At 73.8% G+C, this 57671-nt stretch carries 41 protein-coding genes and 1 pseudogene (2 of these 42 only partly in view); 23 read left to right on the top strand and 19 right to left on the bottom strand.

What is annotated here, in order from left to right; genetic code table 11:
- Positions 1-870, top strand: partial view of a phytanoyl-CoA dioxygenase family protein gene (locus ACZ63H_RS06430; protein WP_469862699.1) — the 3' portion only. Its footprint begins 15 nt before the window's first position; 870 of the gene's 885 nt are visible here — the last part of the coding sequence; the start codon falls outside the window, past its left edge; its stop codon occupies positions 868-870.
- 32 nt (positions 871-902) lie between these two features.
- Positions 903-2111: a galactosyltransferase-related protein gene (locus ACZ63H_RS06425; RefSeq protein ID WP_469862698.1), complete on the top strand. Its 1209-nt coding sequence runs from the start codon at positions 903-905 to the stop codon at positions 2109-2111.
- Here the strand turns inward: ACZ63H_RS06425 and ACZ63H_RS06420 are convergent.
- From ACZ63H_RS06420 to ACZ63H_RS06410, 3 genes are read right to left on the bottom strand one after another with little or no spacing between them, the layout of a single operon-like run.
- Positions 2092-3060 (bottom strand): Gfo/Idh/MocA family protein, encoded by a 969-nt coding sequence (locus ACZ63H_RS06420; protein ID WP_469862697.1) that lies wholly within the window; start codon positions 3058-3060, stop codon positions 2092-2094. The two genes, ACZ63H_RS06425 and ACZ63H_RS06420, sit on opposite strands and share 20 nt — an antisense overlap.
- A gap of 10 nt (positions 3061-3070) precedes the next feature.
- Positions 3071-4066: a zinc-dependent alcohol dehydrogenase gene (locus ACZ63H_RS06415; RefSeq protein WP_469862696.1), complete on the bottom strand. Its 996-nt coding sequence runs from the start codon at positions 4064-4066 to the stop codon at positions 3071-3073.
- Positions 4053-5441: an MFS transporter gene (locus ACZ63H_RS06410; RefSeq protein WP_469862695.1), complete on the bottom strand. Its 1389-nt coding sequence runs from the start codon at positions 5439-5441 to the stop codon at positions 4053-4055. The genes ACZ63H_RS06415 and ACZ63H_RS06410 overlap by 14 nt, the downstream gene beginning before the upstream one ends.
- A gap of 247 nt (positions 5442-5688) precedes the next feature.
- Between ACZ63H_RS06410 and ACZ63H_RS06405 the strand changes: the two genes are divergently transcribed.
- The 3 genes and pseudogenes from ACZ63H_RS06405 to ACZ63H_RS06395 all read left to right on the top strand — a co-directional run.
- Positions 5689-7203 (top strand): glycoside hydrolase family 3 protein, encoded by a 1515-nt coding sequence (locus ACZ63H_RS06405; protein ID WP_469862694.1) that lies wholly within the window; start codon positions 5689-5691, stop codon positions 7201-7203.
- Positions 7204-7336: 133 nt separating this feature from the next.
- The gene (locus tag ACZ63H_RS06400; protein ID WP_318199498.1) at positions 7337-7483 is read left to right on the top strand and encodes a hypothetical protein; all 147 of its coding nucleotides are present in this window, start codon (positions 7337-7339) and stop codon (positions 7481-7483) included.
- A 222-nt stretch (positions 7484-7705) separates the two neighbouring features.
- Positions 7706-8056: pseudogene (locus ACZ63H_RS06395) on the top strand (phytase); the annotation flags it as partial.
- A 72-nt stretch (positions 8057-8128) separates the two neighbouring features.
- Here the strand turns inward: ACZ63H_RS06395 and ACZ63H_RS06390 are convergent.
- Entirely contained in the window at positions 8129-9340 is a 1212-nt protein-coding gene (locus ACZ63H_RS06390) for a hypothetical protein (protein ID WP_469862693.1), read from the bottom strand.
- Between the two features lie 755 nt (positions 9341-10095).
- Here ACZ63H_RS06390 and ACZ63H_RS06385 point away from each other — a divergent pair.
- From ACZ63H_RS06385 to ACZ63H_RS06375, 3 genes are read left to right on the top strand one after another with little or no spacing between them, the layout of a single operon-like run.
- Positions 10096-10329, top strand: coding sequence for a hypothetical protein (locus ACZ63H_RS06385; RefSeq protein ID WP_469862692.1), 234 nt, complete (start codon positions 10096-10098; stop codon positions 10327-10329).
- Positions 10326-10994: a hypothetical protein gene (locus tag ACZ63H_RS06380; RefSeq protein WP_469862691.1), complete on the top strand. Its 669-nt coding sequence runs from the start codon at positions 10326-10328 to the stop codon at positions 10992-10994. The genes ACZ63H_RS06385 and ACZ63H_RS06380 overlap by 4 nt, the downstream gene beginning before the upstream one ends.
- A 2-nt stretch (positions 10995-10996) precedes the next feature.
- Positions 10997-11647 carry an RES family NAD+ phosphorylase gene (locus ACZ63H_RS06375; RefSeq protein ID WP_469862690.1) on the top strand — a complete coding sequence of 217 codons (651 nt, stop codon included), beginning with the start codon at positions 10997-10999 and terminating at the stop codon, positions 11645-11647.
- A 26-nt stretch (positions 11648-11673) separates the two neighbouring features.
- Here ACZ63H_RS06375 and ACZ63H_RS06370 read toward each other — a convergent pair whose 3' ends face one another.
- The 3 genes from ACZ63H_RS06370 to ACZ63H_RS06360 form a co-directional block, all read right to left on the bottom strand.
- Positions 11674-13674 (bottom strand): caspase family protein, encoded by a 2001-nt coding sequence (locus ACZ63H_RS06370; RefSeq protein ID WP_469862689.1) that lies wholly within the window; start codon positions 13672-13674, stop codon positions 11674-11676.
- Between the two features lie 96 nt (positions 13675-13770).
- The gene (locus ACZ63H_RS06365; RefSeq protein ID WP_469862688.1) at positions 13771-17904 is read right to left on the bottom strand and encodes a CHAT domain-containing protein; all 4134 of its coding nucleotides are present in this window, start codon (positions 17902-17904) and stop codon (positions 13771-13773) included.
- Between the two features lie 518 nt (positions 17905-18422).
- Positions 18423-18845, bottom strand: a complete 423-nt coding sequence (locus tag ACZ63H_RS06360; protein ID WP_469862779.1) for a DUF6003 family protein — start codon at positions 18843-18845, stop codon at positions 18423-18425.
- Positions 18846-19123: 278 nt separating this feature from the next.
- Between ACZ63H_RS06360 and ACZ63H_RS06355 the strand changes: the two genes are divergently transcribed.
- Positions 19124-20650, top strand: a complete 1527-nt coding sequence (locus ACZ63H_RS06355; protein WP_469862687.1) for a glycosyl hydrolase family 18 protein — start codon at positions 19124-19126, stop codon at positions 20648-20650.
- Between the two features lie 69 nt (positions 20651-20719).
- Here the strand turns inward: ACZ63H_RS06355 and ACZ63H_RS06350 are convergent, their stop codons facing one another.
- A complete protein-coding gene (locus ACZ63H_RS06350; RefSeq protein WP_469862686.1) occupies positions 20720-21244 on the bottom strand; it encodes an Lrp/AsnC family transcriptional regulator in 525 nt (174 codons plus the stop codon).
- A gap of 136 nt (positions 21245-21380) precedes the next feature.
- On the opposite strand from ACZ63H_RS06350, the gene ACZ63H_RS06345 reads away from it, so the two are divergent.
- The 11 genes from ACZ63H_RS06345 (at position 21381) to ACZ63H_RS06295 (ending at position 38716) form a co-directional block, all read left to right on the top strand.
- Positions 21381-22067 (top strand): nitroreductase family protein, encoded by a 687-nt coding sequence (locus ACZ63H_RS06345; protein WP_469862684.1) that lies wholly within the window; start codon positions 21381-21383, stop codon positions 22065-22067.
- A gap of 257 nt (positions 22068-22324) precedes the next feature.
- Entirely contained in the window at positions 22325-23041 is a 717-nt protein-coding gene (locus tag ACZ63H_RS06340; protein ID WP_469862682.1) for a lytic polysaccharide monooxygenase, read from the top strand.
- A 132-nt stretch (positions 23042-23173) separates the two neighbouring features.
- Entirely contained in the window at positions 23174-24076 is a 903-nt protein-coding gene (locus ACZ63H_RS06335; protein ID WP_469862680.1) for a Rieske (2Fe-2S) protein, read from the top strand.
- A 214-nt stretch (positions 24077-24290) separates the two neighbouring features.
- Positions 24291-25217 (top strand): ABC transporter permease, encoded by a 927-nt coding sequence (locus tag ACZ63H_RS06330; RefSeq protein WP_469862678.1) that lies wholly within the window; start codon positions 24291-24293, stop codon positions 25215-25217.
- 70 nt (positions 25218-25287) lie between these two features.
- The gene (locus tag ACZ63H_RS06325) at positions 25288-27063 is read left to right on the top strand and encodes an ABC transporter substrate-binding protein (protein ID WP_469862676.1); all 1776 of its coding nucleotides are present in this window, start codon (positions 25288-25290) and stop codon (positions 27061-27063) included.
- A gap of 11 nt (positions 27064-27074) precedes the next feature.
- Positions 27075-28067, top strand: coding sequence for an ABC transporter permease (locus ACZ63H_RS06320; RefSeq protein WP_469862674.1), 993 nt, complete (start codon positions 27075-27077; stop codon positions 28065-28067).
- The gene (locus ACZ63H_RS06315; RefSeq protein ID WP_469862672.1) at positions 28064-29713 is read left to right on the top strand and encodes a dipeptide ABC transporter ATP-binding protein; all 1650 of its coding nucleotides are present in this window, start codon (positions 28064-28066) and stop codon (positions 29711-29713) included. The genes ACZ63H_RS06320 and ACZ63H_RS06315 overlap by 4 nt, the downstream gene beginning before the upstream one ends.
- Before the next feature lie 495 nt (positions 29714-30208).
- Positions 30209-34489, top strand: coding sequence for a HAMP domain-containing protein (locus ACZ63H_RS06310; RefSeq protein WP_469862670.1), 4281 nt, complete (start codon positions 30209-30211; stop codon positions 34487-34489).
- Positions 34490-34526: 37 nt separating this feature from the next.
- A complete protein-coding gene (locus ACZ63H_RS06305) occupies positions 34527-36962 on the top strand; it encodes a SpoIIE family protein phosphatase (protein ID WP_469862668.1) in 2436 nt (811 codons plus the stop codon).
- Positions 36963-37218: 256 nt separating this feature from the next.
- The gene (locus tag ACZ63H_RS06300; RefSeq protein ID WP_469862666.1) at positions 37219-37752 is read left to right on the top strand and encodes a hypothetical protein; all 534 of its coding nucleotides are present in this window, start codon (positions 37219-37221) and stop codon (positions 37750-37752) included.
- 109 nt (positions 37753-37861) lie between these two features.
- A complete protein-coding gene (locus ACZ63H_RS06295; RefSeq protein WP_469862664.1) occupies positions 37862-38716 on the top strand; it encodes an MBL fold metallo-hydrolase in 855 nt (284 codons plus the stop codon).
- 15 nt (positions 38717-38731) lie between these two features.
- Here the strand turns inward: ACZ63H_RS06295 and ACZ63H_RS06290 are convergent, their stop codons facing one another.
- From ACZ63H_RS06290 to ACZ63H_RS06250, 9 genes are all read right to left on the bottom strand, one after another.
- Positions 38732-38980, bottom strand: a complete 249-nt coding sequence (locus ACZ63H_RS06290) for a DUF5133 domain-containing protein (protein WP_469862662.1) — start codon at positions 38978-38980, stop codon at positions 38732-38734.
- A gap of 192 nt (positions 38981-39172) precedes the next feature.
- Positions 39173-40042: an alpha/beta fold hydrolase gene (locus ACZ63H_RS06285; protein WP_469862660.1), complete on the bottom strand. Its 870-nt coding sequence runs from the start codon at positions 40040-40042 to the stop codon at positions 39173-39175.
- 90 nt (positions 40043-40132) lie between these two features.
- On the bottom strand, positions 40133-41104 hold the full coding sequence (locus tag ACZ63H_RS06280; protein ID WP_469862658.1) for a helix-turn-helix domain-containing protein: 972 nt from the start codon (positions 41102-41104) through the stop codon (positions 40133-40135).
- A 219-nt stretch (positions 41105-41323) separates the two neighbouring features.
- Positions 41324-44044, bottom strand: coding sequence for an AAA family ATPase (locus ACZ63H_RS06275; RefSeq protein ID WP_469862656.1), 2721 nt, complete (start codon positions 44042-44044; stop codon positions 41324-41326).
- Positions 44045-44456: 412 nt separating this feature from the next.
- Positions 44457-45539: an AraC-like ligand-binding domain-containing protein gene (locus ACZ63H_RS06270; protein ID WP_469862654.1), complete on the bottom strand. Its 1083-nt coding sequence runs from the start codon at positions 45537-45539 to the stop codon at positions 44457-44459.
- Between the two features lie 188 nt (positions 45540-45727).
- Positions 45728-48019 carry an ATP-binding protein gene (locus tag ACZ63H_RS06265; RefSeq protein ID WP_469862652.1) on the bottom strand — a complete coding sequence of 764 codons (2292 nt, stop codon included), beginning with the start codon at positions 48017-48019 and terminating at the stop codon, positions 45728-45730.
- A gap of 216 nt (positions 48020-48235) precedes the next feature.
- A complete protein-coding gene (locus tag ACZ63H_RS06260; protein ID WP_469862650.1) occupies positions 48236-51001 on the bottom strand; it encodes a type 1 periplasmic-binding domain-containing protein in 2766 nt (921 codons plus the stop codon).
- Positions 51002-51215: 214 nt separating this feature from the next.
- Positions 51216-51545, bottom strand: a complete 330-nt coding sequence (locus ACZ63H_RS06255) for a branched-chain amino acid transporter permease (protein WP_469862648.1) — start codon at positions 51543-51545, stop codon at positions 51216-51218.
- On the bottom strand, positions 51538-52287 hold the full coding sequence (locus tag ACZ63H_RS06250) for an AzlC family ABC transporter permease (RefSeq protein ID WP_469862646.1): 750 nt from the start codon (positions 52285-52287) through the stop codon (positions 51538-51540). Before ACZ63H_RS06250 ends, ACZ63H_RS06255 begins: the two co-directional genes overlap by 8 nt.
- Positions 52288-52349: 62 nt before the next feature.
- Here ACZ63H_RS06250 and ACZ63H_RS06245 point away from each other — a divergent pair, with 62 nt between their 5' ends.
- The 3 genes from ACZ63H_RS06245 to ACZ63H_RS06235 all read left to right on the top strand — a co-directional run bounded on the left by ACZ63H_RS06245 (position 52350) and on the right by ACZ63H_RS06235 (position 55129).
- Positions 52350-52808, top strand: a complete 459-nt coding sequence (locus tag ACZ63H_RS06245) for an Lrp/AsnC family transcriptional regulator (protein ID WP_467936873.1) — start codon at positions 52350-52352, stop codon at positions 52806-52808.
- A 67-nt stretch (positions 52809-52875) separates the two neighbouring features.
- A complete protein-coding gene (locus tag ACZ63H_RS06240) occupies positions 52876-53346 on the top strand; it encodes a MarR family winged helix-turn-helix transcriptional regulator (protein ID WP_469862644.1) in 471 nt (156 codons plus the stop codon).
- Positions 53347-53536: 190 nt separating this feature from the next.
- Positions 53537-55129: an MFS transporter gene (locus tag ACZ63H_RS06235; protein WP_469862642.1), complete on the top strand. Its 1593-nt coding sequence runs from the start codon at positions 53537-53539 to the stop codon at positions 55127-55129.
- A gap of 117 nt (positions 55130-55246) precedes the next feature.
- On the opposite strand, the gene ACZ63H_RS06230 is transcribed toward ACZ63H_RS06235, so the two are convergent.
- Positions 55247-56458, bottom strand: a complete 1212-nt coding sequence (locus ACZ63H_RS06230) for an SGNH/GDSL hydrolase family protein (protein ID WP_469862640.1) — start codon at positions 56456-56458, stop codon at positions 55247-55249.
- 137 nt (positions 56459-56595) lie between these two features.
- On the bottom strand, positions 56596-57671 hold the 3' portion of the coding sequence (locus ACZ63H_RS06225) for a glycoside hydrolase family 27 protein (RefSeq protein WP_469862638.1). It continues 571 nt past the right edge of the window; the window shows 1076 of its 1647 coding nt (coding positions 572-1647); the start codon falls outside the window, past its right edge — the gene reads right to left on this strand; its stop codon occupies positions 56596-56598.

Below are 57671 nucleotides of genomic sequence, written 5' to 3'. Positions count from 1 at the left end.
ATGCCGCGACCGGCCCTGTCCTCCAACGGCGTGCCGATAGCGTTCTCCCCGGACCTGTTCGGCCCGCTGCGCAGCAGCGCCGGACTCCTCGGCGACCCCGGGGCCCTGCGCGAACGCCTGCACGCCGACGGTTACGTGTACCTGCCGGGCGTCCTGGACCGGGCGGAGGTGCTGCGCCTGCGCGGCGCGTACTTCTCCCTCTTCCCGGACGGCTACCTCGCCGAGGGCACCCGCCCCGAGGACGGCGTCTTCTCCGGCAGCGTGCCCGCGGGGCTCCCGGAGCACGGGGTGCCCCGGCACCCGGCCCACGCCTTCGTCCGGTCGGCCGCCTTCGAGCGGTTCATGGCCGACCCGCTGCTGTCCACGCTGGCCGGCGCCCTGCTCGGCGGCCGTGCGGAGATGCTGCCCCGGCGGATCCTGCGCCACTTCCACCGGGGCTCGCGACGGGCGTCGCGGGCCCATGTGGACCTCGACTACATGAACGCCGTCTCGGCGTCCCCCCGGGTGGTCACCCTGTGGATACCGGTGGGCGACTGCCCGCTGGCCACCGGCCCGCTGATCTATCTGGAAGGGTCGCACCGGCTCCGGCCCAAGGAGTACGCGCCGCTGCGCGAGGTCACCGACCGCCCCGGCGACCGGCGGCCGATCAGCCACGACCTGGAGCTGACGGCCCGTCACCTGGGGCGCCGCTGGCTGTGGACCGACTTCTCGGCCGGGGACCTGATGGTGCACCTGCCGCGGATCGTGCACGCTTCGCTGGACAACACCACCGACACCCTGCGCCTGTCCGCCGACGTGAGGTTCATCCACGCGGAGGACACGCCCGACCCGCGCTGGCTCGCCCCGTGGTCGGCGGACGACGGCGCCTGACCCTTCCGCACCCAGCCGATCGGAGCCCTCCTGTGTCCACCGCGCCCGAGCCGACCGTTCCCGCTCTCGCCGACCGTCTGACCGCCTACGCGGTCCTGGCCCACGACCCGGCGGTGCCGCGGATCGCCGCCGACTACTGGGCCCTGAGCGAGGACCACTACCGCACGGTGGACGCCGCGCTCGCCGATCTCGTGGCCACGGACCCGGCCGCCGGGGGCGCCTACCGGGACGTCGTCGGCGACCCCACGGACACGGCGGCGCAGCACGCGCTGCGCGAGCGCCTCGCCGACCTGCTCGCCGGGCGCGCCGGGCGGCGGGCGGAACTCGCCGCCATGGTCGCCGGGGCGGACCGGCGGATCTGGATCGACTACCACCTCGGGGCCGACTACACGGCGGCGGACCCGGCGCCGCACGCCGGGACACCCGCTGCGCCGCGGGCCCTGCCGAGGCCCCCCGGTGCCGCCCCGGTCCAGGTGGTGATCCCCTTCCGGGACCGCTCGGGCGGGCCGCGCACCCGGAACCTGCTGGCCTGCCTGCGCGCCCTCGCCGACCAGGAGGGCGCCCCGGCGCACCAGGTGACGGTGGTGGAGTGCGACAGCGGGCCCCGCTCCCGGGACCTGCTCGACGGGGTGGTCGACCGGTACGTCCTCGCCCGCAAGGACGGCCTGTTCAACAAGGCGTGGGCGGTCAACGTGGGGGTCGTGGAGGCCACCCGCGGCCTCCCGGCCGGCGCGGCCGTCCAGGTGTGCGTCCTGGATGCCGACATCCTCGTCGACCGGCACTTCGTCGCCCGCAACACCGCGCGGCTGACCGGTGACGGGAACGGCGCCCACCTGCCGTTCCGCTGGTCGCTGTCGCTGGACGGCCCGTCCACCGCGCGCGCCATCGGCCTGCGCACCGAGGAGGGCGCCGCCGACGTGCCCGGTTCCGTCCTGCGCGGTCTGCTGCTGCGCGAACCCCCGGGCGGCTGTGTGTGGGTGCGGTCCGACGTCTTCCACGCGGTGGGCGGGTTCGACGAGCGGTACGAGGGGTGGGGCGGCGAGGACGACGACGTGGTCGCCCGGCTGGCCGCCGCCGCGCCACTGCGCCGCTACGACGACGCGCTGCTGCACCTCGACCATCCGCGGCCGGAGATGACCCGGGACGACGGCAGGCCCTTCAACGCGCACATCGAGCCGCTGAGCTGGTCCCCGGGGCACGGCTACGGCGACCCGGGGAAGTTCACCCCGGCCCCGGCCTGACCCGCGCCCCGCCCAGGGCGTGGGAACGCTCCGCGGCCACGATCACGTCGTCGACGAGGACGGCCTCGGCCAGCGGGCACACCGGTGGCCGGCCCTCCCTCACGGCCGCCCGGAAGTCGGCGACCAGCGGCAGATGGGGGTTGGGGTGCGGGGGCGCGTCCACCACGCGGTGCTCACCCGCGGGGCCGGTGACGCGCAGCGCACCCGAGTCCAGCGGGTCCAGCACCAGGGAGCGGCCGCCGCCGTGGAGGGCCAGCCGGTCCACCGGCGGTCCACCGCCCCACTCCAGCAGGCAGTGCGCGCGCGGCCCGCCGGCCCAGTCCAGGTCGACGGCGGCGGTGCGTTCGGCGCCCGCCGGGAACCGCCGGCCCAGCCGGGCCCGTACCCCCGCGGGCGGCCCGAACAGCGTCAGCAGCAGGTCCAGGCGGTGGCTGCCCGCGTCGGCGAGCACCCCGCCGCCGGACACGGCCGGATCGGTGCGCCAGCGCATGGGGTCGTGCGGGCCCGGGTCGAACGCGTACCGGAACCGGACCTCGATCCGCTCCGGGGTCCACCCGGTCAACTCCCGGCGGACCTCGCCGAGGACGGGCGCGAGCCTGCGGTAGTAGGCGACGCCCGCACAGGCCCGGGCGGTGGCGAGCCCGGCGCCGCCCGGGCGCAGGGCCCCGGCCAGCGGCTTCTCCACCAGCACGGGCAGCCCGGCGCCGAGGGCGGCCGAGGCCAGCGGGACGTGGCGGGCGACGGGGGTGGCGACGTACACCGCGTCCGTCCCCTCCAAGAGGCCCCGCGGGGAGGTGCCGGACCGGGGCACGCCCCAGCGGGCCGCCGCCGACGCCGTACGCCCCGGGTCCCGGCCCCACAGGAAGACCGGCTCCTCGCCGAGCGCGCGCAGGGCGGGCAGCACCCGGCGGGTGACGATGTCGCCGTGGCCGGCCACGCCCCACCTCACGGGCGCGTCCTCACGGGACGATCGCCACCTTCAGGGTGCGGGGCGGCGGGCCGTCGTAGGGGGCCTGCTCCGCGTCGGGGTACAGCACGCGGCTGGCCGACAGCCGCTCCATCGCCTTGGGCAGCTCTTCCAGGGGGTAGGTGTGGGTGAGCAGCTCGGGCAGGTACAACTCCCGGGTCCGGGCGAGGCGTTCGGCGGTGGCCAGCGCCTCGGCCCGTGCGGTGTCCAGGGGTTCGGCGGAGCTGTGCACCCGGATGCCCTTGCGCTCCCAGGTCACCAGGTCCACCGTGACCCGGGTGTCGATGTGGTGGGTGCCGAGCATCACCACGAGCCCGTTCTGCCGCACCAGGTCCACGCAGGCGTTGAGCGTGGTGGGGGTGCCCACGGCGTCGACGGCCACGTCGAACGCCGCTCCCACACCGAGCAGTTGGTCGCGGCTGCCGTCGACGCGGCGCACCAGGTCGGCGCCGAGGCGCGAGGAGCGCTCCAGCCGCCAGTCGTCCAGGTCGACGGCGGTGATCTCCGCGGCCCCGCGCAGGGCCGCCATCCGCAGGGCCATCAGGCCCACCGGGCCCTGCCCGAGCACCACCACCCGGTCGCCGAGCCGCACCCCGCGGGTGGCGTGGACGGCCAGCGGCAGCAGTTGCAGCAGGGCCCCCTGCTCGAAGGGCACCGCGTCCGGCAGCGCGCCCACGGAGATCTCCCGGGCGAGCGCGTAGTCGGCGTACCCGGAGGTCAGCGGGGTACGGACGAACACGCGCCGGCCGGGCGCCACCCGGGTCACGCCCGGTCCGACGGCCTCCACGGTGCCGGCGATCTCGTGGCCGAAGCAGCCCTGGGAACAGTGGTCGCGCAGCCCGTGGTAGTGGTAGTAGGCGAGGTCGCTGCGGTTGCAGACGGTGCAGGCCCGCACCCGGACCAGGACCTCCAGCGGCCCGGGCCGCGGCACCGGCACGTCGGTGGCCAGGCGGATGTCGCGCCGGCCGGCCAGCTCATACCGTCGCATGCTTCTTCTCCTCCGTCGGGGGCACTGCGATTCTGCGGGCGATCGGGACGGCCGCGGCGGTGGCCGCCAGCGCGACGGCGAACACGGCCGCGAAGGCGGCGGAGTCCTGCCCCACCCGCACGTGCGCCGCGTTGAACAGCGCGCCGCACAGACCGACCAGGAGCACGCTGCAGAGGTTGTCGGACAGTTGCAGCGAGGCCGAGTTGCGGCCCTGCCGGCCGGCGGGCGAGTGTTCGAGGGTGAGGACGCCGATGCCGGGCAGCAGCAGGCCCATGCCGAACCCGGCGATCACGAGCCCGGCGCCCACGGTCGCGGCGGGCATCGCCCGCAGGGTGCCGCAGAGGGTCAGGGCCGTGCCCGCCCCGTGGATCAGCACACCGGCGAGGACCACCCGCTCGCGGGGCAGCGGCAGCCGGGGGTGGCCCTGCAGCCAGGAGCCGGCGAACCAGGTCAGGGCCGCGCCGGTGAGCGACATCCCGGCGGTGCCGGGCGACCACTGGCGTTCGTTCACCAGCATCAGCGGGATGTAGGTCTCGATCGTGAAGTAGGCGCCCGCCGTGACGCCGCGCAGCAGCACCAGCGACGGTATGCCGCGCGCCGCGCGCAGGCTGCCGGCGGGCAGTGCCGGACGTACCCAGACGGCCAGCAGTACGAGTCCGGCGACGGCCGCCGCCGCCCGGCGCACGCCGGTCTCCGCGCCCGCGTACTGGAGCAGTCCGGCGCCGAGGGCCACCGCCGTCGCGGGCAGCAGCCGCAGCCCGTCCGGCTCCTCCCGGTCCTCGCCGTCCGTCGCGGGCAGCCGCCGCAGCAGCCCGGCGGGCAGGGCCAGGGCCGCCACGCCGAGGACCGCGATGCCGTGGAACACCCACGGCCAGGACAGGTGCTGGGCGACCGCCCCGGCGACCGGCGGCCCCACCATCGAAGGAACGATCCAGCAGGCGGTGACCAGGGAGAACATCCGGGGTCTGAGGGCCGGTGGATAGACCCGGCCGACGACCACGTACAGCGCCACGGTGACCGCTCCCCCACCGAGCCCCTGGACGCACCGGCCCAGCACGAACGGGGCGATGGAGGCGGCGGTGCCGGAGAGCAGCGCGCCGCCGGAGAAGCACAGCAGCCCGGCGGACAGCACGGGCGCGGGTCCCCGCCGGTCGGCCGAGCCGCCGCCCAGCACCGTGCCCACCATGCCGGTGGTGAGGAACCCGCCGAAGGCCAGGCCGTACAGCCCGAGCCCGTCGAGGTCCTGGACGGCCAGCGGCATCACGGTGCTCAGGGCGAGCCCGGCGAACGCGACGAGGACGAACAGGGCGGCCACCGCGAGGGTGCACGCCCGGTAGGCGGGTGAGAACAGACCGCCCGCGGCCGACGACGTCATGACGTCTCGAAGGGGGCATACATGGTCGTCTCCCGTCACCTGAGGTCAAGCACCGGGGGAGGCTCGCACAGCTCCCGGTACGCGTCAACCCCAGTGATCACCAAGGAAGTTGGCCCAGCGGAAAAGGCAAGTGATCTCCTTGACACCGCGGATTGGTACAGGCCAATATCCCCCTCATCATGGCGCCGCCGTCGCCGGGGGCCCTTGTGTCACCGCCGACCACATCGAGCTCACCCGAAGGACTCACATGGCCGCCACCAGCCACCCGGACCTCATGCGACTGGCCAACTCCGTGCTCCAGCCGGGGTTCGTCGGGACCACCGCACCGGACTGGCTGTTGCGCAGGATCGGCGAGGGGCTGCGCTCCGTCGTGCTGTTCGGCCGCAACATCGTGGACCCCGAGCAGGTCCGCGCGCTCACCGAGTCGCTGCGTGCCGAGAACCCCGAACTCATCGTGGCCATCGACGAGGAGGCCGGGGACGTCACCCGCCTGGAGGCCCGCAACGGCTCCTCCTGGCCCGGCAACCTGGCCCTCGGCGCCGTGGACGACGTCGACCTCACCGAGCGGGTCGCCCGCGACATCGGCCGCGCGCTGCGCGAGGCCGGCGTCTCCCTGAACTACGCGCCCAGCGCGGACGTCAACTCCAACCCGACGAACCCGGTGATCGGCGTGCGCTCCTTCGGCTCCCGCACCGACGTCGTGGCCCGGCACACCGCGGCCTGGGTCCGCGGCCTGCAGTCGGCCGGCGTCGCCGCCTGCGCCAAGCACTTCCCCGGGCACGGCGACACCAACGTCGACTCCCACCACGGTCTGCCGCGGGTGACGGCGGACGCCTCCAGCATCGCCCGGATCGCGTTGCCGCCCTTCGTCGCGGCGATGGAGGCGGGGGTCCGCACCGTCATGACCGCCCACATGCTCGCCCCCGCCTTCGACGAGGAGTGGCCCGCCACCCTCAGTGACCGCATCATCGGCGACCTGCTCCGCAAGGAACTGGGCTTCACGGGTCTGGTGGTCACGGACGGCATCGAGATGGCCGCGGTCTCCGACCGCTACGGCATCGAGGGTGCGGCCGTCCGAGCGGTGACGGCGGGGTGCGACGCGGTGTGCGTCGGCGGCGAGAGCGCGGAGGCCGTCACGACGGAACGCCTCGCGGACGCGCTCGTCGCGGCCGTCCTCGACGGCACCCTGCCCGAGGACCGGCTCGCCGAGGCGGCCGGCCGGGTCGAGGAGTTCGCCGCCTGGTCCGCCGGGCTGGTCCGCGCGGCCGCGGCGGACGAGGCGGCCGACGGCATCGGTCTCCTCGCCGCCCGGCGCGCGGTCACCGTCCACCGGAACCCGGCCGCCGACGCCCGGTTGCCGCTGGTGGGCGACCCGCACGTGGTGGAGCTGTCCCCGGTCACCAACCTCGCCATCGACGGCAGCACCCCGTGGGGCGTGGCCGAGCCGCTGCGGGCCCTGCGCCCCGGCACCACCTCGGTGCGGATCGGCGAGTACGACCTCACCGACGACCCCGGCCTCCTGGAGCGGGAGGCGCTGGCCCCCGCCGCCGGCCGGTCCCTCGTCGTCGTGGTCCGCGACGCCGCCCGCTGCCCGTGGATGGCGCGGGCCCTGGCCACGCTGGTCCGCCACCGGCCCGACGCCCTGGTCGTGGAGATGGGGGTCCCGGGCGGCGAACAGCTCGGCGCGGTCCACGTGATCACCCACGGGGCGACCCGGGTCTCGGGCATCGCGGCGGCCGAACTGCTCACCGGGGCCGGCTGACCCGGTCCGCTCGCGGCGCGGCCCCGAAGGACGCGGGCCGGCGGCCCCCCGACGGGGGTGGACCGCCGGTCACCGGGTAGCCGGGACCCAAGGGTGCCGCGCAGGGACAGGGCACCACGACGGAAGGAAGGTCATGGCCGGAGTCGTGGAACGTATCAAGCAGTTCGCCAGGAGTCCGCAGGGCCGGCGGACGATCGAGCAGGTGCGCAGGACCGCCGCCGATCCGCGCCGCCGCGCCCAGGCGCAGGAACTGGTGCGGAAGCTGCGCGGCCGCCGGTGAGTGCGGGGCGCCCGCGTTTCCCGGGCGGCCTGTCGGGGGTCTCCCGGCCGACGGACGGCCGGGGGGATCCCGGTTCCCACTAAACCCGGCCCATCGAAGCGCTGGGAACGGGAGTTGGCGTGCGGCGGCCCCTTCCGCGACCGGGTGGCCAGCTCACGGTCTCCTACAGGCAAGTTCTCCCCTCAGGATCGGCATGTCCGCGACACCGACCTGGGAAGCGCACCGCCGGCCGAGGACGACGCCCCGGGCCGGTTCGACAACGTCGACCTCGTCACCGGCCTGAGCATCCCGGCCGGCCGGACGGACGTGGCCGTGGTCAGCGACCGGGGCAACGACCGTCTGCGGATCTACCGCATTGGCCCGTCCGAGCCGGGCGCCCCGCTGACCGACGTCACCGGCCCGGCCGCCGTACCCGTCTTCTCCGCCGACCAGGCCGAGATCGACGACCAGCGCACCGCGTACGGCCTCGCCACCTGGCAGGACAAGGCGACCGGCCGCTCCTACGCCCTGGTCAGCCAGCGCGAGCGGACCCGGCTCGCCCTCCTGGAACCGACCCCGACCGCAGGGTGGACGGCCGCCGGCCTCTGACACCCGCACGTCCCCGCGCCGGCCGCCGGGCGGACTGCCCCGCCCGGCGGCGTGCCGTCAGCGCGGGCGCACGGCGAGGACGTCCCGGTGGCCGTTGGTGTCGCCCGGGACCAGGCCGTCGTCGTGGGGGAAGACGGCGGTGCGGCCGGCGGCGTCCGCGGCGACCTCCGCCGTTCCGCTCGGGCTCTCGGTGCCGTCCGCGGCGACGTCCAGCCGGCTCACCCCACCCGTGCGCAGATCCTTCACGAACACGTCGTAGGCGCCGTTGGTGTCGCCGGGCACCAGGTTGTCGGCGGCGGAGGCGAAGAACACGCGCCGCCCGCCCGCGCCGACGCTGCCCCGGACCGAACCGCCGTCCGCCTGCGTGCCGTCGGCGGCGGTGCTCACGCGCCGGGTGGTGCCGGCGGCCAGGTCGCGGACGAACACGTCGGCCGCGTCGTTGGTGTCGCCGTCCACGACGCCGGCCGACGGGGAGGCGAACACCGCGTAGCGCCCGTCCGGGCCGAGGGCCGCCGTGGGCGAGGGCGGCAGGTTCAGGGAGCCGCCGGCGCGGTCGACGGCGGCGGGGACGGTCTTGCCGGTGCGGGTGTCGTGGACGTAGAACCACCAGGGCCTCGGTGCCCGCGGTTGTCGCGCGTGCGCCCCGCGCGGCGGGTACCAGATCCGCCGGAAGCCGATCCTGGTGCCGTCCGCGCTGATCGTGGGCGCCAGGGAGGTGCTGGTCCCGGCGAGGTGGTCGCTGAAGACGCTGACCAGCCTCGTGGTGTCCCTCGCCCGGTCGTACACGAACACGTCGATCCCGTCGTTGGTGTCCTGCGGCACCAGGTCGTCGCGGTAGGAGGCGAACGCCACGTACCTGCCGTTCGCGCTGATCACCGGGTCGTAGCTGTTCCCGGGAGTCCCGCCCGGGTGCGGCACGACGGCCTCGGTGCGCCCGGTGACGCGGTCGTGCACGAAGACGTCCCAGGCGCCGGGCATGTCCGACGGGTCGAGGTTGCCGGCCGCGGAGTCGAACGCGACGTAGCGGCCGTCCGCGCTCACGGAGACCCGTGACGCGGCGGCGTCGGCCTGCGTGCCGTCGTCGGCCACGTCGACCCGGTCAACGGCGCCCGTGCGCAGGTCCTTCACGAAGACGTCGGCGAGGCCGTTGGTGTCGCCCGGGACCAGGTTGTCGGCTTCGGAGAGGAACGCCACGAAGCGGCCGTCGGCGCTGACCACGGCGCCGCCCGAGTCCCCGTTCGCCGGGGTGCCGTCAGCCGCCGTGCTCACCACCGTCGGCCCCGGCCGCCCCGCCCCTCCGCTCGCCGGCGCCGCCGCCGCCGGAACCACCCCCGCCACGCAGGCCAGCACCGCCACCGGCAAGACGGCCGGTCTCCACCACCGCATGTCCCCTCCCCTGCCCACCCGAACCGGACGCCGGCGCCGGAACGCGGACGGCGCGCGACCGAGCGGCCCCCTGCGCTCCGCGCTCGTTCCGCGGACCACGGCGAGCCAACCCCGGACCGCCCGCCCGGGTCAACAGAGGATCCGGCCACCCCGGTCCTCCCCCCGAGCCCGCGGGCTCCCGGTGCGTCGCCGTCGCCGTCACCGGCCGACGGCCCGGGGAGACCGGCGGGCCCGGCTGTTCACGGGTGACCGTTCGGGCGGACCGGACGGGCCTTTCGTCCGTCCACCGTGCCCTTCCCTAGCGGCGGTTCCTGGGGCAGAGTCGCGTGCTGAGGCGATGCAAGAGATCTCGTTCGAACGGATCTTCCATGCGGCACACCACCGAGTCCCGACGGACCACCGGCCCGGACCGCGCAGGCCCGGCCCCGCGGGCCCGCCCGGGGACCCGTCACGCGTCCGGCCGGCATGGTCGCGACCGGTCGTGGCAGGGCGCCTCAGGCGGGCCCTCCGACGGCCCTGCGACGCACGATCGGCAACACGGCCGTCGCACGGATGATCGCGGGCGGCCTGATGTCCCGCACCTCCTTCGCCCACGACTTCACGCTGCTGCCCCGCCCGATGCGGCCGCGCCAAGCACGGTGGACGACCGGGTGGGCAGGCCGGGCAGGCAGGAGGGCGCCCTGGTGGCCGGGCTGCGGCGGATGAAGGACGGTCCGCGCACCGCGGACCTCACCCCCCTCGCCCTCGCCGCCTTCGGCCTCGTCGAGCGCCTGAACGAGGGCGGGTCCCTCACGTACAAGGAGAGGAAGTCGGCCCGGGCGCGCTGCGCGCCCGGGAGCCGGTGGAGCCGGGGAAGGGAGAGGAGCCGGTGAATCCGTTCCGGGTACTGGCCGCGGTCGCGGCCGCGTGGGAGCGGCTGGGGCCGTATCTGACGCGTCTGGGAGCAGAGCCCGGGGCGCGGTTGGCGTCGGCCCTGGAGGGGCTGCGCGCGGCGGGCGGCGAAGACGAGCGCCGCGGCCACGCCGAGGCCGCCGCACGACTGGTCCTCGGCTGCCTGCCGCCGGAGGAGGCCGGGAGACTGGGTGCCGGTGACGGCGCCCGGTACTCCCAGAGCGCGCGGGACGTCGCCGTCCACGGATTCCGCGCCGCCGACCTCGCCGTGCTCCTGGTCGACGGCAGCCCCATGGTGGGTCCCGTGCTCGGCGCGGTCCGTGAGCGCCTGCTCGCGCATCCGGTGCTGGACGACGCGGACGTCCGCCGCCGGGGCGGTGATCCGACGGCGCCGGACCTGATCCGGCTGCCCGGGACCGGGGGGCGGGCGGTGCTGCCGCGTTTCCAGTTCCGCGAGGACGCACGGCCGTGGCGGGTGGTGCTGGAGGTGAACGCGCTGCTGGACGCGGGCCGGGATCCGTGGGGGGCGGCCGACTGGTGGCTGTCGGCCAACGCCTGGCTGCGCACCGAACCGGCCGCGCTGCTGGGGGCGGCCCGGGACGGGGAACTGGTGGCCGCGGCGCGGTCGTTGCTGGACGGGGAGTGACGGTGCCCAACGTACCCCCGCCCGCCGCGCTGCCCGGCACGCCCACGAAGGTGACGCTCCCCGAGGGCACCCCGCTGTTCCGGGTGCACGCCTCGGCGCTCGCCGCCACCGCCTTCAACCCCGTTCCGGCCGACCGGCTCTACGGCGGCGGGCGCTTCGACGCGACGGAGGACCGTCCCTACACCTATCTGTACGCGGGGCTCGCGCCCGCGGCGGCGGTCTGCGAGTCGCTGCTGCGTTCGGTGCCGTTCACCGCGGACGGCGGGCCCCGGCTGCTGCCGCGCACCGGCATCGCCCGCAAACGCTGCGCGTTCCTGAGGCTGGCCGCCGACGTCACGGTGGTGTCGCTGATGTCGGGCGCCGACCTCGCGGCGGTGGGGCAGGACTCCTGGCTGGTGCAGGCCGAGGCCGCGGAGTATCCGTGGACGCGGAGCTGGGGACACTGGATCCGCGACCGGACCGAGCCGTGGGCGCAGGGCTTCGTCTGGCCGTCCAAGCGGGAGCCCGCCGACCGGGTCGTGGTCCTGTTCGGCGACCGGTGCGCGACGGACACGGTGACCGAGTCCGAGCCGGCCGTCGACTTCGGCACTCCCGACGGCGAGGACTGGCTGAACTCCGTCCTCGCGCCGTACCACGCCCGCCTCGCGCCCTGAACCCGCGGCCGGACGGGCGAACTCCCTTACCGTACCGGTCGGTCGTCGTCCGGGATGATCGTGCGCAGCGGGATCGTACGCGTCGTCCACTGGCCCGGCGCCTGCGGGCGGGCCTCCCCCAGGTCGCGGACGCCCTGACCGGGCGGCGTGAGCCTCAGGACGGTGTCGGGCCGGCGGGCACCGCGATCACCGGAGCTGTCGGGGTCCCAGGGCGGCAGATGGAAGGGAGCGGTGTTCAACTCCCCCTCGGCGACGATGAGTTTGAGCCAGTCCCGGACCTCTGCTCCGGGGCGGGCCCGGCGCGCGGGCACCGACAGCGCGACCGGCCGGTCGTTCAGCGCGAAGCCGGTACGGCCGGGCCCGATGAAGTGGCCCGGATACAGGTCCGTGTGGGCGGCATGGCTGTCGGTGAGATTCAGCAGGACGCACCACAGGGTTCGCGTCGCCGAGCGGTTGTGGAGGCGGATGGACAGCCAGGGTTCCTGCGGGCGGCCGGCCGGCGAGCGGCCGTAGCGGCAGACGATCTCCCCGCCGCCGTCCGGGAGGACGGGTCCCGGCCGGTCGGAGCTCCAGGGCCCGTCGTAGGTCCAGGGGAGGATCTCGACGCGGACCAGGTCCCTCAGTGGTGACGACGGGTTGTCCAGGGTGAACAGCTGGTGCCAGCGCGTGAGGTGGTGCAGGCAGTCGGCGACGCGGCGGGCGTCCTCCTGCCCGTCGAGCGGCAGCGGCGGTACGGCCGCCGAGCCGTCGCGCCGCAGAACGCCGGCCCGCGGGCCGGTGTCCCGCCCCGCGGACACCACGACGCGCAGCAGGTGGCCCGGGGCCGAGGCCGGGTCGTCGGTCAGCCGGAGCAGCGGTGCCGGCCCGCCCCCGGGGCCCGCCGATCCGATGACGTCCCGGAGCAGTGCGGCGGCCTCGCGGGCGGCGCCGGAACCGTCGGGTGTCTCGACGCGGACGCGGGTGGGCGGCACGGCGAGCGCCGACAGCGCCACCGGATGGGCCCGCCGGCGATCGGGCTCCGGGCCGACGGGTTCCACCTCGGCACGGTCGGCGTGGACGGTGCGGACGCGTACGACGCGTGGTGCGGCCCCGGATGAGGTGACGGTGAACTCGGTGCCGTCGGGGTCGTCCCCGGACAGCCCGTGCACCCGGCCGCAGTCGACCTCCCAGCCGTGCGGTCCGTGCCGCAGCAGGTGCGGATCGCGCGCACGGGTCACCGTTCCGCCGAGGAAGGGCCGGTCGGCGGGGCCCCCCGGGGTGGGCGGGAACAGGACCGGGTGCTGGTCGGCGCGCTCGGTCTGGACCGCGCAGTGAGCGGCGGCCAGCACATCGCGGTAGGTCGCGCCCGGTCCGGCCGCCCGCAGCGCCGCCAGCACGGCGTGGGTGAACACTCCGTAAGGGACGCCGTCGAAGTCCCTTTCGTAGGACAGCTGGTCGAGCCGGCTGGCGGCGAGGAGCACATGGCTGTCCGGGGGTGCGCCGGTGCCCGCGGACAGCCCTCGTGCGGCGGGGGGCGCCTCCCACCAGGCGGCGGGCGGGGCGTAGCGCGCGGTCAGTCCCGCCGGGGCGGACGCACGGGTGGCGCCGCCGGAGAAGCAGCAGTCGAGGACGGCCGCCACGTGCGCGCCCCGCGCGGCGACCGTGTCCAGCAGCCCGCCCAGCTCTTTGTCGACGAGCGGCCGGCCGCCCTCGCGCGGGCTGTCGGCGCAGACCAGCGCCTGGTAGCGGCCGGTGGCCTCGGTGCGCCGGTGCAGGGGCAGGACGGCCTCGTAATCGCTGCCGTGCCCGGAGAACCAGAAGAGCGCCGTGTCGCCGGGACCTGCGGCGCCGAGGTGGTCGCGGAGGGCGCCGACCACGCCGTCGGTGGTGGCCTCGGCGTTCCGCAGGAAGCGGGGCTCGAACGGTCCCCGCGCCAGGGTGCCGAGCAGACCGGCCGCCGCTTCCACGTCGTTGACGGCACCCCTCAGGCCCCGCTGGGGAGCGGGGTAGTCGTCGATCCCCACGAACAGCGCGTACACGGTTCCCATGACAGGAGCCTCCCAGTCAGCGGCCCGCGCACCCGGCCGCAACCGGGTCTCGGGCTGGGTGAGTTGTGGTTGCCGCCCTTGCCGATCGCCTCTTCCTCACTGGCCGAGGTGGGTGAAGCCCGCCCACCCCCGCAGGTCGTCGGGGTCCACGGAGCCGACGCGGCGGGCCAGTTCGGGCGGCATGGACGAGGGAGGCCGCCGGTCGGGGTCGAGCATCCACAACTGGGCGAGCCGCAGCGCCACGGCCGGGCGCGCGCCCTCCGCGTTCAGGTAGTGGTGCACCATGAACATCAGGTACGACGTGGCCGCGTCCGGCACCGGCCACAGCGAGCCCAGCACCGACCTGGCCCCCTCCACGAGGAACGCCGTGGACAGCGTGAACGCCTCGTCGTAGCCGCGCCCCGAGACGTGGGTGGTGCAGGCGGCCAGCGACACCAGCCCCAGCCGGCCGGGCCGGTCCCGGTGCTGGGCACGCTCGGTGAGCTGTTCGGCGGCGAGGGTGCCGCCCGCGAGGTGCAGCCGCGCGGTGCCGGCCGCCGCGTCCATGGGTACGTCGGCGTGACAGGCCAGGTGCAGTACCCCGCCCGGGGACAGTCCTCGCAGGCGCAGCCAGCCGAGCACCTCCGCCGGAGTGCCGGTGCCGCTCGGCGTGCCCGACTCGTGCCGGCCCAGGTACGGCGCGGTGCCGTAGAAGGCGGCGTGCAGGGCGGCGGCCTCCCGGCCCGCGTGGGGCAGGTCCCCGGTCGGGTTGCCGACGACCAGGCCCGGTGCGTCGCGGGGAACCGGCTCACGGGCGACGACCTCGCAGAACAGCCGGGCCGAGGCGGCGTACGACACGACGGCGTCCTGGACGGCGTACCGGTACCGGCCGCCCGGCGCACGTCTGCGGGCCGCGTGCCAGGGTACGGCGGCGAGGTGCCCCATCGGGACGAGCACGACCTTGGGGGGCCGGGTGGCGCCCTGGGCGCGCAGGTGCGCGAGGAGCGGTTCCAGCACGGCCTGCGACGCCCAGTCGCACAGGTCCTCCAGCGTGCGGCGCCCGATGTCCCGGCCGTGGGCGGACGGTGGCGGCACGCCGTCGACGGGCCCCATGTCCCGGTCGCCGGGGGCCCGGCCCGGGCCGAGGTAGGAGGTGAGCGCGGGCGCGTCCGCCGTCAGTCCTCCGAGGTGCACCAGGCTGGTCCGGCCGTCGGCGTGGACGGTGACGGCCGAGCCGCCCGGGCCGGGTCCCGTCCCCTCGCCGGGCACCAGGTACACCATCGCGTCCGCACCGGTACGGCGCAGTGCCGTGGCGATGTCGCGCAGGGAGGGCGGGGTGAGCAGGTCGCCGGGGCGGGTCCGCGGCCCCGGCGTACCGGCACCGTCGGCCGACGTGCCGGACAGGGGACCGCCGGTGTCGGACAGGAGGTCGTCGGCGTCGGACAGGAGGTCATCCGTGCCGACCAGGACCCTGAGCGCTCGGTAGCGCAGGTCGCCGGGGATGTCCTCGGCCGGTGCGCGGTCGTCCGCACCGGCCGCCCCGCGCCACTCGGCGGCGAGGTCGGGGCGGCCCGCGGCCGTCAGCCGTTCCGGGACCGTGCCGGCCGCCGAGGCCGCGTGCAGGACGAGTCCGCGGCCGGAGTCCAGGGCCCGCACCGCTTGGTCCGGGCAGCCGTCGGCGATGCACCAGCGGGCCACCGTCAGGGCGTGTTCGGCGCAGAGGGAGAGCACCTCGGTCGTGTACTGCGCGCGGGACTGCAGCAGGACCTGCCAGGCGTGACCGCGCAGGGCCCGCAGCCCGGCCGCGCGGCTGCGGGCGAAGAGGGCGGCCGGGTCGCCGCGCCCGGCCAGGCCGGCCGTGCGGAGGGCGTCGGCGAGTTGCATGGCGGCCATCGCCCATCCGTAGTGACCCGGGTGGGTCAGCAGCCGCATGGCCTGCTCGGACCGGCGGACGGCTTCGTCCAGGTCGGTCCCGTCACGGCCCGCGCGGTACCTGCGCAGCCGGAGCAGGGCAAGGGCCTGGGCGAACCGGAACCGGTTGCCGCCACCGGCGGCGGGATGCGGCGGCGCGAGGGCTTCCTCCAGCAGTGCGATGGCGTCGTCGAGCCGGCCGTCCTCCCGGCCTTCCAGGACGCGCAGACCGAGGGCGAGACCGGTCAGCCCCCGGGTCTCGGCGCGTTCCACCGCCGGCAGCGGCACCGATTCGTGCCGGAGCAGGTCGACGTCCACGGGCTCGGGCGGCGGCTCGGCTCCGGGGGTGATGAAGCGCCGGGCGGTGGTCAGCACGTCGAGCAGGGCGGTCGCCCTGGACCGCATGGCGTCGTCCGCGGGGAGCCTGTCCCGGGCGCCGGCGAGGTCGGCCGCCGCCGCGGCCAGCCCGGCGGCATCGTTCACGGCGAACGCCCGGCGGGCCGCGACCAGGGCGTACTGCACCGCCGCGTACACCCGCGTGTAAGCCGTCACCGACGGGTCGGCGCGCAGGACGGCCAATGCGGCGGCGGCCTCGGCGAGGGCGTCCTGCGTGCCCCTCACCTGCGCCCGGAAGGCGAGCGCGTTGATGCGCCAGACCTCCCGGTTGCCGCGCAACACGGCGTCCTCCGCCGCGGCGTCCGTCATGGCGAGGGCCGTGTCGAAGTGTTCCAGCGCGACCTCGACCCGTTCCAGGTCGTGGGACTGACCGGCCTCGGTCATCGCCGCCTGGCCGGCCACCATGTGCAGGCTCGCCCGCACGGGGTCGTCCGCGGGCAGGACGTCCATGGCCGCGCGGATCCGCTCCCGCACCTCCTCGGCGGTGGGCCGGATGCCCAACTCCCCGAGGAAGGGCGCGAAGAAGGCCATCAGCATCAAGGGCAGCCGGCGCAGGGCGGGGACCGCGGCGGTGTGCTCGCAGCGCTCGATCACCCTCTGCAGGTCCTCGCCCCCGGACCCGAAACCCGTCAGCCCCAGCGACAGGGGCTCCTCGGCCGCGTCTTCGCCGGTCCCCTGCCCGCTCGTGCCCGGCTCGGCGATGGCCCGTCGCAGGGCCGTCGCCGCCTGCCGCCCCGCCTGGACGACGGGATCCCCGGGCACGTCCGGCAGGTGTCCGGCACGCACCCGCGCCTCTCTGACGTAGCCGCGGGTGGCTTCCACGAAGTGCCGCAGCCGGGGCGGACACACGGCGAGGGCGTCGGTGTAGGCGTCCTCCGTGGCGCGCAGCGCCTGCGCGTCGAGCGTGGAGAGCCCGACCAGTTGCCATCCGGCGGCCAGGCTCATCAGGGCGATCCAGCGGTCGGGGGCGTCCGCGGGCCACCGCTCGGCCACCTGCCGCAACACGGCGAGCGCCCGTGCCGCGTCCTCGGACCGCGTCTGCTCCCCGGCCCGTTCGCACAGCAGCATGCCGTACTTCCTCAGCAGCGGCACCGGGAGTTCCGCCAGCGCGGGACTGTCGAGCGGCAGCCGGTCCAGTTGCGCCAGGGCCAGCGCGACGTCGGTCCGGTCGCGGTGTTCACGAGCCTCCGGCAGCCGCAGGAGCAGGATCCGGGCGAGCTGTACGCGGGCGATGGGGAACCAGCCGTCCTCGCACTCGGTGGAGTTCTCCCCGTCCTCGACGGCCCGCCGGATCTCGGCGAGCGCCCGGTCCAGGTCGGCGCCGGCGCCGGTCAGGTCGTAGCGGGAGGCGTACTGCTGGCCGTAGTGGAAGCGGAAGAAGGCCGGCTGGCCCATGGGTTCGGGCACGCCGTCGAGCGCCTCGCCGAGTTCCGCGATGGCCGCGTCCAGGTCGGCCGGGTCGTTCCCGAAGGAGTGGCGGAGTCCGTAGGCGACGCCGAGCCGGGCCCGGACCTGGCGGGTCGTCTCCTCTCCCGGGGCGAGGACGGCCGCGGCGGCCTCCAGCTGCCTGAGGGGCTCCACCAGGAGTTCGGCCTGCCGCTGCGGGGTTGTCCCCGGGGCGAGGGCGGCCTCGTAGCGGTGCCAGAGCAGTTGGCCGAGGATGCCGCGCCACTGGGGTGCGTCGGGGTGGCCGGGGCCGTCGGCGAGCGCCTGCTCGACGGCGGCGATCGCGGCGTCGAGGTCGCGGGGGTCGCCCTGGCGTGCCTCCAGCTCCGCGAGCCCGAGGGCCATCGCCACCCGCAGCGCCGGGGCATCGGGGTCGCCGCCCGGGGGCTGCGCGGCCAGCTCCGCACGAGCCTGGTCGACCCATTCCCTCAGTTCCTCGTCCGGTATGCCACCGAGGTCCCCGTCCGCCTGCTCCCACTCGGTACCGCCGTCCCGCATCCCCGCACCCCGTCCCGGAGCGGCTTCGCCCCCGCAGACCAGTGAATCCCAACTCCCCGCGTTCCGCAGGTCGTCGGCGGGTCGTCCTCCGGGTGGATTCCGGTACCGCGCCCGTCCGCTCGACCGGCGCGGTGGTGGCGGGCGGACCGGCCGGCCGGTCCTGGACGCCGCGACCGCGCGCACCGTGTACGGGGGTGGGCGTGGGGTGCGGAGCGCCTCGTGCCGTGCGGCGACGGGGCCGTGGTCCTCGGCCACGACGAGGTACGGGTGCACACGACGCGTGCGCGTCCCTCGTTCGCCGTGCTCCCCCCGCCACGGTTCGTACCGGCTTCCCCGGGATCGGCCGCCGGGCCCCGCGTCCCCTCCCGGACCGCGTCGACGGCGGCGCCGGGAACCGCGTCCCCTCCGCCGTGCCCGTCGAACGCGTCGTCAGGCGCGGCACGGCTCCGGTGGGCGCGTCCGGCAACGGTCGCCGGGACCGGCACGGGCGCGACGCGCCGACCCGGCCGGCGCGCTTCTCAGTGGGTGACGGCCTCGACGGTGGCCAGGTCCTCGCCGGTCAGTTCCGCGACGCGGTGCGCCGGCACCCCGGCGGCCAGGGCTCGGGCGAGCAGGGCGTCGCGGCCGTCGGTGCAGGAGCGGTAGCCCAGCAGTTCCTCCTCCAGCCGCGCCAGGTCCGGCGGAGCGCTGTGGTGGCGCAGCCGGCTCAGTTCCTCCTCGCCGAGCGGCACGGGCAGGCGCTCGGCGTCCCCGGGAATGGCCGCCGTCTCCTCGGGTGCCACCAGCCGCAGGTCGGGGGAGGTCTCGGTGACTCCCTGGGCCTCGAACCAGGCCCGTACCGCGGGTGTCTCCAGGAAGGCCAGATCGCCGACGGCCGCGAGCGGCACGCCGGGCGCGGCCGTCGAATCGGGTTGCAGCACGAGATAGGCGTCGTCGGTCATCATCTGCTCCTTGCGTCGGAAACTTGTCGGCCCGGCACCCCGTATACCCGCGTTCGGCGCATGGTCATCCCCACGCGGACCTGGTCTGACGTTCGAACGTGGTCCAGTCCGCCGCCGCGTGCCCTGTACTGCGCGAGGGCGCCCCGACCCGCGAAATTGGTCTAGTCCCTTTTTGGTCCAGACCATTGACCCACCCCGGTGGGGGCGCTATCCCAGTAGTCGGCAACACCCTCCCCGCTCGGAAACTTTGGCCACCCCCTCCACACACCGGGACTGACATGAGACTCGTGCGTTCCTTCCGCGCGGCCCTCACCGCGGCCGCCACCACGGCGGCCGCGGTGGGCCTCGCCCTCACGGGAACCGGCACCGCCGAAGCCGCGACACCCCTGCCGAACCACGTCTTCGCCCCCTACTTCGAGGCCTGGACCGGCGACAGCCCCGCCGCCCTGTCCGCCCAGTCGGGCGCCAAGCACCTGACGATGGCGTTCCTCCAGACGGCCACGAAGGGCTCCTGCACGCCGTACTGGAACGGCGACACGAGCATGCCGATCGCCGCCTCCACCTTCGGCGCCGACATCAAGACGATCCAGGCGGCCGGCGGCGACGTCATCCCCTCCTTCGGGGGATACACGGCCGACACCACCGGCACCGAGATCGCCGACAGCTGCACCGACGTCCAGCAGATCGCCGCCGCGTACGAGAAGGTCATCACCACCTACGACATCTCGCGGCTCGACATGGACATCGAGGTGGACTCCCTCGACAACGCCGCCGGCATCGACCGCCGCAACAAGGCCATCAAGCTGGTCCAGGACTGGGCGGCGGCCAACGGGCGCAAGGTGGAGATCTCCTACACCCTGCCGACCACCACGCACGGCCCCGCGGACAACGGCGCGGCGCTGCTGCGCAACGCGGTGAAGAACGGCACCCGGGTCGACGTCGTGAACCTGATGACGTTCGACTACTACGACAACCAGCCCCACGACATGGCGAAGGACACCCAGACCGCCGCCCAGGGCCTGTACGACCTGCTGGCCGGGCTGTACCCGAGCAAGACCCCGGCCCAGTTGTGGAACATGATCGGCGTCACCGAGATGCCGGGCGTCGACGACTTCGGCAAGGCCGAGACCTTCACCCTGGCCAACGCCCGGACCGTGTACGACTGGGCGGTCGCCAAGGGCATCAACACCCTGTCGTTCTGGGCGTTGCAGCGGGACAACGGCGGCTGCCCGGGCGGGGCGGCCGCGGACAACTGCTCGGGCATCGAGCAGAACACCTGGGACTTCACGCGCATCTTCGCGCCGTTCACCGGCGGCGGGCCCACCAACCCGGCCAACGACTTCTCGGTGGCGCTCAGCCCGGCCTCCGGGTCCGTGACGGCCGGCCAGACCGCGACGGCCACGGTGAAGACGGCCGTGACGAAGGGCGAGGCCCAGGACGTGAAGCTGAGCGTCAGCGGGGCCCCGGCGGGTGTCACCGCCTCCCTCAGCCCGTCGTCGGTCACCGCGGGCGGCTCCTCCACGCTCACCCTGGCCACGACCTCGGCCGCGGCGTCGGGCACGTACACGGTCACCGTGACCGGCGCGGGCGCCTCGGGCAGCCACTCGGCGTCGTACGCCCTGACCGTCACCGGCGGCTCCGGCAGCCAGTGCACGGCCGCCCCGTGGGCCAAGGACGCGGTGTACACCGGCGGCCAGCAGGTCTCGTACAAGGGTCACACCTGGAAGGCCAAGTGGTGGACGACGGGCGAGGAGCCCGGCAGCACCGGCCAGTGGGGCGTCTGGCAGGACCTCGGCGCCTGCTGAACCGCGCCACCTGCCGTCCGGGCATGCCCGGACGGCAGGTGAACGGCAGGCCTGATCCGCCGGGATCACCTACGGGGTGGTCCCGGCGCGGGGCGCCTGTCGCGCGTCCGAGTCGCCCGTCAGGCCGGCCAGTTCGTCGACCAGAGGCTGGACCCGGTAGGGGATGACGGCGCTCAGGGCGATGACCGTCGTACTGCGGCGCACGCCCGGGACCTCGAGGACCTGGTCGATCACCTGTTGCACGTGCTGGTTGGTCGTGCCCGCGATGCGGCACCAGATGTCACCGGGGCCCGTCACGATGCGGGCCTCCAGGATCTGCGGCACGGCCCGCAGGCGCGCGGTGATGGCCGCGCGGGCCGACTGCTCCACCTCGAACGTGGTGAACGCCTCGACCACATGACCGAGTGCGGCGACGTCCACGTCCGGTCCGTAGCCGGTCACCACGCCCGCGCCGGTCAGCCGGTCGAGCCGGGCCTGCAACGTGCCGCGGGCGACGCCGAGTTGGCGGGCGATCTCCAGCAGGCCCTCACGCGGGCGCTCCCGGAGCAGGCGCAGCATCCGGCCGTCGAGCGGGTCGAGTCCCTGTCGTGCCACCGTACCTGCCGATCTGCCAGCCGGGAGACACCTTCGCGCCTCGTTCTTTGCCAGATTAGCAACGCGATCAAGCATCTGTTGCCTATTCGACTGCCGATGTCCCACGCTGTGGGCTCCCCGTCCACGAGGAGCAGTCGTGAGGCAGCACACCCACCCGTTCGTCCCCTACCGGCCCGAACGGTATGACGAAGCCGAGACGGTCCGGCGGGGGAAGGACTTCGTGTCGTTCCTCGACCGCCGGCGCAGCGTGCGTTTCTTCAGCGACGAGCCGGTCCCGCGCGCGTGCGTCGACCTCGCCATCGCCGCGGCGAACACCGCCCCCTCCGGGGCCCACCACCAGCCCTGGAAGTTCGCCGTGATCGGCGACGCCGAGACCAGGCACCGCATCCGGGTCGCCGCCGAGGAGGAGGAGAGGGTCAACTACGAGGGCGGACGGCTCCCGCCCGAGTGGCGGGCCGCGCTCGCGCCCCTGGAGACGAGCGCCGACAAGGGGTACCTCGACGTCGTGCCGTGGATCGTGGTCTGCTTCGCCGAGAAGAGCACCGCGATGCCGGACGGTTCGCTGCGCAAGAACTACTACGTGAACGAGAGCGTGGGCATCGCGTGCGGCTTCTTCATCGCCGCGTTGCACGCGATGGGACTGAGCACCCTGACGCACACGCCCAACCCGATGGGCTTCCTCACCGAGATCTGCGAACGCCCCGGCAACGAACGGCCCTACATCCTCTTCCCCATCGGCTACGCCGCGCCCGACTGCGAGGTCCCGGACCTGACCCGCAAGTCGCTCGAGGAGGCGACCGTCGAGAGCCCGCGCCCGCACTGAACCGGTGCCGTGCCGAACGACGTTCCCGCGGGGGAAAGTTCATCCTGTCCGACCCCTTGACCGAGCCCGGTCCGCGGCTATGGTCTAGACCTAACGAGCGAAAGGTCCAGACCAAATTCGGCCTCCGCTCACGGCGCATGGCGCAGGCGCGTCCGGCGGACCGCGCCCGCCGCGGGGCCGGCGCAGCCGACATGGCCGACATGGCCGGCTCCCCCAGGCGACGGCATCGACACACACATCGAAGGAAGTGGCACGGCATGAACACGAAAAGACGAGCGGCTCTCACGATCGGCGCACTGGTCGCTCCGGTGCTCGCCGTCAGCCTCCCGGCGAGCACGGCCAGCGCCCACGGCTGGGTGACCGCGCCCACGAGCCGGCAGCAGCAGTGCGCCGAGGGCGTCGTCGCCTGCGGTCAGATCAAGTACGAACCGCAGAGCGTCGAAGGACCGAAGGGCCTGCGCAGCTGCAGTGGCGGGCACGCGGAGTACGCCGAACTCGACGACGACAGCAAGGGCTGGAAGGCCACCGCGGTCGGCACCACGGCGACGTTCACCTGGCACAACACCGCCCGCCACGCCACCACCAACTGGCAGTACTTCATCGGCGGCCAGAAGATCGCCGAGTTCGACGGCCGCAACCAGCAGCCGGCCGCGGACGTCAGCCAGCAGGTGAGCTTCAGCGGCTTCACCGGCCGCCAGAAGGTGCTGGCCGTCTGGAACATCGCGGACACCGCCAACGCCTTCTACTCCTGCGTCGACGTCAACATCGGCGGGGGCGGCGACGGCGGCACCGGCGGTGGCAACGGCGGCGGGGACACCTGCGCGGTGCCGGCCTGGGACGCCACGCGCGTCTACAACGGCGGCGACACCGTCTCCTACGGCGGCCACACCTGGCGCGCCAAGTGGTGGGTGTCCGGCGACAAGCCCGGCACCACCGGGCAGTGGGGCGTCTGGGAGGACCTCGGGGCCTGCTAGAGCGTGCTCCCGGCGGGCCGGCGCGCTCCCCTCGGGGGGCCGCCGGCCCGCCCCGGCCGGACCGGGGCCCAGGGCGGCCGGCCCACCCGTGCGGCCCGTTTGCGGCCTGCGCGGCTGGGGACCCAGCCACTCATGAGGACAACACCACCCCGCCGGATGCGGCGGGACACGGTTCCGCGGCTCCTGGACAGTCTCGAACGGCAGCCGCGTGGCGACGCGGTGATCGACGTGCTCAGCCGGGGTGTGCGGGCCCTGCCGCTGCGCGGTGGCCGGGACCTGCTGCACGGCAGGTGGCTGGGCCACCCGGTGCATCCGCTGCTGGTACAGGTGCCGGTCGGCAGCTGGCTGTCGGCCGCGGTGCTGGACCTGTGCCCGGGCCGTGCGCGGGAGGCGGGCTCGCTGATCGCCGTGGGACTGACCGCCGCCGCCCCGGCCGCACTGGCCGGAGCCGTCGACTGGGCGGAACTGCATCCCCGCCAGCAGCGCGTCGGCCTGGTGCACGCGCTGGCCAACACGGCGGCCGTCGGACTGTACGCCGCCTCGCTCGTCTGCCGCGTCAAGGGCCGCACGACGGCCGGCCGAGGCCTCGGCTTCCTGGGGCTGACGGCCGTGGCGACCGGTGGTCTGCTCGGCGGCCACCTCGCCTACCGGCAGGCCGCGGGCGCCAACCACGCGGAGGAGGTCCCGCAGGTCGTCCCGGAGGGCTGGCACCGGATCGGGCCCGTGACCGGGTTCCCGGCCGGCCGGACGGCGCGGCGCAGCGTGGACGACGTCCCGGTCCTGGTCGTCCGTGAAGACGACGGGACCTTCCACGTGCTGGCCGACCGCTGCAGCCACCTCGCGGGGCCGCTGTCCGAGGGCACCGTCGCCGACGGATGCGTCCAGTGCCCCTGGCACGGCAGCGTCTTCCGCCTCGCGGACGGCTGGAACGTACGCGGCCCGGCCACCTCCCCCCAGCCCGTCTTCGACACGCGCGTCCTCCACGGCCATCTCGAGGTGCGCCTGCGGGAACCGGGCCGACTCCCCCACGAGTGACACCGCTCACCCCTGCACAAGCGATTCGCGGCGAATTGGGAGCATTTTTATTTCGACAACATGAACGCCGCAACATTCTTGCAATCCCAGGCCATCTAACCGCTTCACCTTCGATTCCACTCCCTTGCAGGCATAACGATCTTCGGATCTAATGTCCGATATCCGGAGAGGCAACACCGCTTCCCGGAATGATCCAGCTCGGGAGTACGGCGGCATGGCAGCGGTATCGGTGGCACAGGTGTTCCGGCGCGATCGGGTCGGGATCGTCTCGCTCGCCGTCGTCGGGTTGTTCACGGTCCTCGCCGTCACCGCGCCCCTGCTCACCGCCGTCTACGGCAAGAACCCCACCGAGCACTACGGCCAGGACAAGGCCGGCCTGCTGAGTCCGGAGGGCCTGCCCGTCCTGCCCAACGGCGGCATTTCCGCCGAGCACTGGTTCGGCGTCGAGCCCGGACTCGGCCGTGACGTCCTCGCCCAGCTCCTCTACGGCATCCGCACCTCTTTGCTGATCGCCTTCGCCTCGACCGCCGTCGTCGCCGTCATCGGCGTGGTGGTCGGCGTGACCGTGGGCTACCTCAGCGGCCTCGTCGACCGGGCGTTCACCTTCGTCTGCAACGTCCTGCTCGCCTTCCCGGCCCTGCTGCTCCTGCTCACGCTCGGCCCGGTCGTCCAGACCCGCTTCGTGGGGCCCGACGAGAGCGAACCCGCCTGGATGCAGTTCACCGTGCTCATCCTCGTCTTCTCCGCCTTCGGCTGGGTGCCGCTCGCCATGGTGCTGCGCACGGTCGTACGCTCCCTGCGCGAGCGCGAGTTCGTGGAGGCGGCCCGGGCCCTCGGCGCGAGCCGGCGGCACATCGTCTTCCGGGAGCTGCTGCCGAACGTGTGGGCGCCGGTCCTGGTGCACATCACCCTCACCGTGCCCGCGATCGTCACCACCGAAGCCGCACTGTCCTTCCTGGGCGTCGGCATCAACGAACCCATCCCCGACTGGGGCCGCATGATCTCCCGGGGCTCGGAGGTCTTCTACGACGACCCCACCTACATGGTCTTCCCCGGCGCCTCCCTCCTCGTCTTCGTCCTCGCCTTCAACCTCCTCGGCGACGCCGTGCGGGACGCCCTCGACCCGCACACCGTCCGCTGAGCCCTCGCACCCCCACCCACCCCCACCCACCCCCATCCGGCACCACCCGCACCACACAACGGAGTTCGTCATGCCCGCAGTCACCCCGCGCACCGCAGCCGTCCCGGCTCTCGCCACCGCCGCCGCCCTGCTGCTGTGCTCCTGCTCCGCGGGCGCGGGCACGGACCGGGACGGGAACAGCACCGCGGCCGGGAGCGGCCGGCGGCTGACCGCCACCCTCGGCACCGCCGAGGACAGCCGGGGTCCCGCCCCGGCGATCGCCGGCGCCCGCGAGGGCGGCACCCTCACCGTCGCCAACCCGGTCGACTACAGCCACCTCGACCCGCAGAAGATCTACGCCGGCGAGGGATACAGCACCTCGCTGCTGTGGGGCAGACAGCTGACGCAGTATCAGATCGTCGACGGCAGGCCCCGGCTGGTCGGCGACCTCGCCACCGACACCGGCACCCCTTCCGACGGCGGCCGGACGTGGACGTACCACCTGAAGGACGGCATCGCCTGGGAGGACGGCAAGCCCGTCACCGCGCGGCAGGTCAAGTACGGCATCGAGCGCACCTTCGCCCCCGGATTCGAGGCCGGCCCCACCTACTGGCCCGAGTGGCTCACCGGCTCCAAGGACCGCACCGAGGCGGTGAAGAAGTACGGCGGGCCCAAGAAGGACGGCGACCTCGAAGCCATCGAGACGCCCGACGACAAGACCGTCGTCTTCCACTTCCCCGAGCCGCAGTCCGACGTGCCGTACATGGCCGCCCAGTCCTCCTCCTCGCCGGTCCGCGAGGACAAGGACACGGGCACCGGCTACGACGTGAAGCCCTTCGCCACCGGGCCGTACCGCATCGTCGAGCACAAGCAGAACAAGAGCCTCACCCTGGAGCGCAACCCGCACTGGAAGCCGGCCACCGACCCGATCCGGCACGCCTACCCGGACCGCTTCGAGTTCACCTTCGGCAAGGCGAACCTCAACACCGCCCAGGAGGTGTTCAGCGGCCGGGGTGCGGGCCCGACCACCCTGACCACCAAGGGCACGCTGCCGCCGGAGCTGATCTCCACGGTCGAACGCGACCCCGCCCAGCGGAAACTGGTCGTCTCCGGCAGCCAGGGCGCCTACACCACGGACCTGTACATCAAGAACGACCGTGTCTCCGACCCCGAGGTCCGCAAGGCCATCCACTACGTCTTCCCCCGCCGGCAGGCCCGCCAGGTCCTGGGCGGGCGGCACGCCGGCGACTTCGCGACCACGCTGTCCTCCCCGGCCGTCGTCGGCTGGAAGAAGTACGACCTCTACCCCGTCGCCCCCAACGGTGACATCGCCAAGGCCAGGCAGCACCTGGCCCGGGCGAAGAAGAAGGTCACCAAGCTGACGTACGCGTACGCCGTCGACAGCGCCCAGGACGACCAGGTCGCCCGGGTCCTCGCCGACGCCTTCGCCAAGATCGGCGTCGAACTGGTGGTGAAGGGCCTCCAGCCCGCCGCGTTCTACGACCAGGTGTTCCGCAACGACGCCCCGTACGACCTGTGGCTGTCGGGCAACTCCGTCGACTGGCCGACCCCGTCGACCCTGCTCCCCGACAGCTTCGAGAGCCACCTCGACCCGCTGTCCAACTCCGTCCGCTACGCCAACCCGCGGGTGGACGGGGAACTGGCCCGCATCGCGAGGATCGGTGACGCGCGGAAGAAGGCCGCGGAACTCATCGACCTGGAGCAGACCGTCATGAAGGACGTCCCCGTGGTGCCCTTCCTGTACAACAGCGTCTCCCAGTTCCGCGGCAAGGACGTCGGCGGGGCCGCCATCCACCCGATCTACGGCGCCACGGCCGTGGCCGACCTGTACGTCAAGAACGGCTGACCCCCGCGACCATGACCCGATACCTCCTCCGGAGGGCCGTGCAGGCCGTGGCGGTGCTGCTCGCGATCACCGCCCTGGCCTTCGCGCTCTTCTACGCCGCCCCGTCCGACCCGGCCCTGATCGCCTGCGGCCCCAAGTGCGACACCGCGCAGGTCGAGGCCGTCCGCGCGAGCATGGGGCTGGACCGGCCGATCGTCTCCCAGTTCCTCGACTACATCGGCGGGATCGTGACCGGCCGCACCGTCGCGGACGTCGACGGCTCCCCGATCCCCTGCCCCGCCCCCTGCCTCGGCTACTCGTACACCCTCCACCAGCCCGTCCTCGCCGCCATCGGGGACCGCATGCCGGTGACCGTCTCCCTCGCGGCCGGCGCCCTCGCCGTGATCCTCGTCCTCGGGGTCGGCTCGGGCCTGGCGGCGGCACTGCGCCGGGGCAGGGCGACGGACCGGCTGCTGTCCGGCTTCAACCTGCTGGGCGCGAGCGTCCAGATCTACTTCCTCGGCTACGTGCTCCAGTTCCTGCTCGTCTACTCCACGGGCCTGGTCCCGCTCCCCCGCTACGTCCCCTTCGCCGCCCACCCCGGCCAGTGGGCGCTGGGGCTGCTCCTGCCGTGGCTGGTGCTCGGCTTCGTCAACGCGGCCGTCTTCGCCCGCCTCACCCGCTCGCAGCTGCTGGAGACCATGCACCACGGGTATGTGCGCACGGCCCGCGCGAAGGGCCTGGGCACCCTGCGCGCCCACCTAAAGTACACCGCGCGCGGAGCGGCCGGCCCGCTGGTGCAGCTGCTCGGCCTGGAGGTCGGGGCGCTGTTCGGCGGGGCGTTCATCACGGAGACCGTGTTCGGCCTCGGCGGCGTCGGCAAGCTGGCCGTCGACGCGGTCAATGGCAACGACCTGCCCACGGTCGTCGGCACCGTGCTCCTGGCCGCGTTCTTCGTCGTCGTGTTCGTGGCCGTCGCCGATGCGGTGGTGGCCTGGCTGGATCCCCGAGTGAGGCTCGCATGAGCAGGCATACCGCCCTGTCCGTCCGCGATGTCGCGGTCACCTTCAGCACGGCGCGCGGCCCGGTGCCGGCCGTCCGGGGCGTCTCCTTCGACGTGGCCCCGGGCGAGGTGCTGGGGCTCGTCGGGGAGTCGGGCTCGGGCAAGTCCACGATCGGTCTCGCGGCCCTGGGCCTCCACGACCCGGCGCGCACCCGGGTCGAGGGGAGCATCCGGCTGGGCGTCGACGGGCCGGAGTTGGTGGGCGCGCCGGAGAAGACGCTGAAGCGGATCCGCGGCGCCAGGGTCGCCATGGTCTTCCAGGACGCCCTGGACGCACTGTCGCCATACCACACCGTCGGCGCGCAGATCGCCGAGGCGTACCGCGTGCACCACCCGGAGGCGGGCCGCAAGGCGGCGCGGGAGCGGGCTGCGGCGATGCTGGAGCGGGTGGGCATCCCGGCCGCCCGCGCCGTCGACCACCCCCACCACCTCTCGGGCGGCATGCGCCAACGGGTGGTCATCGCCATGGCGCTGGTCAACGACCCGGACGTGCTGATCGCCGACGAGCCGACCACCGCACTGGACGCCAGGGTCCAGCGCCAGGTCCTCGACCTGATCACCGGCCTCCAGGCGGAGACGGGTACGGCCATGCTGCTGATCACCCACGACGTGGGCGTGGTGGCGGCGACCTGCCACCGCATGCTGGTCCTGCGCGACGGCGAGGCCCTGGAGGAGGGTCCGACGACGCGCCTGCTGACCTCCGCCGCCCACCCCTACACCCGGGCGCTGGTCCGGGCGGCCCCCACCCTGAGCACCCCGCCCGGCAGCCGCCTGCCCACGGTCGAGGACCCGGAGCCCGGGCCCCGCACGCGGGTCCGCGCCCGCACGGACCCCGCCCCCGGCGTCCTGGCCGAACTGCGCGATCTCCGCGTGGACTACCCGGGCCGTCGCCGCGCCCGCCCGCACACCGCGGTGAACGGCGTGAGCCTGCGCGTGGCCCGTGGCGAGACCCTGGGCCTGGTCGGCGAGTCCGGTTCGGGCAAGTCCACGATCGCACGGGTCCTGGCCGGTCTGCGCCGGCCCACGAGCGGGGAGGTCCGCTTCGACGGCCGGGACGTCTCCGGGGCGGCGACGGACGCGCGGCTGCGCCGGGAGCTGAGCCGGGACGTCCAGCTGGTCTTCCAGGACCCCTACGCCTCGCTGAACCCGCGCCGAACGGTGGAGCAGATCGTCACGACCCCCCTGCGCGTGCACACGGACCTGGACGCGGCGCAGCGGCGGAAGAGGGCGGCGGAGCTGCTGGAACAGGTGGGCCTGTCCGCGTCGCACCTCTCCCGCCACCCGCACGAGTTCTCCGGCGGCCAGCGCCAACGCATCGGCATCGCCCGGGCGCTGGCCGTCCGGCCGCGCCTGGTCATCGCGGACGAACCGGTCTCCGCGCTGGACGTGTCCGTCCAGGCACAGGTCCTGAACCTCCTCATGGACCTGCGCGAGGACCTCGGCCTCTCGCTGCTGTTCATCTCCCACGACCTGGCGGTGGTGCGGCACTTCTGCGACCGGATTGCGGTCCTGAAGGACGGCGAGCTGGTCGAGACGGGGCCGCGCGACACGGTCTTCGACACACCGAGCGCTCCTTATACAAAGGAACTGCTGGCCTCGGTCCTGTGAGCGCGTCCCCGCATCCGGTCCTCGATGAAGAGAAGGACCTTTGACGCACTCGCCGACCGGGCCCGGGCCGTCCCCGGCCTCCCGGAGAAGCCGGTGCGGAAGAAGGGCGGCCTGATCGCGGGCGCCGCCCCGGCCGGCGCAGCCGTCGCGGTGGCCGCGACACCGCTGATCACCCACCTCACGGGAGGCGCGTCGGGCGCCGGCTCGTCCGGACGGGTCACCGTGAGCCGCCCCTCGGCCACACCTTCGTCTTCGCGTGCGGGCGCCCCCGAACCCGCCGTCGCGGCCCCGTCCGCCCCCCGGCGGCGGTGTGCCCGGGGGCGCGACGGGGGAGGTTTTGTGCGGCGGGGTCGGAGTGGGTTAGCCTGCGGCGTATTTTCTCATCATGCAGTTCCGTGAAGTGCGGAAATGCACAGCGTCGGGGGCCCTTGCGGGCCCCCGGGGTGTTCGGGTCCTCACCGCCGGGGGCCCCTGGGGAGCGGGGCGAGGTTGCGCATGACCAGCGACAAGTCCGAGACCGTCGACGCCGCGCCGGGCGACCAGGAGCTGAGACAGCTTCTGGCGGGCCTGACCGCCGTGCGCGACGGCGACTTCGGCACGCGCCTTCCGGAGGACGCCCACGGTCTCATGGGCGACATCGCGACCGTGTTCAACGGCATGGTCGATCAGTTGTCGGTGTTCACCTCCGAGGTCACCCGGGTGGCCCGGGAGGTGGGCACCGAGGGGACGCTCGGCGGGCAGGCGGAGGTGCCCGGGGTCTCCGGGACCTGGGCCGACCTCACCGACTCGGTCAACGCCATGGCCGGGAATCTGACCACCCAGGTCCGTGACATCGCCCAGGTGGCCACGGCGGTGGCCAAGGGCGACCTGTCGCAGAAGATCGACGTGCCCGCGCGCGGCGAGATCCTCCAGCTGAAGAACACCGTCAACACGATGGTGGACCAGCTCTCCGCGTTCGCCGACGAGGTCACCCGCGTCGCCCGCGAGGTCGGCACCGAAGGACGCCTCGGCGGCCAGGCGAAGGTGCCGGGGGTCGCCGGCGTGTGGCGGGACCTGACCGACTCCGTCAACTTCATGGCGGGCAACCTCACCAGCCAGGTCCGCAACGTCGCCCAGGTGACGACGGCGGTGGCCAAGGGCGACCTCTCACAGAAGATCACCGTCGACGCCCGCGGCGAGATCCTGGAACTCAAGAACACCATCAACACGATGGTCGACCAGCTCTCCGCCTTCGCCGACGAGGTCACCCGCGTCGCCCGCGAGGTCGGCACCGAAGGACGCCTCGGCGGCCAGGCCGACGTCAAGGGCGTCAAGGGCACGTGGCGGGACCTGACCGACTCCGTCAACTTCATGGCGGGCAACCTCACCAGCCAGGTCCGCAACGTCGCCCAGGTGGCGACCGCGGTGGCCAAGGGCGACCTCTCACAGAAGATCACCGTCGACGCCCGCGGCGAGATCCTGGAACTCAAGAACACCATCAACACGATGGTCGACCAGCTCTCCGCCTTCGCCGACGAGGTCACCCGCGTCGCCCGCGAGGTCGGCACCGAGGGACGCCTCGGCGGCCAGGCCGACGTCAAGGGCGTCTCGGGCACCTGGAAGGCCCTCACCGACAACGTGAACGTGATGGCGTCGAACCTGACGGGTCAGGTCCGCTCCATCGCCCAGGTCGCCACCGCCGTGGCCCGCGGCGACCTGTCCCGCAAGATCACGGTCGAGGCGAAGGGCGAGGTCGCCGCGCTGGCCGATGTGATCAACACGATGGTCGACACGCTCTCGGCGTTCGCCGACGAGGTCACCCGCGTCGCCCGCGAGGTCGGCACCGAAGGACGCCTCGGCGGCCAGGCCCATGTGCCGAACGTGGCGGGCACCTGGAAGGACCTCACCGACAACGTCAACTCCATGGCCAACAACCTGACCGGCCAGGTGCGCAACATCGCGCTGGTCACGACCGCGGTGGCCCGGGGTGACCTGTCGAAGAAGATCGACGTGGACGCCCGCGGCGAGATCCTGGAGCTGAAGACGACCATCAACACGATGGTCGACCAGCTCTCCGCCTTCGCCGACGAGGTCACCCGCGTCGCCCGCGAGGTCGGCACCGAAGGACGTCTCGGCGGCCAGGCCGAGGTGGAGGGCGTCTCGGGCACCTGGAAGCGGCTCACGGAGAACGTCAACGAGCTGGCCGGCAACCTGACCCGTCAGGTGCGGGCGATCGGCGCGGTCGCCAGCGCCGTGGCCGAGGGCGACCTGACCCGCTCCATCACGGTGGAGGCCTCCGGCGAGGTCGCCGAGCTGAAGGACAACATCAACTCCATGGTGGAGTCGCTGCGCGAGACCACCCGGGCCAACCAGGAACAGGACTGGCTCAAGACCAACCTGGCGCGCATCGCCGGCCTGATGCAGGGCCACCGGGAGCTGCCGGTGGTGGCCGAGCTGATCATGGAGGAGCTGACGCCGCTGGTGGCGGCCCAGTACGGCGCCTTCTACCTCTCCGAGGACGGCGACCGCGGCCCGGAGCTGCGGCTCGTCGGTTCGTACGGCAGGCCCGACGACGACCAGCGGCCCGCCCGCTTCACCGTCGGCCGCTCGCTGGTCGGCCAGGCCGCTCGCAGCCGCCGTACCATCACCGTGGACGCGCTGCCGCCGGGCTACGTCACCATCTCGTCCGGGCTCGGCCAGACGGTCCCGACCGCGCTGATCCTGCTGCCGATCCTGTTCGAGGACCAGGTCCTCGGTGTCATCGAGCTGGCGTCGGTCGCCGCCTTCACGCCCATCCACCGGGACTTCCTGGAACAGCTGCGCGAGACGCTCGGCGTGAACCTCAACACGATCGTGGCGAACGCCCGCACCGACGAGCTGCTGGAGGAGTCCCAGCGGCTGACCGCCGAACTCCAGGCCCGCTCGGCCGAGCTGCAGTCCCAGCAGGACGAATTGCAGCGCTCCAACGCCGAACTGGAGGAGAAGGCCACCCTGCTCGCGTCGCAGAACCGCGACATCGAGGCGAAGAACCTCCAGATCGAGCAGGCGCGGCAGGAACTGGAGGCCCGCGCCCAGCAGTTGTCGCTGGCCTCGAAGTACAAGTCGGAGTTCCTGGCCAACATGAGCCACGAGCTGCGCACCCCGCTCAACAGCCTGCTGATCCTCGCCCAGTTGCTGGCCCAGAACCCGTCGCGCAACCTGACCCCCAAGCAGGTCGAGTACGCGGGGATCATCCACTCGGCGGGCAGCGACCTGCTCCAGCTGATCAACGACATCCTCGACCTGTCGAAGGTCGAGGCCGGCAAGATGGACGTCGCCCCCGAGCGGGTGCCGCTGCGCCAGCTGATCGAGTACGTGGAGGCCACCTTCCGGCCGATGACGTCCCAGAAGGGACTGGAGTTCGCCGTCCGCACCGCGCCGGGCGCGCCCGGCGACCTGCTCACCGACGACTCCCGGCTGCGGCAGATCCTGCGCAACCTGCTCTCCAACGCGGTCAAGTTCACCGAACAGGGCGGCGTCGAGCTGGCCATCGAGCCGGCGGCCGACGAGGAGGTCCCGGAGGGCGTCGTGCGGGGCGGTGCCGTCGTGGCGTTCCGGGTACGGGACACCGGCATCGGCATCCCGGAGCAGCACCTGGAGACGATCTTCGGGGCGTTCCAGCAGGCGGACGGCACCACGAGCCGCAAGTACGGCGGGACCGGCCTCGGCCTGTCCATCACCCGGGAGATCGCGCACCTGCTCGGCGGTGCCGTGGCGGTGGACAGCACGCCCGGCCGGGGCAGCACGTTCACGCTGTACCTGCCGGTGGCCCGGCCGGACTTCGAGCAGTTGCTCGGCAGCGGCCGGCCCGCGCCGAAGGAAGCGGCCGAGCTGCTCCCCGCCGATGCGGCCGTCCAGGAGACCGTCGCACCGCAGCAGGCCCTTCCTGCCCGGCAGCGGCCGCGCCGGCTGCTCGTCGTGGAGGAGCGGTCGCGCGGGCTGCTGACCCTGGTCGCCGAGAGCGTGGTCGCCGAAGTGGCCCGGCACAGCCCCGACGACGGCTCCCCGCTGGCCGCGGTGGAGGTCATCACCGCCGTGGGGGCGCAGGAGGCGGCGGGCGCGCTGGCCGCCGAGCCGTGCCACTGCGTCGTACTGGACCTCGACATGCCCGACGGGGAGGCGGGCCGGTTCCTGCAGGCCCTGCAGGGCGACTCGGGCCTGGCGGGCGTCCCGGTGCTCGTCCACAGCGGCCGCAGGCCGGAGGTGGCCCGGGACGAGGCGCTGCGCTCGCACCGGGACGACGGGGCGCTGGAGTTCCTGTCCAGCCTGGACGAGCTGCGCGAGCGCATCGCGCTGCACCTGTCGGCCGAGGAGCCCGGGGACGTGCTGTCCCTGGTCCGGGGCGACGACCCGCAGGACCTCGCCCCGCCGGTCGACGACAGCTTCCGGGGTCATACGGTCCTGGTCGTCGACGACGACGCGCGCAACCTGTTCGCGCTGAGCGGGATCCTGGAGATGTACGGGTTCCGGGTGCTGCACGCGGAGAACGGGCGCAAGGGCATCGACACGCTGCTCGGCAACCCCGACATCGCGATGGTGCTGATGGACGTGATGATGCCGGAGATGGACGGCTACACGGCCACCGCCGAGATCCGCAAGCTGCCGCAGTACGCCGACCTGCCGATCATCGCCGTCACCGCCAAGGCGATGCCCGGCGACCGGGAGAAGTCCCTGGCCTCGGGCGCGAGCGACTACGTCACCAAGCCTGTCGACACCCACGACCTCATCGCCTGCGTCCGCCGCTGGCTGGCCGCGTGAACGCGCCCGCGCGCTCGCGCCGAGGAGCACCCCTATCGTGAGCACGACCGAGCAGTCACACGAGCCGGAGGGCATCGAACCGCGCCCGGAGCCGTCCGCGCCCGCCGGGGAGCCGCCCGCCGGCGATCCGGTGCCGGCCGGCGTCTCCCCCACCTCCCCCGTCGGCAGGCTCGCCGCCACCGTGGAGCGGCTGCGCCGCGAGGTGCGCGCCGCTCAGGCGGAGGCGGAGGGCCGGGCGCTGATCGAGCTGGCCAAGGGCATCCTGGTGGAGCGGCTGGGGTGCGGTCCGGCGCAGGCCGCCCGGCAGCTCGCCGAGCTGGCCGAGCAGGCCAAGGCGACCCCGCTGGAGTTCGCGGTGGAGGTCATCAACCAGGCCGCCCGCGACCGGATGTCGGAGATCACCAACACCTTCCTGGCCGCCGCCGCGGGTGCCGCCGAGCGTGACGCCGCGGCCGTGCGGCTGAGGGCGGCCGAGAGCGGGGCGCTGGCCGCGGACGACACGCAGTCCGTCGCCGATTCCCTGCTGGAGCACGCGCTGCGCCCGCTGGGCGCGGTGGCCGTGGCCGTGTGGGCCGCGGGCGCCGACGGCTCGCTGACCCTCGCCGGGAGCGCCGGGTTCTCCCCGACGGAGGCCACCCGGTGGCGCTATGTGCCGCCGGAGGTGGCGACGGTGGCGCGCCGGGGCCTGACCGAGCGCACCGGCCAGTGGTTCGGCTCCCTCGCCGAGACCGGGCTGCCCACCATCGGCCGGCACCTGTACCCGGACGGCGGCCGGGCGGCGCTGCCCGCGGGCACCGGGGGCCGCATCCACGGGGTGCTGGAGATCGCCTGGCCGGGGCCGCTGGAGCCGCAGCCGCCGCAGATCATGCGGCAGGTGGACGCCCTCGCCGAGCTGTGCGCGCACACCCTTGAGACGTACACCCTGCGCCGGGAGGCCGGGCAGGAACCCCGCGTCCTGCCCGACACCGCCGAGTTGATGGACCTCGCGGACGGGCTGCACGACCCCGCTCTGGTCCTGGTGCCGTACCTCGACGACTCCGGGCAGCTGGTCGACTTCCGCATCCAGCACATCAACAACCAGTTCCTGGACCCGGCCGGCCGGCCGCGGGCGGTGGTCAACGGTGCGCTGCTGCTGGAGGCGTACCCGATGGCCGCGGGCAAGAGCGAGCTGTTCCAGCGGGTGGAGCGGGTGTACGCCACGGGCGAGCCGTTCCGCGCCCGCCGCATGCAGCTGACCGCGCTCGTCGACCAGGTGTCGCTGTCGGCGGTCGCGGACATCAGCATCAGCCGGCACGGCAACAGCGTGCTGCTGATCTGGCGCATCGAGGACGAGACGGCGCGGCTGGCGAGCCTGCTCCAGCACGCCCAGCGCCTCGGCCGTATCGGCGGGTTCGAGGAGAACCTGCTCACGGGTGAGATCACCTGGAACGACCAGTTGTTCCACCTCTACGGCCGGCCCCCGACGAGCACGCCCGTCCCCCTGGAGGAGCTGACCGCGCACGCGCACCCCGACGACGCGGTGCCCATCGGCCGGTTCCTGCGCACGCTGCTGCACCAGCGGCGGCCCGCCTCGGCGGCCTTCCGGCTGCAGCGGCCCGACGGCGTGACCCGGCACATCCGCGTGGTCGCCGAACCGGTGCTGGACACCGACGGCCGGCTGTTCGTCGTGCGGGGCGCCTACCAGGACATCTCCGCCCAGCACTGGACGGAGGTGGCGCTCGCCGCGACCCGGGACCAGCTCGTGCACACCGAGCAGCAGGCCGCCGAGCGCAACCGGCTGACCCTGCAGTTGCAGCACGCCATCATGCCGCCGACCCGGACGCCGCTGACGGTGCCCGGCCTGGAGGTCGCCGTGCGGTACCGCCCGGCGGAGACCGAGCATCTGGTGGGCGGCGACTGGTACGACGCCGTGGTGCTGCCGTCCGGGCTGGTCCTGATGTGCGTGGGTGATGTCGCGGGCCATGGCATCGAGGCCGCCACCAGCATGGTCGTCCTGCGCAACGCGCTGCGCGGCCTGGCCGTGACCGGTGCCGGGCCGGGTCAGCTGCTGTCGTGGCTGAACATCGTGGCGCACCACCTGACCGGCGCGGTCACCGCCACGGCGGTCTGCGCGCTGTACGACCCCGACCGGCACACGCTGCGCTGGGCGCGGGCGGGCCACCTGCCGCCGGTCCTGGTCCGCGGCTCGGAGGCGGCGCCGCTGCCCCTGGTCAGGGGCCTGCTGCTGGGCGCGGTGCCGGAGGCCGTCTACGAGGAGGCGGAGCTGGAGTTCGCGCCGGAGGACACGCTGCTGCTGTACACCGACGGCCTGATCGAACGCCGCGACCGGTCCGTGGAGGAGTCCCTGGCCCATCTGCTGACCACGGCGCGCTCGGCGCCGAAAACCCTGGACCAGCAACTGGACGGCCTGCTGACCTATAGCCGATCGGACACGGACGACGACACCTGCATCGTGGGCATCCGGGTGGTGTGACCGCTGCCGGGGCCGCCGGGCCGGCCCCGGGGGGACGCGCGTGCACGGGCGCGTCCCGCGCGTGAGGGCGGCTCGCCCGGAGCGGACGAGCCGCGGCACGTCGGTGCCGGGCCGGTCGCCACCGGACCGCACGACCGGGAGGCGCGCCTCCGGCGGCGGCGGTGCCCGGGCGGCACCGCGGCACGAGTATGGCGCGCGCCACCGGCACCGGGGGGCGTGGTGGTACGACACCCGGTGCCGGGGTACGCGGGGCGGCATGATGAAACGCGCTGTGTGGCAGGGGCTCGTGGCGGGCGCGGCCGGGGTCGCGGTGATGACGCTGGGTGAGAAGGCCGAGCAGCGTCTGACCGGCCGGCCGGACTCGCATGTTCCGGCGCGCACGCTTCAGCGGCTGACGGGGATGCCCGAGCGGCCGGGGCGGCAGCCGTCGATGGTGAACCTGGTGATGCACTACGGGCAGGGTGCCCTGCTGGGGGTGGTGCGGTCGGTGATGGCGCAGGCCGGGCTGCGCGGGCCGGTGGCGTCGGCGCAGTTCGCCGTGGTGAGGCTCACCAACGACCAGATCCTGGAGAACGCCACCGGGGTCGGCGCGCCGCCGCGGACCTGGCCGCGCGAGGAACTGGTGGTGGACCTGTTGCACAAGGCCGTCTACGCCTTCGCCACCGGGGCCGTCGCCGACGCCCTGGCCGCCCGGTCCGGTCCCGGCCCCGGGCAGCGGCACGCCGCCGCGCGTCCGGGCCGGCACGCCGGCGTGGGGCCGCTCCCCCGCCGCGCGGCCTACGGCCGCTGAGCGTGCCCGGCGGCGGATCGGGGGAATCGGCCGCGAGCGGAGGGGTACCCCGGTGCGTGGGAAGCCGGCGGGCCGCCCGCCGGCCCAGGCGGAAGGAGCGGGTGACTCCATGGCCACTGCGGACGAGCCCACCGACGACGCGCTCGACCTCCATTTCATCGGCAACGCCACCGTGCTGCTGCGCTACGGCCCTCTGACGCTGCTCACCGACCCGAACTTCCTGCACCGGGGCGAGTACGCCTACCTCGGATACGGCCTGCTGAGCCGGCGCCTGACCGAGCCCGCCCTCGGCCCGCACGAGCTGCCCCGCGTCGACGGGATCGTGCTCTCCCACCTGCACGGAGACCACTGGGACCGCAGGGCCCGGCGGTCCCTGGACCGTACGATCCCGGTCCTCAGCACCCCCCACGCCGCGCGCCGCCTGAAGGTGCTGCACGGATTCCGGCGGACGGCGGGACTGCGGACCTGGCAGGCGTTCACCCTCCAGCGGCAAGGGGTACGGGCCACTGTCACCGCGCTGCCCGGCCGGCACGCCGGGCAGCCGGTGCTGCGCGGGCTGCTGCCGCCCGTGATGGGCAGCATGATCGAGTTCGGCCCCGTGGGCGGGCCGTCACGGCTGCGGCTGTACGTCTCCGGGGACACGCTCCTCTACGACGGCCTGGCGGAGATCGCCCACCGGTTCCCGGCCGCCGACCTGGCCGTCCTCCACCTGGGCGGCACCCGCCTGCCCGGCGGCTTCCTGGTCACCATGAACGGGACGCAGGGCGCCGAACTGGTCCGGCGTCTCGGGCCCCAGGCCGTGCTGCCCGTGCATTACGAGGACTACACGGTGATGCGCTCGCCCCTGTCCGCCTTCCTCGCCGAGGCCGGCAGGCTCGGCCTGGACGACCGGATCGTGCCCTGTCCGCACGGCGGCCGGGCGCGTCTGACCGCCGGCCCCGGAGCACTGCCCGTCGTGCGGTGAGCGGCGCCGTTCCCGTCAGGCTGCCGGGGTCCGGGGGACCCGGGTGGCCCGGCGGTCGGCCCGCAGCCGGTCCAGGAGGGCGTCGGCCGCGGCGAGGGCCTGGTCCACCGACTCGGTGACGGTCAGGGCGCACAGCCTGCGGGAGGTGACTTCCAGTTCGCGGCTCGAATGACCGGTGGGTTGCAGGTCGTGGCGGAAGCGAGCCTCGGCATAGCGCGCCAGTACCGCTCGTAGTTCCTTCTCCGCAGGCGGCAACACAGCCACAACCCCTCTCCCAACACGGACCGTCGTACCGGGCCCCACGTCTGTGAGCGCACCCTCCGGTGGCTCTCCCCAGGGGGCGTCTGCCCCGGCCCGCTCACCGTATGCACGGTTCCCCCGGCCAAACGCGCGGCGTCCGCGCGGTGTTCTCGGGTGTTGCCGGCCGGCCGCGCCTCCCGCTCCGGAACCCGGCCCTCAGCCAGTCCGCCAGAAGTCCAGCAGGGCGGTGACGAGTGCTTCGGGAGCCTCTTCGGCCATGTGGTGCCCGGATTCGATCGGGGCGCCGTCCAGCCGGCCCGCCACCCAGTCGCGCCAGACACCCGGCACATCACCGTAGAGGCCGGTCATGTCGTCGCGGGTGGCCCACAGCACCTGTACGGGACAGCCGATGCGCCGGCCGGCCCGCCGGTCGGCGTCGTCGTGCTCCCGGTCGATGCCGAGTCCGGCGCGGTAGTCCTCGCACATGGCGTGCACGGTGGCCGGGTCGTGGATGGCTCGGCGGTAGTCGTCGTACGCCTCGGCGCCCATCTGCTCGGCGGTGGCCTTGTACCAGGCGTCCGGATCGGCGTTGATGACGCGTTCGGCGGGCTTGTCGGTCTGTCCGAGGAAGAACCAGTGCCACCAACTGGCGGCGAAGGTCGCGTCGCAGCGCCGTAGTGCCTCCCCGATGGGCACGGCGTCCAGCACGCTGACGGCGGACACGGCTTCCGGGTGGTCCAGGGCGAGGCGTGTGGCCACATAGGCGCCCCGGTCGTGGCCGACGACGGCGAACCGGTCGTGTCCGAGGCCGCGCATCACCTTGAGCATGTCGCCGGCCATGGCGCGCTTGGCGTACGGACTGTGCCGCCCGTCGGTCGGGGGCTTGTCGGATTCGCCGTAGCCGCGCAGGTCGGGGCAGACCACCGTGTGCCCCGCGGCGGCCAGCGACGGGGCCACGCGGTGCCAGGTGGCGTGGGTACGCGGGTGGCCGTGGAGGAGCAGGACCGCGGGGCCGCTGCCGCCGTGGCGCACCCGCAGCCGGACGCCGTCGCCCTCACGACGTGTCAGCTCGAACCCGTCGAACATGAACTCTCCTCCGGTGCCGGGGACATCACGGCTCGCCTGCCCCGGCACGCTTCCCGCACACGGCGGTGCCGCCGGCCGCGTGCGCCGCGCTCACGCGGCGCCGTCCTGCACCGCGGCGTCCCGCCACTCGCTGGGCGAGCGGCCGTAGACGGACTTGAAGGCGCGGCTGAAGTGCGCGGCGTTCTTGAATCCCCAGCCCCGGGCCACCGCGGAGATCGTGCGGCCGGCGCGTCCGCGGCGCAGCAGTTCGCGGGCGCACTCCTCGATCCGCCGCTGCTGGATGAGCCGGTGCACGGTGGTGTCCTCGTCCTCGAACAGCGCGTGCAGGTAGCGCAGCGAGATGCCGTGGGCCTCGGCGACCCTGGCGGGTGACAGTGCGGGGTCGCGCAGGTGCGCGTCGATGTGGGCGCGGATCGCGGTCAGCAGCAGGGCGCGGGGGGTGTCCGGTGCGCTGTCGCCGTGTCCGCCCGCCTGCTCGTCGACGAGCGTGGCGACGAGGTCCGCGAGGTGGCCGCCGAGACGCTCCTTGACGTGGTCGGCGAAGGCGGTGGTGCCGGACGCCAGCTCGGTGGCGAGCGGACGCAGCAGCGCCGCCACGCCCTCGCCCGCGGGGATGGCGCGGCCGGTGACCTGCCGGACGCGGCCCGCGGACGGCCCCAGGGAGCGTTCGGGCATCCGCAGGGCGTACAGGTGGAACGGTGTCCGCTGGTCCAGCGCGAAGGGCCGGCTCAGGTCGAGCAGGGCCAGCTGACCGGCGCGTACGACGTCCGCGCGGCCGTCCTGCCGGATGGCGCCGGTGCCCTCCTCCTGCACGAGCAGGACCAGGCGGCCGTCCTCGGCGGCGGGTTCGGGGCGGGCCGGGCGGCTCAGCCGCAGCGGGGCCGCCCGCATGGACAGCAGCCGCAGCCGGCCCGCGTCGTCCGAGCCGAGCGTGCCCCGGAAGTCCGCGGTCCCCGAGGGGAAGGTCATCTCCACGGGTGCCAGCCGCCCCCGGACCGCGCGTTCCCACTCCCGGGCCCGGTCCGCCCCCGGTGCCGGTGCTGTCCTCGTCTCGTTCCGCACGGTGTCCCCTTCCGGTCCTCCGGCCCTGGCGGGACGGATGTGTCACGCCTTCAGCCTCGTCGGGGGCGCCGGGGAGGGGTTAGGTCATGTGACCTGTCCCGGGGGGTGCGTGTGACCTGTCCCGGGTGCGTGTGACCTGTCCTGGACGGCGGATGTGACCTGTCGCGGGGCGTGGTCGACGTGCTGCGCGGCCCGGTACGGCCGGCTCGCGGGTGCCGCCTACGCGGTGCCGCGCTCCAGGGCACGCGCCAGGGCGGCGCGTGAGGCGATGCCCAGCTTGGGGAAGACCTTCGCCAGGTGCCCGCCGACGGTGCGCGGGGACAGGCTGAGCCGGGCGCCGATCTCCTTGTTGGTGAGCCCGTCCGCGGCGAGCCGGGCGATGCGCAGTTCCTGCGCGGTGAGCGCGTCGCGACCGCCCGCCCCGCCGTCGACGGAGCGGAGTTCGCGTGCGGCGCGCTCGGCCCAGGGGACGGCGCCCAGCGCGCGGAAGGCCTCCAGGGACTGCTGGAGGACCTCGGGCGCCTGCGGGCGGCGGCGGTCGCGCAGCCAGGTGCCGTGGGCCAGCCGCAGCCGGGCCAGCTCGAACACCCACTGGTCGGCGCCGGGCACGGCGTACGCCGCCTCGTAGAGCCTGTCGGCCTCGTCGTCGGCGGCGGCCAGCGCCCGGGCGGCGGCCAGCAGGAACGCGTGGTGCGGGGAGATGTCGCCCATGCGCGCCGCCTCGCCCGCCGCCACGTGCGCCCGTGCCCGCGCGGTCCGGCCGGTGCGCAGCGCCGCGTCCACGAAGTCGAAGAACGGCAGGTGGAACCAGGGCAGGCCGGGCGGCAGGACGCCGGGCGGGGTCAGGCCGGCCAGGGCGGTGTACGCCTCCTCGTCGCGGCCGTGCCCGAGGGCGGCCAGGGCCCGCAGATGGGCGAGGTGGTCCGTCACGAACTTCATCCGGACCCGTTCGGCCAGGGGCCGGATGGCGCGGTCCACCGCGAGCAGGGCCTCCTCGTCGCCGCGTCCGGCGAGGAAATGGGCGTAGTGGTGCCGGAAGAGCAGGGCGTTGCAGTGGTAGCCGAGGGCGTCGGCCGCCTCGGCCTCGCGCAGGCACACCTCCGCCTGGTCCCAGTGGCCCCGCAGGTAGTTCTGGTAGCCGCCGGCCTTGGCGATGCTGCCCTGGGTGGCGTAGGCGTGCTGGCCCAGGAAGCGGCGCCACAGGGACGCGTCGGCCATGTCGACCGCGGCGGCGGTCCACAGCAGCAGCCATGCCGCCCCCGCCTGCTGTTCCTGGCTCATCGTCGCGGCCATGGCGCGCAGTTCGGTGCCCGTGCCGTGCGCGGTGCGGGCGGGGTCGGACCAGGCCCGGCGGCACAGGTCGGCCAGTGCGGAGACCTGGTGCCGGTGGGCGCGCAGGGCTGCCCAGCCGCGCGCGTCGGAGGTGTACACCGTCGCCAGCAGCAGCTTGAAGTAGACCTGTTCGGCGAGGTCGTCGAACGGTCCGGTGCCGGGTCCGGTGCGGGACAGGGCGTCGAGGGCCTGTGGCAGGAGGGTGAAGGACGACTCGAAGTCGACGTGGTGGCTCTGGTCGACGTAGACGACGGCGTAGGCGTACAGCGGTGCGCTGTCGACGGGGACGGGGGCGCGGCGCAGTTCCTCGACCAGTTTCGCCGCGTACGGCAGCCGTCCGCCGCGTGCGGCCATGGCGGCGGCCCAGGTCAGGCGGCGGGCGCGGGTCCCGGCGGCGGTGCTGAGGGCCGCCGCGCGGTGCAGCAGGAGGGCGCCCTCGGCGTCGCCGCCGCGCAGGGCGAGCCGGCGGCCGGCTTCCTGGAGACGTCCGGCCAGCGCGTCGTCGGGCAGCACGGTCGCGTCCGCCTCGTGGCCGAGCGCCCGGGGGTCGTCGTGCGGCAGGGCGGCGGCGAGCCGGCGGTGGGCGGCCCGTCGTTCGGGCCCGGAGGCTCGGGCGACGACGGCGCCGCGCACCAAGGGGTGCCGGAAGGTGAGCCGGCCGTCCGGTTCCAGCCGGGCCAGGCCGCTGGTCTCGATCTCGTCGAGCACGTCGTCGGCGCGCCGCGGGTCGAGCCCGTCCAGCAGGGCCGGGGTCACCCAGATCGCGGCCGTGCCGCCCAGCGCCGCGTACAGCAGCACGTGGACGGCCTCGGCGGACAGGCGGTCCAGCCGTGGGGCGAACAGCCGCTCCAGCCGGTGTCCGAGGGGGAACCTCCTCGGCAGCGGCATGACGCCGCGGGCCTGGTCGGGGTGGAGGTGCACGGGCAGTTCGACCAGCGCCAGCGGGTTGCCGGCCGCTTCCTGGAGGATGCGCTCGGCCGTGGTGACCGCGAGGTGCGGGTGCCGGGTGCTCAGGAGTGTGCGGGCGTGCTCCCCGTCCAGTGCGGTGAGGTCCACGACGGTGCCGGGCCGGCCCTCGGCCGTGGGCCCCTCGGGGCGGCCCGCGCTGACGAAGGCCAGCGGCACCTCGGCGGTGCGGCGTTGGAGGAACGCGAACACGGCCGCGCTGGAGGAGTCCACCCATTGCAGGTCGTCCACGAGGACCAGCACGGGACGCATGCGTGCCTCGCCCGCGAGGAGCGCGAGCACGGCGGCGCCCACGAGGAAGCCGCCCCGGACCGGTTCGGCGGCCTCCCCGAGGGCGAAGGCCAGGGCCCGCCGCTGCGGCTCGGGCAGCGCGCGCATGCGGCTCGTGAGCGGCCACAGCAATTGGTGCAGCGCGCCGAACGCCACGCCGGCCTCGGCCTCGGAGCCCACCGCGCGCAGCACGGTGAAGCCCAGGGCACGTGCCTCGGCGTGGGCCCAGTCCAGCAGGGCCGTCTTGCCGATGCCGGGCGCCCCCTGCAAGAGGGTGCCGGTACCGCCGCTGCCCGACCGGGCACCGTCCAGCACCCGGCGCAGCAGGGCCTGCTCGGCTCCGCGCCCGGCGAGCGCGGGACGGTCCCGCACCGGACGCCCCGCGGCCGGGAGACCGCCGACGGGAGGGGCCTGGGGCACGGGACCCGCCGGGTCGGACCCGGCCGACGCGAAGACGGCCCGCGGGGGCGGGACCACGGCCCTCCCGGACGGCGGCACCACGGCCACCGGGGACGACCCGGCCGGCGCGGGCGGCGCCGCGGCGCCGTGCGGGGGCGGCACGGCGGCCCCGGACGGCATTCCATCCGCCCCGGCCAGCGGAGCAGCGGCATACGGAGGCGACACGGACGCTCCGGGCAACGGCACACCAGCCTCCGACGACGGCCCACCCGACCCGGCCGGCGGTGCTGCGGCTTCCGGCGGCGGCCCGGCCGTCCCGGGCCACGCCGCGCCGGCCCCCGGGTGCACCGGGGCCGTGCCGCCCGGGATCCCCGTGGGGGCGCCGTCAGGCCGCACGGGACGTGTCCCGGCCGGTACCGGTGACGGTGCGCCCGGTACCGGCCGCCGGTGCGGTGGCGGTGATGCCGGAAGGGGCGCCGTGGGCATCGCCCGGCGTTCGGCCCGTCGTACCCGGCTGTTGCCCGCCCCGCGTCCGGTCCGCCGTGCTCAGCTGCCGCCATTCGCGCGGCGAGTGCCCGTACGCCCGGCGGAAGGCCCGGCTGAAGTGGGCCGGGTTGACGAAGCCCCAGCGGTGCGCCACCGCGGCCACGGCGGGCGCGGCCCGGCCGCCGCGGGCCAGTTCCCGCGCGCACTCCTCCAGCCGGCGCCGCTGGACGAGCCGCGCGACCGTGATGCCCTCCTCCTCGAACAGCCGGTGCAGGTAGCGCACGGAGATGTGGTGGGCCGTCGCCACCGTCTCCGGCGTCAGCCCGGGGTCCTCCAGATGGCGGTCGATGTGGTCGCGGATGCGCAGGACGAGTTCGCCGCGTCCGCTGTCGGCGCCGCCGGACGGACCGCGCTCGGCCACCAGGGTGCCGAAGAGGTCCTCCACGCCGGCCGCGAGCCGTGCCGCGACGGCGGGGCCGTAGGAGTCCGCCGGGTCGAGGAGGCGGGTGAGGAAGGGGCCGAGGACGGCGCCGATCCCGTCCGTTCCGCTGACGGCGGTCGCCGTGACCGCGCGCAGTTCCTTGTCGGACACGTCCAGCCCGCGGCGGGGCAGGTGGACGATGTGGCAGGCGAACCGCTCGGGGAAGTCCAGGGTGTACGGCCGGGCCGTGTCGTAGACGAGGAGGTCGCCGGCCTCGGCGACCGCGCTGCGGCCGTCCTGGACCAGCGTCACCGTACCGGCCGTCAGGACGAGCACCGCCACGCACGGGACGCCCGGCCCGCCCCGGCCCACTCGCTGGGCGTCGGCCTGGAGGGAGCAGACGGGCAGGTGCCCGAGGCGGCCGCCGGTGACCCGGCCGGTGAAGGCCGCGCTGCCGCGCGATGTCACCGCCATCGGGGTCGGGGCCGTGGCAAGGGCGGCCCGCCAACGGTCGACTCTGTCCCCGACCGGCACCATGTCCGTCGACAGCACGAGGTCCACCCGGCTCTCCTCTCTCTCCTCAGGGGGAATCAACCAGCCGGCGGTACCGCGCACCAGGCACTCTCCAGGCAGAAACAGGCAGTGCCGGAATGTGCGCGCGGGGAACAGTGCCGTGCGCGCAGGGGCAAGTCCGGCCGGTGGCCGGCACATAGGGTGGCGGGGCCGCCTTCGCCGGGCGGTGGTCGTGGTCAGGGCGCGTCCAGGCGGGCGAGCCGGGAGCGGGCCTCGGCGATCCGTCGCGGGTCGGCGCCGGGTCCGAGGGCGATGCAGCGTGCGAACGCCTCGCGGGCCTCGGCCTCGCGGCCGGCGTCGAGGAGTATGTCACCGAGGGAGCGGAGATAGCGGCTCTCCAGGGCGATGTTGCCGTCGGTGCGGCACAGTTCGACGGAGGTCCGCAGGTGCCGTACGGCTTCTTCGCAGCGGCCCAGGCGGGCGCAGGAGCGGCCGAGTCCCGCGAGGGCGTTGACGCGGGTGACGGCGGCGATGTGCGGTTCCAGGCGGTCGCCGGCCTCGTCGAGCCGGGCCAGGGCCCGCCGGTACGCCTCGGCCGCTTCCTCGCTGCGGTGGACGCCCTCCAGGTCCAAGGCGCGGCCGAGCAGCGCCTGGAGCATGCCGGGCAGGTCCCCGGCGGCGTCGAACAGGGTGATGGCCCGGGAGTTGTGGTCGAAGGCCGGGCCGGTCTGGCCGAGCAGGTGGTGGGCCCAGCTGGCGTAGTGGTTCGCCCACGCCTCCTGGACGCGGTCGCCGGCCCGGCGGGCCGCGGCGAGCGCGCGGGCCGAGTACTCCAGGCTGTCCCGTGGTCTGCCCTCGCACAGGAGCACGGCCCAGGCGTAGTAGTTGAGCTGGGTGGCTTCGAGCAGCGGGTCGCCGAGCGCCTCGGCGGCGCGGACGGCCATCTCGAAGACCTCCGGCCAGTGCCCCCAGAAGATCCACTGGTCGGAGAACCAGTGCAGGGACTCGGCCACCTCGACGACGGTCGCGTGGTCGCCGTCCGCGGCGGCGGCGTGCAGGGCCGCCAGCCAGTTGGGGGCCTCGGCCTGGAGCCATTCGCGTGCCTTGTCGGCGCTGGCGAGGTCCACGGTGCCCTGCCAGGTGGGCGGCGGCGCGCCGTGGTCGGGTTCGTACCACCGGCCGGCCACGACGGCCGTCTCGAGCAGCCAGTGGAACATCGAGCGGCGGGCCCGCTCGACGTCCTCGGCGTCGTCCTCGGCGGCGAGCCGGCTACGGCCGTACAGGCACAGCAGGTCGTGCAGCCGGTAGCGGTCCCCGGTGGCGCCGAGCAGGCCCGCCTCCACCAGTTCCTCCAGGGTGTCCTCGGCGTCGTAGAGGTCCTGGCCGGTGAGGCGGGCGGCGCCGGCGGCGCCCGTGTCGGGGCCGGGGATCAGGGAAAGGCGCCGGAACATGCGGGCGGCCGCGGGGGTGAGCTGGCGGTAGGACAGGTCGAAGGCGCTCGCCACCCGTATGTCGCCCGCTGACAGCGCGTCCAGACGGCGCTCCTCGCGGGCGAGCCGGTCCGCGAGCCGGCGCACGCTCCAGCCGGTGCGGGTCGCCAGCCAGTTGCCGGCCACCCGCAGGGCGAGCGGCAGACAGGCGCACAGCCGGGCGACCTCGCGCAGGGCGTCCGGTTCGGCCGTCGCGCGGTCTTCGCCGACGAGCGAGGCGAGGAAGGCGGCGGCTTCGGCGGCGTCGAGCCGGCCGAGCGGCAGGCGGTGCACGTCGTCGAGCCCGGTGAGCATGCGGCGGCTGGTGACGAGGACCAGCGTGCGGCCGGAGCCGGGCAGCAGCGGACGTACCTGGGCCTCGTCGCGGGCGTTGTCGAGCACCAGCAGGCAGCGGCGGTCGGCGAGCACCTGCCGGTAGAGGGCCGGGTGGGACTGCGGGCCGGACTTGGCGAGGTCGCGGTCGGGCACGCCGAAGGCCTTGAGCACCCGGACCATCAGCTCCGAGGCGGCGGGCGGGGTGCGGTCGGTGCCGCGCAGGTCCACCATGAGCTGGCCGTCCGGGAAGCGGTCGGCGAGCCGGCGGGCGGCGCGCAGGGCGAGGGTGGTCTTGCCGGTTCCGGGCGCGCCGTGGACGGCGACGACGACGGGCTGGGTGGTCGCGGTCCCGGTGTCCGCCTCGGTGTCGTCGTCCGCGGGGGGTGGTCCGGCTAGTTTCTCCAGTTCCGCCAGTTCGTCCGCGCGGCCCACGAAGTCGTCGACGCCACGGGGGAAGGAGCGCACGCCGACGGGGCTGTATCCGGGGGTACGCCCGGCCCGGGCGGCGGCGAGCAGCCGCTCGCGTTCGGTGTCGTCGAGCCCCAGCCCGTCGGCGAGCGCGGCGACCGTCCGCCGCTGCGGGGCGGCCCGGCGCCCGCGTTCCAGGTCGCCGATGCCGCGTACGCTGACGCCGGACGCGTCGGCCAGAGCCTCGATCGTCAGCGACTTCTCCAGCCGCATCTCCCGCAGCAGAGCCCCGAAAACCACCTCTTGTGCGGACATTACCGCCCCCTCCACCCCACTGATTACTTGAACATTGTACGAGATGGGTGGAGCGCTTCTGATCAAGGAAGGGAAGGGACGGCCCGGGACCCGCCTTCCGCGGACCCTCCCTCGCGCAGGGCCGGGAGCACCTCCGCCAGGGGGCCGGCCGGCGCCGGCTCACCGGTCGGTGAGGTCCGCCGGACGCCGGCGGCGGGGGCGTCCGGCTCGGACCGCCTACCGCACGTGGCAGGCGGCCACCTCCTTGCGGCCGGTTCTGCCTTGCCGGTACGCCCCGCACCGGAGGGCGACCTTGGAGCCCTGCTCCGACTGGCGCAGGATGACCAGGGTCTTGTCCCGCGGCGGCATGTTGCCCTGCCCGTAGGAGATGTAGCCGGTCGCGCCGTCGAAGGTGATGCCGCTCTTCAAGGCCGTGAGCATGGCGTCGGGGTCCACGCCGCCCTGACCGGAGAGGGCCATGTCGGCTGCCCGGGAGAGGACGTGGAAGGCGTCATAGGACACCGCGGAGTGGCCGTCGTCGCGCCAGGGGTCGTCCTTGGAGGGGCCGCGCACGAAGGCGTCGTACTTGACGAGGAACTGCCTCGTCTTGTCGTCGGCGGCACTGTCGTCGGCCGGCAGCCGGTGCGCCGAGTAGTACAGCCGGAGCCAGTCCTTGTCGTTGAACTCGCCCGTGAGCACCACGTTCGTGAGTTCGTTGCCGCCGAGCATGGTGATGTCGCGGTCGATGCACGTCCCCTGCGTGTCCAGGGCGTTGACGAAGGCGACGAAGTCACGGGCGCGCGCGGACCAGTAGACGACCGTCGGTTCGGAGCCGCGCAACGCGTCGCACACCGTAGCCGCGAGATCGTGCGCGCTGCTGATCCGCGGCGTGCCCGCGGGCGCGCCCTCGAAGTCGCCCGCCTGGGAGAAGTTGACCAAGTGCGTGTCGCCGTGGAAGTGTTCGCGGAACTTGTCCGCGAGGCTCTTGCTGTACAGGTCCGCCGAACTCTGGATCACCACGGCCTCCTTGGCCGGTTCACAGCCGCCGTCGGCGCGCGCCATGATGGGGAAGCCGGTGGCGAAGTTCGCCTCGATGTGCGCTTCGGTGCTGTTGAGCGGCGTGAGGGGCCAGTAGTTGGCGCTGACCAGCATCTCGTCGGCGGTGGCGGTGGTGCCGATCACGGGAAGTTCGGCCTGCTTCAGGATGTCCAGGGCCCTGAGCGTCGTCTCCTTGCTCTGGGCGAAGCCGAGAACGCCGATCACCTCCTCGTACTCCTTGCCGTCCTTGCCGTCCTTGCCGTCCTTGCCCGGCCGGCCGTGCCTGACCTCGTCGACGAGCTTGCGTGCCTCCTGTTCGGCGTTCTCGAAACCCTTGCCGGTCGTGACCACCCTGACGCGCAGCGGCACCCGCGAATCGTCGGCGACCGCGTACGTGTTCAGATCGTGCTGCCACATGGCGATGCCGCGCAGCTCCGGGATCGTTCCGTCGAACAGGGTGTCCGTCTTCGAGGTCGGCCCGTCCGACGTGAACGCGACGACGGTGCGCACGGTCCGGCCCCGCGCCACGAAGGCTTCGGCCTCCCGGTTCTGTGCGTCGATCTTCGCGAGGGTCTCGTCGTACCACTGCTTCGGGCGCAGCGGGACGGGCTGGGAGTACCTGCTCCCGGCGACCGGCATGTCACCGGCGGCGCAACTCCTCGACTCCCGCTCCACCGGCCCGAGGTACACCGCGCCGCCGACCCCGAGGAGTCCCAGCGCCAACGCGGTGCCGCCGGCCACGCCCGCGGTCATCGTGCGTCCGCCGACGCGGTACGACGTCGGAGATGTCGGACGGATGAACAGCCCCTCCCTGGTGAAGGGTTCCTCCCTCAGCCGCACCAGGACCACGCCGGGGTCGGACTGGTGCAGCAGCCGTCCCGCCGAGGTGAGGCTGGACGCCGCCGGGTCGCCGAGGTTCTGCAGCAGCTGCCGGGAGGGCGTGCCGACCGCGATGACCAGGGGGCCCGCCGCCCGTGCGGTGTTCCTCCGCTCCTGGTGGAACGAGCGCAGGAAACGCTCCACCGCCTCGGCGCCCGGCCTCTCCTCCCGGGGCAGCGGAACCAGGATGACGGGACGTGCGGTGCGGCGGCGTTGCAGGGGCCGCACACTGCCGACCTTGGGTGTCTTCAGGTCTTCCAGCAGGGCGCGCGTCAGGAGCGATTCGAGGGCGGACAACGACTCCCGGTGCCGGGGGTGGTCGGGCGGCAGCACGAGCCGTGACACCTGACGGTCGGCCACCTCGTCCATCACCGCGAACAGGGTCTCGGCGTCTCCGGACATGCCGAGCATGCCGCCGAGCCAGCGTTGACGGGCCGGGCGGAACACGCGCGGGGCGCGCAGCAGCCCGCGGGTCTTGCGCCGCTCCCAGCACCAGCGGGGAAACGTCCGGGTGATGCCCTGCCACAGGGACCCGAGCAGCCAGCCGCGGATGCCGCCGACCGGTGGCGACTCGCTGCCGCCGAGCGCCCACAGGAAGACCTGCAGGCGTCCCTCGCGCCGCAGTTGGCGGTGCATCCGCAGTTGGCCGTGCGCGTGGTCGCGCAGTACGTCCGCGCCCGGGGCCCGCCGTTCGTCCGCGTGTTCCCTGATGTAGCCGACCGAGTCCCACAGCGGCCAGAAGCCGGGCAGCCGGTCCGGTGTCATGTGTTTGGGCTTGCCCAGGGCCAGTCCGCGGGCCGCCGCGCCGGAGAGCAGTTCGGAGCCGTCGTCGGCCGTGGGGATCGCGTACGGGACCAGCTTCACGTCCTGCTGGCCGCGCAATGCCTGCTCCAGCGCTCCTGTCAGTCTCCGGACGCGGCTGTCGTACTCGGCGGCATCCCCTGCGACGTCCAGGATCACCAGCGGCGGTGTGTGCGCGAGCATCTCCCGCTCGGCGGGCGACACCGCCTGGCGGAATTCCCGGACGAAATCGTCCGCGCCCTCGTCGTCCGGGAAACCGCTCGGTAAGCGGTCGGATCCGGCCATGGAAGATCCCCCTCAGTCCTCCTCGGCGGGTCACGTCATCCGGCCCGCCGCCTCCACGCAGGGGGAGAGAGTACTGGTAATGCCGCCTTTCTCACACCGGATCGCGAAAAGCGCTCCGGCCACCGGAAATAACGCCGGGCCAGTGTCTGCAATTATGCGAGTGGGCCGTATTCGGCAAGCACGTGTGGTCGCCGGAACTCCTCCCGGGCAAGGGTCAGCGCGCGAAGACCGTACTCGCCAGAAGGACGTGGACGGCGGTGCCGCCGAGAATGCTCGACAGCGCGTTGCGGCGCCACAGGTGCAGGCCGACGGTGACGGCCAGGGCGGCCGACGGGGCCACGGCGCGGGCCTCGGTCACCGGGACGTCGTGCAGGCAGTAGACGAGGAGGATCACCATGACACCCGCGGGCATGCGGGTGCTGAGGAAGCGCACGGTGGCGCTGGCGCGCAGCGGAGCCAGCGCCGCGAACGGCAGGGCGCGCAGGGCCCAGGTGACGGCGGCGGAGACGAGGATCGCGGCGACGGCGTGGCCGGTGTCAGGCATGAGCGGTCTTCCTGCCGGTGGCGAGGTGGCGGGCCAGGAGGGCGGCGGTGAACAGCGCGAAGGCGACCAGCAGCATCCGCGACGGGAACAGCAGCCGGGCGGCCAGGGCGCTGAGCAGGGCCAGCGAAGGGGTGGGCAGATCACCGCGCAGCTCCCGCGCGGCATCGAGGGCGAGCACGGTGAACAGGGCGGTCAGCGCGAAGTCCAGGCCGGTGACGCTGTCGGGCACGAGGAAGCCGAGCAGGGCTCCGGTCGTCGAACTGCCGGCCCAGTACAGGTGCAGCAGGAACTGGAACCACAGGAGGCGCGGGCCGGACCAGGAGCGGGCCCGTTTCCCGGTGGCCAGCGCGTACGCCTCGTCACACAGCGTGAAGGTGCTGTAGGCCCTGCCGAGGCGGCCCCGCACCCGGTCGAGGGGGAAGGACAGCGCGTAGAAGACGTGCCGGACGTTCACCAGGAACGCGGACGCCGCGATGCCGGCCAACGGGACCGCGGCGGTGACCATCCCGATGAGCAGGAACTCGAACGATCCGCCGAAGACCAGCGTCGCGGACAGCCCCGCCCACCACCAGTCCAGACCCGCCTGTGTCGCCAGAGCGCCGAAGGCGAGTCCGAGCGGAAGGAATCCCAGGCCCACTCCGGTGGAGTCCCTGAAGGCCGCGGCCGCCTGCGACAGTGCCGTGGACGGGATGACGGGACCGGGCCGGGGGCCGCTGCCGGTGGCGACAGGAGGTGCATCCATGGAGTAATTTTATGAAGAATCGCGCGTTATATGGTTGCCCGTCTTTGCCTTAGGATCGCGGCGTGAGCAATAAAATCACCCTCGATGCGGTCGATCGAGAAATTCTGTTTCATCTGCGTGAGGACGGGCGGCTGACCAACGTCGAACTGGCCAAGCGGGTCGGCCTCACCCCTCCGCCGTGCCTGCGCCGGGTCAAACGGCTGGAGGAGGCCGGGGTCATCACGGGCTACCGGGCCGTCATCAACCCCGAGGCCGTGGGCCGCGCCTTGGAGGTCCTGATCGACGTGGAGATCTACGCCCAGGACCGCAAGAGCTTCGAGGAGTTCGAGGACACCGTGGCGTCGTACGAGGAGGTCGTCGAGTTCCGCCGCATGTACGGACGCCCCGACTACTTCATCCGCGTGGCCGTCGCCGACCACGCCGCCTACGAAGCGTTCCTCACCGGCAAGCTCAGCTGCCTGCCCGCCGTCCGGCGCCTGGAGTCCCACCTGACCATGAAGGAGATCAAGACCATCGGGTAGGGCGGCACCACCGGATCCCTATTACGTATGTTGACATAGTTATTTTCTTATACCTATGCTGCGTGCCATGGATCAGCGCAGCGTGTCCGCTCAGGACATTCGCCAGGTGGCCTCGGGCCTCGTGGCGTCCCTGCCCGCGCTGTCCCGCGCCCTGGACCGGCGAGTCGGCCGGGAATATCCCCACCCCAAGCCTCCCGAGGCCCAGCTCGCCCTGCTGCGGCACGTCGAGGCCCATGACGGAGTGACGGTGCGCAAGGCCGCCGAGTCCCTGCTGATGAAGCCCAGCAACGTCAGCGCACTCGTGTCGCAGCTGACCGAGCAAGGTCTGCTGGAGCGCCGGCAGGACCCCGCCGACAAGCGGGTCGCGCACCTGCACCTGACCGAGCGGGCCAGGCTCGAGCTGAGCGGGGTCCACCGGCTGATGAGCGCCCACGTCACGGCCGCGTTGAGCACGATGACCGACGGCGATCTGAAGGCCCTCGGCGCGGCCCTGGGGTCGCTGAACGCGCTCGCGGAGCGCCTCAACTCCGACCGGTGACGACCCGTACCGGCCCCATGGGGGTCCGGTACGCGCGTTGAGGGGCCTTTCGGGCTCGCCTCCCACCGTGTCGCCCCTTTCGGGTTTCCTGTTTCCGCCCCGTGGTCCCGGCGACGTCGGCTGCGCCTGCCTCTCGCACGGACGTCCCTGCCGTCCGGACCCGGGCACCCTCATGAAGGACTGAATCGTCATGCCCTCCGAAGTTCCGAGTTCCCCCGCGCCCGTCGACGGGGCGCAGCACGCGGACCGCCCGCGCGGTCCGCGTGCCAACCCGTGGCTGTCCCTGATCGCCGTCGCGTTCGGGCTGTTCATGGTCGGCCTCGACGGCTCGGTCGTCTCCATCGCCAACCCCGAGATCGGCCGGGACCTGAACGCCGGCACCGCCGACCTGCAGTGGGTGACCAACGCCTACCTGCTGGCCCTCGCGGCGGCCCTGATACTCGGTGGCAAGCTCGGGGACCGGTTCGGGCGCCGCACCTTCTACCTGATCGGCGTCGCGGGTTTCACGGTGGCGTCCGTCGCCATCGGGCTCACCGGCTCCATCGGGGGCGTCATCGCCTTCCGTGCCGTGCAGGGCTTCTTCGGGGCCCTGCTGATGCCCAACACCCTCGGCATCCTGCGGGCCGTCTTCCCGCCGAAGAAGTTCGGCATGGCGGTCGGCATCTGGGCCATGGTCTCCTCCGTCTCCACGGCCCTCGGCCCCATCGTGGGAGGCGCGCTCGTCGAGCACGTGAACTGGGAGTCCGTCTTCTACATCAACGCCCCCATCGGCGTCATCGCCCTCGTGTTCAGCGTCGTCGTCCTGCCGCAGAGCAAGAACACGGCAGCCGCCCAGCAGAGGTTCGACATACCCGGCGTCGTGCTGCTGGCCGTCAGCCTGCTCGCCGTGGTGTTCGGCGTGGTCAAGGGCGAGACGTGGGGCTGGACCTCGGCCGGCACCCTCGGTGCCATCGCGGCCGGCGTCGTGCTGCTGCTGCTGTTCGGCTGGTACGAGACGCGGGTCGCCCACCCCCTGCTGCCCATGCGGTTGTTCCGCAACCCGGCCCTGTCCATCGGCACCGTCATCACCGCGCTGAACTTCTTCGTCCTGCTCGGCGTGATCTTCTTCGTGATGCTGTACCTGCAGAACGTCCGCGGTTTCACCCCCGTCCAGGCGGGTGTGCGCACACTGCCGCTCAGCCTCGCGTCGGTCGTGGCCTCCCCGCTGGGGGCCGCGCTCACCGAGAGGTTCGGTCCCCGGCTGACGATGCCGCTGGGCATGGCCCTGCAGGCGGCTGCCTGCTTCGTCATGCTCGGCTGGAGCGCCGACTCCCCGTACGCCCTGATGTGGCCGCCGTTCGTCGCGCTCGGCTTGGGCGTCGGCATGGTGATGTCCTCCTCCTCGGACGCCATCGTCGGCAACGCGCCGGTCGAGGACGGCGGCGTCGCCGGCGGCCTGCAGGCCACGGCCCTGCAGGTCGGCGGCGCCCTCGGCACCTCGGTGCTGGTGTCGCTGATCAGCAGCCGCGTCGGCTCCACCCTCACCGGTGAACTGACCGCGGCCGGCGTGCCCGCGACCGCGGCCGAAGGGCTGGGCGAGGCGAAGGACGCGGTGTCCATGGGCGTCGCCCCGGTCTCGGGCGGGATGCCGGACCAGCTCGGGGCGGCGGTCGTCGAGGGCAGCCACCATGCCTTCATGAACGGTGTGCACACCGCGGCGCTGGTCTCCGGTGTGCTGGCCGTCATCGGCGCGCTGACGGCAGTCGCCGGTGTGCGGCGCGCTCCCGACGCGGCCCGTCACTGAGGGCGGACGGGACCTGCCCGGCCGAGCCGACCGCGAGACGGTGGCGGCTCGGCCGGGTTGTCACCCACGGGCCGGGGTCCTGCCCGCCCGCTTGGTGCTCCCGGCTCGTCGCCGGTGTCACCAGTTCATGCGCAGACCGGCGATGAACGAGGTGAGCCGGTCCGCGATGAGCCGGTCGTCGTGTACCGAGTAGTGCCAGTGGCAGCCCTGGAAGTCCAGCCCCGAGTCGTCGAGGAACCAGTAGCGCACCCCGCTGTCGCCGGCGTCGTTGCGGGCCTTGACGACCTGCTGGACGTGGGCGGCGAACTGGCCCGCGCCCACTGCCACGATGGTGGTCGCGGCCCCGTACCGAGTCCGCAGCTTCCGGAGGAAGTCGCCGTAGGCGGTGCGGTAGGCCGCCGCGAGACTGTCGGGGGTCCACGGCTCGCCGGGGTTGACGGCGGTCGAGAAGTCGTTGGTGCCGAGGTTGACCACCACCAGCCGGGGGTGCCAGGTGCCCGGGTTCTGCCACACGTCGCCGGACACGCTCAGCAGGGCGCGGTCGTAGAAGGTCCGGTACGTGACGTCCGGCGAGCCGCCGTTGTAGTTGCGCACCATGCCGAGGCCTGAGTAGCCGTTGATCTGGTAGTCGGCGTTCAGCCGCCGAGCGGTGAGGGCGCCGTAGCTCACGTCGGCGTTGGTGGTGCGCCTGACCTGGTCCCCTGCGCACTCGCGCGTGGTGGAGAGGTTGCCGTAGCCCACGGTCAGGGAATCCCCGATGAACTCGATCTGCCGGTCGCGCGGCGCCGGCCCGCGCAGTACGGCCCCGCCGGGCGCGGCGACGAAACCACCGAACGCGCTGATGTCACCCGGGCTGTCGCTGCGCTTGACGAGCCGCACGGTGTGCGTGGCGTTCGACAGGCCGTTGATCCAGTGCGTGGTGTCACCGGGTGTGAACAACGTGGCGACGGTGGTTCCGTCGATCCGGACGTCGTAGTCGGCCGCCGAGTCGTTCAGCACGATGCCCACGCCGGTGCCCCTGACAAGGCCCTCGAAGTACACGCCGGGCCAGCTGTACTGCACCGTGCTCCCGGCGTCCTTGACCCGCCCCGCGGTGTGCACCCGTTCCAGCACGCCCGTCGCGGGGAGCGGTCGCCCTTGCCGGCCGCCCGCGTCCCGGCCGGCGTATCGCACGGCCTCGGCCCCGTTCCCGGTCGCGGCCTGCGCCGTGCCCGCAGTTCCCCACGCGGACAACAGCGCCGCCAGTAAGGAGCCCACCGCGGTCAGCACCGCTGTGCGTCCGCCGTGTCTCCGCCACGACGCCTCGCGTGTCATAGCCCTTCCCTTCATCCATGTCTCCTTGCTCGGTTCGCGTAGGTCGCCGGGGGTTCCGGGAGGTGCCGCCGTCGTTCCTGGGGAACCTGTGCCGGGCCCGGGGCCGCAGCGCTGTGGCGTGTCGTCGCACGGGGTGCGACTCGACCCACTCGTCAAGCGCGGTTCCACTTCTGGTTGGTCTGGCCGTTGCAGGTCCACAGGACCAGCGGGGTCCCGTTGGCGGTGCCGGCCCCACTGGCGTCCAGGCACAGCCCGGCGTGGATGTTGCGGATCGTCCCGTCGGAACCGAGGGTCCACTTCTGGTTGTCCTGGCCGTTGCAGGGCCAGGTGACGACGCGGGTACCGTTCGTGGTGCCCTGGTCGTAGGCGTCCAGGCACTTGTCGCCGTAGACGCGGATCTCACCACCCGCCCAGGTGGTCCACAACTGGTTGGCCGCGGTGTGGCAGTCCCACAGCAGTACCTTCGCACCCGCGGCGGTGGAGGCGTTGTCCACGTCCGCGCAGCGGCCGGACGCACCGCCCCGCAGACGCGAGGTGGTCGCGGCCAGCGGACTGCCGCCGCTCACCCGGAAGACGGCCACACCGTGCGCGGGCACGCTCGCCGAGATCTGCCCCGAGGTGGCCGAAGTGGCACCGCTCCACAGGTCGGTGAGGGAGAACGGCCCGCCCGACAGCCCGACCTGCGCGGCCGTCGTGGTGAGCGTGGCCGTCTCCTGTGACCGGTTGAACAGGCCCACCGCCACCGAACCGTCCGCCAGCGGCTTGGCGAACACCTCGGTGGCACCGTCGTCACGGACCCTGCGCCCGCCCGCCGCCAGCGGATCCTGGTCCACCGCCAACAGCCCCGGATTGCGCAGCACGGCGCTCACCTCGGCCGGCATCGTGCGGATGTCGTTGCCCGCCATCAGCGGGGCGCCCATCAGCGCCCACAGGGCGAAGTGGGAACGGGACTCGGTCAGGGACAGCCCGGGCCGGCCCACGACCAGCATGTCCGGGTCGTTGAAGTGTCCCGGTCCCGACTGCGCGGCCAGCGGCGCGGTGACGTCCAGGACGTTGCCCACCCCCATCGGGTAGCTGTTGGTGTTGCCGTTCTGCCAGATGTCGAGCAGGTCCTCGGTCGTGCGCCACAGATCGGCGACCTCGCCCCAGTTGTAGGCGGCGCCGGTGATGGCGTGCAGACTGTTGGGGTTGATGTTGTACACGATCGGCCGTCCGGTGGCACGCAGCG

The organism is Streptomyces sp. NPDC104831, assembly GCF_055583025.1.
This window is presented reverse-complemented; position numbering and strand designations above follow the sequence as displayed.

Coding starts and splice junctions, on each gene's coding strand:
- ACZ63H_RS06255 (WP_469862648.1), bottom strand. CDS start 51,545: ATGCCTGACACCGGCCACGCCGTCGCCGCGATCCTCGTCTCCGCCGCC.
- ACZ63H_RS06340 (WP_469862682.1), top strand. CDS start 22,325: ATGAACACGAAAAGACGAGCGGCTCTCACGATCGGCGCACTGGTCGCT.
- ACZ63H_RS06360 (WP_469862779.1), bottom strand. CDS start 18,845: ATGACCGACGACGCCTATCTCGTGCTGCAACCCGATTCGACGGCCGCG.
- ACZ63H_RS06300 (WP_469862666.1), top strand. CDS start 37,219: ATGATGAAACGCGCTGTGTGGCAGGGGCTCGTGGCGGGCGCGGCCGGG.
- ACZ63H_RS06330 (WP_469862678.1), top strand. CDS start 24,291: ATGGCAGCGGTATCGGTGGCACAGGTGTTCCGGCGCGATCGGGTCGGG.
- ACZ63H_RS06415 (WP_469862696.1), bottom strand. CDS start 4,066: ATGCGACGGTATGAGCTGGCCGGCCGGCGCGACATCCGCCTGGCCACC.
- ACZ63H_RS06310 (WP_469862670.1), top strand. CDS start 30,209: ATGACCAGCGACAAGTCCGAGACCGTCGACGCCGCGCCGGGCGACCAG.
- ACZ63H_RS06320 (WP_469862674.1), top strand. CDS start 27,075: ATGACCCGATACCTCCTCCGGAGGGCCGTGCAGGCCGTGGCGGTGCTG.
- ACZ63H_RS06325 (WP_469862676.1), top strand. CDS start 25,288: ATGCCCGCAGTCACCCCGCGCACCGCAGCCGTCCCGGCTCTCGCCACC.
- ACZ63H_RS06230 (WP_469862640.1), bottom strand. CDS start 56,458: ATGAAGGGAAGGGCTATGACACGCGAGGCGTCGTGGCGGAGACACGGC.
- ACZ63H_RS06355 (WP_469862687.1), top strand. CDS start 19,124: ATGAGACTCGTGCGTTCCTTCCGCGCGGCCCTCACCGCGGCCGCCACC.
- ACZ63H_RS06410 (WP_469862695.1), bottom strand. CDS start 5,441: ATGACGTCGTCGGCCGCGGGCGGTCTGTTCTCACCCGCCTACCGGGCG.
- ACZ63H_RS06265 (WP_469862652.1), bottom strand. CDS start 48,019: ATGTCCGCACAAGAGGTGGTTTTCGGGGCTCTGCTGCGGGAGATGCGG.
- ACZ63H_RS06260 (WP_469862650.1), bottom strand. CDS start 51,001: ATGGCCGGATCCGACCGCTTACCGAGCGGTTTCCCGGACGACGAGGGC.
- ACZ63H_RS06295 (WP_469862664.1), top strand. CDS start 37,862: ATGGCCACTGCGGACGAGCCCACCGACGACGCGCTCGACCTCCATTTC.
- ACZ63H_RS06285 (WP_469862660.1), bottom strand. CDS start 40,042: ATGTTCGACGGGTTCGAGCTGACACGTCGTGAGGGCGACGGCGTCCGG.
- ACZ63H_RS06405 (WP_469862694.1), top strand. CDS start 5,689: ATGGCCGCCACCAGCCACCCGGACCTCATGCGACTGGCCAACTCCGTG.
- ACZ63H_RS06365 (WP_469862688.1), bottom strand. CDS start 17,904: ATGCGGGACGGCGGTACCGAGTGGGAGCAGGCGGACGGGGACCTCGGT.
- ACZ63H_RS06370 (WP_469862689.1), bottom strand. CDS start 13,674: ATGGGAACCGTGTACGCGCTGTTCGTGGGGATCGACGACTACCCCGCT.
- ACZ63H_RS06335 (WP_469862680.1), top strand. CDS start 23,174: ATGAGGACAACACCACCCCGCCGGATGCGGCGGGACACGGTTCCGCGG.
- ACZ63H_RS06240 (WP_469862644.1), top strand. CDS start 52,876: ATGGATCAGCGCAGCGTGTCCGCTCAGGACATTCGCCAGGTGGCCTCG.
- ACZ63H_RS06315 (WP_469862672.1), top strand. CDS start 28,064: ATGAGCAGGCATACCGCCCTGTCCGTCCGCGATGTCGCGGTCACCTTC.
- ACZ63H_RS06400 (WP_318199498.1), top strand. CDS start 7,337: ATGGCCGGAGTCGTGGAACGTATCAAGCAGTTCGCCAGGAGTCCGCAG.
- ACZ63H_RS06250 (WP_469862646.1), bottom strand. CDS start 52,287: ATGGATGCACCTCCTGTCGCCACCGGCAGCGGCCCCCGGCCCGGTCCC.
- ACZ63H_RS06235 (WP_469862642.1), top strand. CDS start 53,537: ATGCCCTCCGAAGTTCCGAGTTCCCCCGCGCCCGTCGACGGGGCGCAG.